The following is a 55,697-nucleotide window of genomic DNA, read 5'->3' as shown; positions in this document are numbered from 1 at the left end:
TCGCCAAAAGCGCCGCCTGAATGGAGAGCCAGGGCAGCCCTTTGGCTTTTCTTAAATACTCATTCTTGCCTCTGCCGCCTCCGCCGCCCCTCGACAGCGGGCAGCCCACCCGCCCCTACACCCGCCACTACGGGGCCGGTCTCCGGCTGACGCCCGCCGCATCGGCTCCGGCCGGTGTTTTGCGATGGAACATTTCCCTCCCGAAGGGGTTTCCCCGTCATGGCGTGCACCTCGCACGCATTGTTCAAGCGTTGGAGGATGGTCATGCGCAAACAACTCGGAGTGCTGAGCCTGTGTGGGCTTCTCGGGCTTGCAGGCTGCGTGCAGCAGGGAAATTACAATCAAAACACCGCCGGTGCGGTGGCGACCGGTGCGGTCGCCGGGGCCGTTCTGGGTCAGGTCGTGGACGACAAGCCGGTTGAAGGGGCCATCATCGGCGGCCTCGCCGGGGCGGTTGCCTCGAACCTCGGGCAGACCAATGACGGGCGCTGCCGCTACCGCGACACCCGCACCGGTCGCACCTGGATCGCGGCCTGCTGATCTGCCGATCCCGATCGTCAAAACCCCCGCTCCGCTGGCCGGAGCGGGGGTTTTGCGTTTCACGCGGAGTCGGCGCTGCGACGAATTGACAGAACCGGAGGTGACGGCTAGGAAGGGCCGCAAATTGCGGAAATACATTCCGCATTGCGGAATTACCCCGTAAGACCGCGGGGCCAGCCGATACCTGCCTCTGCCCGCTCCCCCGGGCGGGGGCGGGTGAACCCGGATCTGACGGAGAGCCAGATGGATCTGAATTTCACTGCCGAAGAAGAGGCCTTCCGTAGGGAAGTCCGCGCCTTCATCCGCGAGAACCTGCCCGAGGCGACCCGCCGCCACATGGAGCAGTTCCGCGTGGCCACCCGCGATATGATCGTGGAATGGGCCCGCATTCTGCACAAAAAGGGCTGGTCGACGCCGCGCTGGCCGGTGGAATACGGCGGTCCGGGCTGGACGGCAGTGCAGCAATATATCTTCATCGAAGAATGCCAGGCTGCGCCCTCGCCGGACCTGTTGTCCTTCGGCGTGAACATGGTCGGCCCGGTGATCTATACCTTCGGCTCAGAAGAGCAGAAGAAGAAATATCTGCCGCGCATCGCCAATATGGACGACTGGTGGAGCCAGGGTTTCTCCGAACCCTCGGCAGGCTCTGACCTTGCCTCGCTGAAAACCCGCGCGGTGCGCGATGGCGATGAATGGGTGATCAACGGGCAGAAGACCTGGACCACCTATGGCCAATACGGCAATATGATCTTCGTTCTGGCCCGCACCAATCCGGAGGCGAAGAAACAGGCCGGGATCTCGTTCTTCCTGGTGGATATGACGCTTCCGGGCGTCACCGTGCGTCCGATCCAGACCATCGACGGCGGTGTGGAAGTCAACGAGGTCTTCTTCGACGATGTGCGCATCCCGCTCGATGGCCTGGTTGGTGAAGAGAACAAAGGCTGGGATTACGCGAAATTCCTGCTTGGCAACGAGCGCGTGGGTATCGCGCGGATCGGCATTTCCAAGGGCCGCATGCGCCTGGTGAAAGAGCTGGCCGAAAAGACCCTGCGCGACGGCAAACCGGTGATGGAGCATCCGCGCTTCCGCGACCGCTTCATTCAGACCGAGATTGAGCTGAAAGCCCTTGAGATGACCGCCCTGCGTGTTCTCTCGGCCGAAGCCTCGCGCGGCAATACCGGCAAGCCCGATCCGGCCTCATCGGTGCTGAAGATCCGCGGCTCGGAGACGCAGCAGAAATCGACCGAGCTTCTCCTCGATGTGATCGGCGAAGACAGCTGGCCCTTCCCGCATCTTGAAGTGGAGCTGCGCCAGCAGACGCCGGGGCCGGAGTTCGCCGACACCGCTGCGGCGCTTTATTTCAATATGCGCAAGGTCTCGATCTATGGCGGGGCCAATGAAGTGCAGAAAAACATCATCGCCAAGATGATCCTGGGGCTGTGAGGCGCGCATGAACTTCGATCTGACCGACGAACAGCGGATGCTGGATGATGCATTTGCCCGGCTGCTGGCCGACAAATGCGACTTTGAAACCCGCCAGAAATTCACCCGCGCAGCCCCCGGCTTTGATCCGGCGCTGTGGGAGGCCATGGCGGAAATGGGTCTTTTCGCGCTGCCTTTCAGCGAAGAGGCCGGTGGTCTGGGCGGCACGGCTGCCGACACCATGCTGGTGATGGAGCGTGCAGGCCGTGCGCTGCTGACCGGCCCGGTGCTTGACACCTTTGTCGCCGCCCCGGCGCTGCTGTCGCAGGACGGCTCGGATGCGGTGCTGTCGCTGATCGAAGAGATCATCGACGGCGCGGTTACCGTGGCCTATGCGGCGAAAGATGCCACTGGTCAGAAGGTCACGGCGGAAGCTGCGGGCGAAGGCTTTGTGCTTTCGGGTAAAAAATCTCTGGTGCGCTATGGGGCGGAAGCAGATCTGCTGATCGTCTCTGCCGAGCTGAATGGCGCTCCGGCGCTGTTCCTGGTGAAATCGGATGCGGCGGGTCTGACCCGCACCGGCTATCCCACCCAGGACGGCCAGCGCGGCGCGGAGGTGGTCTTCGCCGCCACCCCGGCGGTGCAGATCGCGGGCGACGCTGCTGCCCTGATCGCTGAGACCGAGGCCCGTCTGCTGGCTGCGGCCTGTGCCGAAGCCGTGGGCGCAATGCAGGCGCTGCTCGATCAGACGGTGGACTATCTGAAGACGCGCGTGCAGTTCAACGTCACGCTCGGGTCTTTCCAGGCGGTGCAGCATCAGGCGGCTGAGATGATGATCGCGACGGAACTCGCGCGGTCGATGTCTTACTTCGCCTCGATGAGCGTCTCTGAAGCGGATGCAGAAGCCCGTGCCCGCAGGCTTTCGGCGGCCAAGGTGCAGATCAACCGCTCGGCCCGCGAAGTGGGTCAGAAAGCGGTGCAGCTGCACGGCGGTATCGCCATGACGATGGAGCTGGCCGCTGGCCATTACTTCAAGCGTCTGACGATGGTCGAGATGCTTTTCGGGGACTTCGATTTCCATATGGACCGTCTGTCGGCCCTGGGGGGCCTTGGCGAATAAGCCGGTCTCTCTCGATAAAGAAAAGGCCCGCCCGGATCCGGGCGGGCCTTTTTCGTCAGCCGGGCCGGCTTGCGGCGATCCGGCGGGTGATATCCAGAAGGCGCGGCGCGATTTCCCCTTCCAGATACTCCGGCGTCAGCCGGTAAGACGGGCCGCCGCAGCCAAGCGCATAAACCGTCTGATCTGACCCCTGGGGCGCGATCGGCACAGCCACCACGTTCACCCCCGGACGCCAACCGCCGATATTCAGCGCATAGCCTTTGGTCCGCACGGACTCTATCCCCTCGCGCAGGCTGCGCACAAGGGCGGGCCCGCCCGCTTCCTCAGTGGCGATGCGTGCAAGCACCGCTTCGCGCTCGTCGTCCGGGCAGGCGGCCAGCCAGACCCGTCCTGCCGAGCTGCGGGCGAGGTTGATCCTTGTGCCCAGATCCAGCGAGAGCGACATCTGCGTTTCTGCCCGCACCGAATGAATATAGGTCATAGACAGCCCCTCGCGCATCGAAAGCGACACGAGGTTGCCGGGGCCTGCAAAATCCGCCAGCTCCTGCATCAAAGGATGCGCGATCTGCCGGATGGCGAGGCCCGCAAGGCAGGCCAGCCCCAGACCCAGCACCGGCATGCCCAGCCGGTAGCGCCCGTCCCGCGCCACATAGCGAAGGTGGCCCATGACACTCAGCGTATAGGTCAGCCGCGACACCGTTGAGGGGCTGAAGCCCGTGCGTGCGGCAATCTCCTGGTTGCTCAATCCGTCGTCGCGCGGGCCAAAGACCCGCAGAACTTCCATTCCGCGCCAGAGCGCTGCAACAAACTGCCGGTCGCCGTCCAGCGGCGCCCTGCCGTCTCCGGCCTCCGCAATCTGCGGAAGTTCGCTGCGTTTCTTCATATGCTTAAACTTTCTGTCTCCGTCCCTGGGCGTGTTCTAATCCGCGCAGCGGGCCAGGGGAAGCGGCTCCGGCCCGGCGCGGATCAGAGAAGGCGCGTCTCAGCCGTGCCCGAGGACGTGCTCCAGATCGGCGATCAGATCCGCGGGGTTCTCGAGGCCCACAGAGAAGCGGAAGACGCCTTCTCCGGCGGCGTCACGATAGGCCGCTTCGCTGGCCGCGCTCAGGCGGAAGGAGGACCGCAGGATATCTTCGGTGCCGATGTGGAACATCAGGCTTTTGGTTTTGCCCAGCGAGACCGCATAGGAAATGGTGCGGAATTCCTCAAACATGCGCTGCGCAGTGGCGGCGCTGTCTTTGTGCAGCGAAAAACTCAGCAGGCCCGAGAAATTCTGCATCTGGCGCTGCGCCAGGTCCGCCTGCGGGGCCCCGGCAAGCCCCGGCCAGAGAACCGAGCGCACGGCGCTGTGGTTTTGCAGAAATTCCGCCAGAATGCGGGCATTGGCCTCATGCTTTTCCATTCGAAGCGGCAGGGTTTCAAGCCCGCGCAGGATCAGCCAGGCCGAAAGCGGCGCCAGCGGCGCGCCCATATGGACCAGCACACCCGCGCGCAAAGCCGCCAGATGCGCGGGTTCTTTCACGATGACCGCTCCGCCAAGCGCATCGCCATGGCCGCAGATATATTTCGTCAGCGAATGCACCACAAAATCCGCCCCGAGCTTCAGCGGCTGGGTGGCGATCGGGGTGGCGATGGTGCTGTCCACGGACAGCTCGGCCCCGATGTCATGGGCGAGCGTGGCCATGGCGGCGATATCGGTGAGTTTCAGGATCGGGTTGGCGGGAGTTTCAATATGGATCAGCCGGGTCTGACCGGGGCGCAGAACGGCGGCAACGGCGGCCGGGTCTGAGGTGTCAGTAAAGCTCACCTCAATGCCCTGGCGCGGCAGCCAGTCATTGACGAGTTCCGCCACGCCTGCGTAGCAGACGTCTGACAGCACCAGGTGATCGCCCGCCTTCAGCCGCGCCGCGAAAAGCCCCGCCACAGCCCCCATGCCCGAGGCATAGCAGACCGCGCCTTCACCGCCCTCCAGCAGGGTCAGGCGCTCTTCCAGCAGCGAGACGGTGGGATTGCCCCAGCGGGTGTAGAAGGGCGGGGCTTTGCTCGCCATGTCATTGGCGGAAAAGCCGATGGCAGAGGGGTCTGCGAAAAAGCTGGTCGCGGTCACGGGGGAGGGCGAGACCGGCGCTGCGGCGCTGCGGGCTTCTTCGGCCCCATGGAGTGCGAGTGTCGAGAAAGGGTCAGTCGGCGTCGTCATTTTTATCATCCCTGCGGCATCCTTTCGCGGATGCAGCGGGCATGGTGCAAAGCCGGCAGCGCCTTGTCAAAGCCTCAAAGGAAGATTTCGCCCGGCTCCAGTGCACGGGAAATCCAGTTCTCCAGAGCCTGCGGCTGACAGGGCACCTCTTCTGCCAGATCACCGGCGTAGTCGCGCCAGAGACCGATGTGGCGCGGGTTGACCGGAGCGAGGGTGGGTATGCCGCGCAGGAGTGCCGCCTCCAGCACCTGACGCAGGCCGCCGCCCTCCGCCTCGGATTTGCCGAAGCGGTTGAGGATCAGCAGATCCGGCCCCTCGTCCAGCGCCTGCAACAGACCGCCCGCAAGTTCTGCCAGCGCGCCGCCATCAAGGCGGCAGCCCCGCGACTGAGTGCCAAGGTTCTGGGTGATGGCATGGACCTCTCCGGTCTGCAGATTGCGCACCGTCAGATCGCGGCAGTCGCAATCCCCCTCGCGGACGGGGGACTGCAAAAGGCCCGCGACCCGCAGACCCGGATGGCATTCCAGCACCGCCGCGATCATCGGATCGGGGGCGGCGCCGTCATCAAAGAGAAGGGCGGCCAGGAGCGGGCGGGTCATTTCAGTGATGCGCCTCAAATCCGGCCTCGGCCGCGCGTTTGACGCGGCAGTCTTCGCAAAGCGTCAGCATCGAGATGCCGGTATTGCCGCGCGCGCCGGTGAACATCCAGTGCCCCTCAAGCTTTGCCATGATCCGCTCAATGCCTGAGCGGGTGCCAAAGCCCTTGCCGCAGCCGGTGCAGCAGAAGGGCTCTTCCTCGTGAAGCACGCGTTTGGGCTGATCCCAGGCGGTGAAATCGGCCTGCGGGGTCAACGTGATGGCCTTCTCCGGGCAGGTGGCTTCGCAGATGCCGCATTGCAGGCAGGCGCTCTCCGTGAAGCGCAGCATCGGAGTTTCGGGGTTGTCGATCAGCGCACCGGCCGGGCAGGCCCCGGCGCAGGCCATGCAGAGCGTGCAGGCCGAAGTATCCAGCACCACCGCGCCAAAGGGCGCGCCCTTGGCAAGCGGCACCAGGCTCCGGCTTGCGGGGGCCAGACGGTTGAGTTCGGTCAGCGCGGTGGTCATCAGGCCGCGCTTGTCTGAGGGCGGCAGGAAGCGCGAGGCGGCAGGACGCGCGCTGCCGCGCGGCTGGCGCAGGTGGCTCTCCAGCACCTCCGGATCGTCGGTCTGCAAAAGCACCAGCCGCTCAGCGCCATAGCCCATCGGCCCGGTCAGATCACCGATCAGCCGCAGCGTCGCCTGCAGCCCGTCGAGCGGATGTCCGGGACGCTCCGGGGCCAAGAGCACCACGTCAGCCCCCCAGGCCAGGGTCGCGGCGAGGGTGTCGGGCCCAAGACGGGTCAGCTCATTGACCTCAAAGGGCAGCACGTGGGCCGGAAGACCGCGCCCAAGGCGGGCCGAAAGCTCAATCAGTGCCATGCCGTGTTTGCTGTCAGCAAAAAGGATCACCGGCTGCGCCGTGCCGCCCGCAGTCTCATAGGCGGTCAGCATGGCGCGAAGCTGCTCGGCCAGGGTGCCGACGGGGGGCAGGTCATAGCTGATCGCGCCGCCCGGGCAGGCGGCGACGCATTGCCCGCAGCCCGCGCAGATCATCGGATCGATCGAGACCACATCACCGCCCGGGGTGATCGCCCCGGTGGGGCAAAGATCAACGCAGTTGCTGCAGCCTGAGATGCGGTTGCGCGAATGGGCGCAAAGACCGGGGTTCAGGCTGACAAAGCGCTCTTTGTCAAAGGTTCCGATATGGCCTGCGGCCTTCAGGGCAAGCTCCGCCACCACGCCGGGGCGTGCGGGGTCATCGCGCAGATAGCCCGGGCGCAGATCATGGGCGCTGAAGAGGGGCGCCGCCCCCGTCAGATCAATGACCAGATCGCAGTTTGAGACCGCGCCGTCGCGCCCCTCGCCAAAGCCATAGCCGCTGCGCGGGGCAGGGTGGGCCAGCGAATAGGCGTCGATCACCAGCTTAAAGCCGCCAAGCCAGCCCTCGGCCTTTTTCACCAGGCCCTGAGCCACCGGGAAAGCATCGGTGCTGCGCGGCAGTGCCTCTGCGCCAGGCTGCAGCAGCACGGTCACATCAAGTTGTCCCTGCAGCGCCCGTGCCAGCTCCAGAGCGCGGTCGTCGCGGCCGAGGATCAGCGTCACCCCCTGCGATGTGTAGCTCACCGTGGTGACGGGGGGCAGCTCGATGGCGGCTTTGGCGTGCAGAGCGGCGAGCTTCGGCCCCGCCTCTGCGGCCTCATCAGACCAGAGGGCATGGGCATGCACATCGACAAAGCCGGGGTTCAGATCAATCTCAGAACCCGCCAGCAGATCGCGGAAGAAGCTTTCCTTACGACGGCAGCCGATGACCAGTTCCCGCCCCTCCTGCAGGGCAGCGCCGACCGCATCGCTGACAAGGTTGAGATCTTCACCGCAAAGCTCGGTTGCCACGCCCCCCATGGGCGCAAAACCGGCACGGCTGAGAGCCGCCGCATCAGGCATCAGAGAGCCGAGGCAGTTGCAGGTCAGGCTGCAGGCGGAGTGGCGGGTCATGGCTGTCCTTCTGTCTCAGGGGGGGGTGCACGGGGGCAAGGGTTCTGCTAAATCCTGCAGAAAGTGTTATTTTGTCCGGCAGGCCCTGTGCTGATCTAGGCGATTGTGGCCGGTTTGTCACCCTGTCGGCCCTGTTTTCGGAGACCCTCTATGTCTGACCTGCCGCGCCTGCTGTTGCCGCCCCCTTTCCGGGCCATTGAGGCCCCGGAGGGGGATCTGCTGGCACTGGCGGCGGCGGAGGCCCATGAGGGGGCGGGCACCCTTCTGTGGCGCGAAAGCGGCGGCATCCTTGCGATTGCCGTTGTGATGGAGCCGGGGCCGCCGCTGGTTTCCACCGCGCGTGAGGCTGAACTGGGCTATGTCGCGGCGCTCGCGGCGCTGTGTGAGACCCTGGTGCAGCATGGTCTGCCAGAGCGTCAGGTCCGCGTCGAATTTCCGGACCGGATCCTTTATGACAGCGCCCTCATCGCCGGGGCTCGCTGGCAGGCCGGCCCGCAGGGCGAAGACGGCTTGCCCGAATGGGTGATCTTTGCCGCCGAAATTCTGTCTGAGCGCCCGGGTCTTGAAGAGCCCGGTCTTTACCCCTTCACCACCTCGCTTGAGGAAGAGGAATTCGGCGCGAGTTCGGCGATGATCGAAAGCTTTGCCTCCTGGCTGAAGCTGATCGTGGATCGCTGGCAGCATGACGGCGTGGATGCGCTTCTGCGCCGCCTTCTCGACCGGGTTGAGGGGCATGAAGCGCTGAAGGGGGCTGAGATTGTGGACGGGCGTCTGCAACTGCCGCCGCTGGCCACTGTGCTGAATGAAGAGCGCTGGCGCGATGCAGAGCGCGGGGGGCCGAAGTGGTAAGCCTGCTGCGCACCATCAGGCTTGATGCCTCTGACGGCATTTTGTTCTCGCCCGCCGCCGAGCCGGGGGAATGGGCGGTGCCGGGGGGCTTTTTGTGGCATGGCCGCCCCTTTGAGGGGCTGAGCCGCAAAGAGCGGGTGGCCTTTCGCTCGGCTTTTCTGGGCGTGCAGTCCTTTGGCTTTTCAACGCTGGCCGTGGTCACGCGGGTGAGCTTTTCTGAGCGGGTGGCGGCGGTTGAGGCACTGGCGCAAAGCTTTGTGGCCCATCTCGGCGCGCCGGATCTGCAGACCGCGAGAGGGGCCGCAGAGGAAGAGATTGCCTTCGCCGAAGAGCTCTGCCGCGGCCACGACGAGGGGCGCATCATTGCGCTTCACCGCGAAGAAGATGAGGCGGGTGAGCTTCGTGAGCGGTTCCGCTCGCTGCGCCCGCGTGAGGAGACGGCCTATGGGGCTCCTGGCCTCAGTGGCCACGAGAGGCCGTTTCATTTTGTGCAAAGTGACGAAGACGAACAGGGCGAGGGGATCGATCTTTTCGCCGGCCTTCGTTCGGGAGAGACGTGATGAGAGAGTTCTGGGTTGCCTCGGGCCACCATCTGACGCGCCGCCGCAGCGACGGCTGGCTGGAGGTCACGCCGGAATTGCTGCTGGCCTGGCTGGCGCGGCCGGAACTGGCCCCGCCGGAGGAGGCCTGTGAGGCTGAACGCGCCCTTCATGCTCGGCTCCTGGCTGATCCTCTGGCGAAGGTCACTGCGGCGGAAGTAGCGGCGCTGGCTGATCCGGACGGGCGCGAGAACTGGGAACTGGTGCTGGCGCTGCGCGACACGCTGATCTCAGCCGGTACGGTTGAGGGCGGCTATCTGGCGCTGATCCGGAACCGGGTGCCGACCGCGCCGGTGCTTCTGCAGCAACTGGTGCAGCTGATCCTGCGCAATGCGCTTGATGGCTGTGAAGATGTCCATGTGCTGCGCGCCGCCGAGATGTTCTTCCGCCCGCAATATGGCTGGCTGAAGGACGGCCATCTGCATCTGGTGGATCTGGAACTGCAGCAGGAAATGGAAGCGAAGGTCCATTCCAATCCGCTCGCCGCTCTGATGGAGGGGGGCGTTGAGGGGCTGGACGTTCTGGGCGATCACAATGCCTGGACCTGGTGGAGCCGCTCTGATGCCCATACCATGGTGCAGAATTTCGGCGGCAACCCGGCCTCCCGCATGGGACTGGCAGAGGCGATCCGCGCCTTCATCCGCCATCTGCACCGGGTGGAAGTCACGGTTCTGCCGGTGACCCGCGAAGAAAAAGCCGATCTTGCCTGGTTTGTGGGCCTGACCCGTGAGGGGACGGAGTATGGCAATGCACTCTGGCAGGGAAAGACGCCGGCGGTGCAGCTTGTGGGGCTTTTCACCATTGATTTTGCGCCAGGAAGCCCGCTGCGCGCGGGGCTTGAAAACCGCCCGACCTGGGCGATGCTGGCCACCGGAAAAGAGCTGGTCGTGCAGTTCAAGCCGCAGAACCTGGTTGACGGGCTGCCACTGGTCGCCACCAAAGGAGAGGCCGCATGAGCGCGCATCCCCCCATTCCTGTCGCGGTTATCGCCCGCTCCTGGCCCCCGGCGACGAAATGGGGCGCGCGGGTTTTGCAACCGGCGCTGCTGATGATGCCCGCACCGCCGCTGCCGCCGCGCAGTCTGATGAGCCGCAGCGAGAGCGGGGTTGAGACCTGGTTCATGGGGGTGCATCAGTTGCAGCTGCATCCCGGGGATGCTGCCAATCTGCGGGCCAATCTGGCGATGTCGCCGCCCTCACTCTGGGTCTCGCTGTCGCATGCGGAGGATCCCGAAAAGGCGGAGCTGCATCTGGTCACCGCCGATCCCTTTGAGGGCGAGGCCATGGCCACCGACCCCGGCCTTCGCGTTGAACGTCTGCCGATGCCTGAGGTTTTGATCGCCCATATCGCTGAATTTGCAGCGCTTTTCCCGGAGGAAGAGCGGTTTCTCAAAAAGCGCCGCTCGGGCATTGAAGCGGAAGATCCAAGCCTCAGCGCGCCGCGCATTCTGCCGGGCGGCCATCGCCCCGGCCAGCGCCGGACGGAGGCGGAGGTGGCAAAACTGACCCCGGCGGGTCTGCCGCGCAGCCAGAGGGTGCAGCGATGAGCAGCTTCTTTGAGCGCTGGTCGGCGCGGGCGCGGGAAAACCGCCGCGCAGAGCCTGCACCGGAGACCGGATCCCCGCCAGATTCGCCGCCCGAATCGCTGCCGGAACCCGCGGCAGCACCCGCGCCGGAGGGCGCCGAGCTGGAGCGGCTGCTGGCGGAGCTGCCCCCGCTTGAGACGATCACCGCCTCCACAGATATCCGGCCCTTCCTGCAAAGCTTTGTCCCCAAGGCTTTGAAGAATGCCGCGCTGCGCCGGGCCTGGGCGGCCGATCCTGTCATTTCGACCCATCTTGATGTGGCGCGCGACTATGCCTGGGACTTCAATACCGGCACCGGTCCGGTGGGCTATTCGGCCTCGCTTGGCGAAGACATCGTGCAGAAAAGTCTGGACCTTCTGAAGCGCGCGGAGCCGCCTCAGCCGCCCGAGCCCGAGGCGGAAATTCCCCCGGAAACGCCCGAAGACCTGCCCCCCGAGACGGGTGAGGGACAAAATGTCGCAGAGATACCGGCCCTCAGGCTCTCACTGCGGCATGGTGGCGCGCTTCCTGGTTGAATAAACCTGTAAAGAGTGTAGTTTTTTACGCTGACCGCCAATCGGTTGTCAGTGTACCCAGCGTTTTGCCAGGTAAGAGGTAAGATTTGACCCGTTTCGCTTCCCAGCCCCGGGATGAGACTGATGAAAGCCGGGCAGAGACCTATGAGGTTCTCGCCCTGCTGCTCAGTGCCGCTCCCCCGGCCGATGTGCTTCGGGCGCTGTCCGATCTGACGCCTGATGAGGGGTCCGTGCTGGGTGCTGCCTGGGCCGATCTGGCGAAAGCTGCGGCGGGCACCACCCCTGAGGCGGCGGAGCGCGAGTTTTTCGACCTCTTTATCGGCGTGGGTCGGGGCGAGCTTCTGCCCTATGCCTCCTTCTATATGACCGGCTTTCTCAATGAGCGCCCGCTGGCCGTTCTGCGCGGCGATCTCGCGGCGCTCGGGGTTGCGCGGCGGGCGGGGGATCATGACCCGGAAGACCGGATTGCGCTGCTCTGCGGGGTCATGGCGGCTTTTGCAGTCGGCAGCCTGACGGCGGGAGAGGCGGGTCCGGGTGAGGCCCTCTTCTTTAATCGCCACCTCGCCCCCTGGGCGGGGATGTTCTTTGACGATCTCGAAAAGGCACCGGCGGCAAAATTCTATGCCGCAGTGGGCCGTGTGGGGCGTTTGTTTATGGAAATCGAAGCTCAGGGCTTTGCGCTGGACGCAGATGCCACTGAGGCGGCCTGAGGGGAGTGGAGAGAATGTCAGACAGCAAAAGGACTGGCCCGAAAGTCGGACGGCGCGGCTTTTTCGGCGCCTCACTCGGGCTCGCAGCTATGGGGCTCGCCGGGGGCGGCGCGCTTCCGGCTTTTGGCAAGGAAACCGGCGATGCACGCACCAAGGCGCGCTATCAGCCTGACAGTGAGCATGTGAAGAGCTTCTATCACGTCAATCGCTTCGTCTGGCCGGAGAAGAAGTAAGATGCTGATCAAACGTAAAAATATTCATGCCTCCGGCACCGGCGGCGCGCTGGCGCAAAGCTTCCTCGGCATGGGTCAGCGCAAGCTCGACCGCCGCAGCTTCCTGCGCCGTTCGGGCGTGGCTGTGGGCGGCCTTGCAGCCGTGTCCTCGCTCTCGGGCGGTCTCTTTGAGCGTGCAGAGGCGGCGACGCCCCACGATCACGCGGCCCCGGCAGAGCGGCGCAAGAACATGTGCACCCACTGCTCGGTGGGCTGCTCGGTGATCGCCGAAGTTCAAAACGGCGTCTGGGTCGGTCAGGAGCCGGCTTTTGAAAGCCCGATCAACCGCGGCTCGCATTGCGCCAAGGGCGCATCGTCGCGGGAAGTCGTGCATGGCGACCGCCGTCTGAAATATCCGATGAAGAAAGTCGGCGGTGACTGGGTGCGCATCACCTGGGACCAGGCGCTGGACGAAATCGGCGCGAAGATGCTGGAGATCCGCGAGAAATCGGGCGCAGACTCGGTTTACATGCTGGGCTCGGCGAAATTTACCAACGAGGCCTCTTACCTCTTCCGTAAGTTTGCTGCCTTCTGGGGCACCAACAACGTCGACCACCAGGCCCGGATCTGCCACTCGACCACCGTGGCCGGTGTGGCGAACACCTGGGGCTATGGCGCGCAGACCAACAGCTACAACGACATCCGCAACGCCAAGACCATCATCTTCATGGGGTCGAACGCGGCTGAGGCGCACCCTGTGGCGATGCAGCACATCCTGTCGGGCAAAGAAACCCAGCGGGCGAATGTCTTTGTGCTCGATCCGCGCATGACCCGCACCGCGGCCCATGCCACCGAATTTGTGCGCATCCGTCCGGGTACCGATATCGCGGTGATCTGGGGCATGCTCTGGCACATCTTCCAGAACGGCTGGGAAGACAAAGAGTTCATCCGCAAGCGCGTCTACGGTTTTGATGAGGCGAAAGCCGAAATCATGAAGTGGAACCCGGCGGAAGTGGAGCGCGTGACCGGCCTTAAAGAAGAGGTTGTGAAGCGCGTGGCAGAGACCTTCGCCACGGTGAAGCCTGCGACCTTCATCTGGTGTATGGGCGGTACGCAGCACACCGTTGGCACCGCCAACGTGCGCGCTTACTGCACCCTGCTGCTGGCCACCGGCAACGTCGGTGACATCGGCATGGGCGCCAATATCTTCCGCGGCCACACCAACGTGCAGGGCGCGACGGATATGGGTCTCGATGTGGGCAACCTGCCCTGCTACTACGGCCTCGCTCCGGCGGCCTGGGCGCATTGGTGCCGGGTCTGGGACGTGCCCTTCAGCTATATCGAGAGCCGTTTCGACGAAGTGCCTGCGAAACAGGGCCGCGAAGCGCGGACCCGGGCGCAGAACATGGAAGTCTCAGGGATCCCCTCGACCCGCTGGTTCGACGCCACCATGCTCGATTCCGAGGATGTCGATCAGCAGGACGGCGTGAAGGCGATGATCGTTTTCGGTCACGGCGCCAACACCATCCCGCGGATGAAAGCGGCACAGAACGGCATGAACGCTCTGGATCTGCTGGTCGTTGCCGACCCGCATCCGACCACTTTTGCCGCGCTGCACACCCGCACCGACAACACCTATCTGCTGCCGATCTGCACCAACTTTGAGGTGGCAGGCACCCGGACCGCGTCGAACCGCTCGATCCAATGGGGCGAGAAGGTCGTTGAGCCGATCTTTGAATCCGACAACGACTATGCGGTGATCTACCGTCTGTCGCAGCGTCTCGGCTTTGCGGATGAGATGTTCAAAACTTTCGAAATGGTCGACGGCAAATTCTCGAAAGAGCCGACGGCAGAATCGATCCTGCGCGAGATTAACCGCGGTGGCTGGTCGACCGGCTACACCGGTCAGTCGCCGGAGCGTCTGAAAGCGCATATGCGCAATCAGCATAAGTTTGACATCATCACCCTGCGCGCCCCCAAGGACGACCCGGAGGTCGGTGGTGATTACTACGGTCTGCCCTGGCCCTGCTGGGGCACGCCGGAGATGCGGCACCCGGGCACCCATGTGCTTTACAACACCAATATCCCGGTCGCAGAGGGTGGCGGTGCCTTCCGTCCGCGCTTCGGGCTTGAGCGTGAGGGCGTGTCGCTGCTGGCGGAAGACAGCTGGCCGGTTGGCTCGGACATTGAGGATGGTTACCCGGAATTCACCATGGCCCTGCTGCAGAAGCTGGGCTGGGATTCCGAGCTGACCGCTGAAGAGCGGGCCGTAATTGAAAAGATCGGCAATAACAATCCTGAGGCCATCGCCAAAGTGTCCTGGACCCTCGATCTGTCGGGCGGCATTCAGCGCGTGGCGATCAAGCATGGCTGTGTGCCCTTCGGCAACGGCAAGGCGCGTGTGGTCGCCTGGAACCTGCCCGACCCGGTGCCGGTCCACCGCGAGCCGATCTATACCCCCCGTCCCGATCTGGTGGCGGATTATCCGACCCGCGAAGACGGCCGCCAGCTGCGTATGCCCAACATTGGTCACACCGTTCAGGCCCGCGCGGTTGAGCAGAAGCTCTTTGAACAGTTCCCGACGGTTCTCACCTCGGGCCGCCTCGTTGAATTCGAGGGGGGTGGTGAAGAGACCCGCTCGAACCCCTGGCTTGCAGAGCTGCAGCAGGACATGTTCTGCGAAGTGAACACCCAGGATGCGGCGGCCAAGGGCATCAAAGACGGCTCCTGGATCTGGGTCTACGGCCCGGAGGACAACGCGAAAGTCCGCGTGAAAGCGCTGGTAACCGACCGTGTGGCACCGGGCGTGGCCTTCATGCCCTTCCACTTTGCGGGCTGGTTCATGGGCGAAGATCAGCGCGGCAAATATCCTCAGGGCACCGATCCGATCGTGCTGGGGGAATCCGTCAACGCCGTGACCACCTATGGTTACGATCCGGTGACGGGCATGCACGAAGGCAAGGCGACGCTTTGCCGGATCGAAGCGGCAGCATAAGGGGCGCGACATGGCACGTATGAAATTTCTCTGCGACGCGGACCGCTGCATCGAGTGCAACGCCTGCGTCACCGCCTGCAAAAACGAGCATGAAGTGCCGTGGGGCATCAACCGCCGCCGCGTGGTGACCATCAATGATGGTCTGCCGGGTGAGCGTTCGGTCTCGATGGCCTGCATGCACTGCACCGATGCGCCCTGCGCGCAGGTCTGCCCGGTGAACTGCTTCTACACCACCAACGACGGTGTGGTTCTGCACAACAAAGACACCTGCATCGGCTGCGGCTACTGCTTCTATGCCTGCCCCTTCGGTGCGCCGCAGTATCCGCAGGCCTCGAACTTCGGTTCGCGCGGCAAGATGGACAAATGCACCTATTGCTCGGGCGGCCCGGAAGAAGATCTCTCGATCGCCGAATATGAGAAATACGGCGCGAACCGTCTGGCCGAGGGCAAACTGCCGCTCTGCGCCGAGATGTGCTCGACCAAATCTCTGCTGGCAGGCGACGGCGATATCATCGCCGAGATCTACCGTGAGCGCGTGGTGACCCGTGGCTATGGCTCGGGCGCCTGGGGCTGGAAAACCGCCTATGGCGAAACCGTCAACGTATCGGCTTGAGGGGGGCAAGGGATGACGCTTCGTTTTAAACTTGCAGCCCTGGTCCTTGGTGCGACTCTCGGGTTTTCCGCGCCGGTTATGGCGCAACAGCCGGTGAACCCCACCGCGTCTTCGGTGCAGGAGCAACAGCTTCTTGACGCCCTGAAGCCGGGTGAGACCATCTCGGGCCGGATCTCGATCCCCGATGACAATGCGGCGGATCTGCAAAAGCCGTCCAACAAAGACTGGATGGGCTTTAACCTGAAGGTTTCGGACCGGGTGATGGGCGTGGCGCTGGTCGGCACGCTGCTGGCGCTGCTGGTCTTCTTCGTGGTCAAAGGCCGTCTGAAGATTGAGGCAGGCCGTGCCGGCCGCACCATCACGCGCTTCAACGTGTTTGAGCGCACCGTGCACTGGACCATGGCGATCAGCTTCATCGCTCTGGCCCTCTCGGGCATCAATGTGGCCGTGGGGCGCTATATCGTGCTGCCCTGGCTTGGCTATGAGGCCTTTGGCTCGCTCACCTATCTGGGCAAGCTGGCGCACCATTACCTCGCCTGGCCCTTCATGGTCTGTGTGGTCATCACCTTCCTGATGTGGGTCCGCCACAACATCCCCAACAAGCTGGACCTGCGCTGGCTGAAAGAGGGTGGCGGCCTGCTCGTTAAGGGCAAGCACCCGCCGGCAAAGAAATTCAACGCCGGTCAGAAGATCGTCTTCTGGGGTGTGGTCGTGGGCGGCAGCCTGGTGGCGGCTTCGGGTCTGCTGCTGATGTTCCCCTATTTCCTGGACAGCGCGACTGACTGGCAGCTGGCACAGATTGCCCATGCTCTGATTGCTTCGGGCATGATGGCGATGATCCTTGGTCATATCTACATCGGCACCGTGGGCACCGAAGGGGCGCTTGACGCCATGACCACCGGTCAGGTCGATGTGAACTGGGCTGAGCAGCACCACTCGCTCTGGCTTGAGGAAGAGCTTGCCAAAGGTGCCGTGCAGCGCCGTGGCCCCGGTGGTGAGGTGACCCCGGCAGAATGAGCGATCCCATGGACCTCAACCGGCGGCGCGCAGCTTTGCGCGCCGTTTTGGCTTCTGTAAGGCTCCCGGATGGCCGCAGCCTTGCTGACAGTAGCCGCCTTGGCGCAATGACCGAACCCGCGCCGGGCCGGGTAAGTTTTTCGATCCGTGTCACAGCAGAAGAGGCCGAAGCCTTTGAGCCGGTCCGGCTTGCGGCGGAAAAAGCGGCTGAGCGTCTTCCGGGGGTGCAAAAGGCTCTCGTCATGCTGACCGCTGAGCGGACTGAGGCTCCGAAGCCTGCCGCTGCGCCGCCGCAACTGAAGCCCGCCAAAGCCCCTGCAAAGGTGCTTGAAGGCGTGAAAGCCGTGATCGCCGTGGCCTCCGGCAAGGGCGGTGTGGGCAAAAGCACGACGACCATCTCGCTGGCTCTGGCGCTGCGCCATCTGGGGCTGAAGGTAGGCGTGCTCGATGCTGATATCTATGGCCCATCGGTGCCGACCCTGCTCGGTCTGACGGCAAAGCCGCAGCTGGCGGCGGACGGGCGCCGCCTGAGGCCGCTGGAGGCCTGGGGCCTTCAGGCGCTTTCGGTGGGCAATCTGGTCGATCCCGATACGGCGATGATCTGGCGCGGGCCGATGATTCAATCGGCCATCACACAGCTGATCGCAGAGGTCGACTGGGGGCGGCTTGATGTGCTGCTGATCGACATGCCGCCCGGGACCGGGGATGCGCAGCTGGCCGTGGTGCAGCAAAGTCCGCTCACGGGCGCGGTGATCGTCTCAACGCCCCAGGATCTGGCGCTGATCGATGCGCGGCGCGGCATTGCGATGTTCCGCAAGCTTGAGGTGCCGGTGCTCGGTGTCATCGAAAATATGTCGCAGTTCATCTGCCCGGACTGCGGCGGACGGCATGAGATCTTCGGCCACGGCGGCGCGCGGGAAGAGGCCCGCCGCATCGGTGTGCCCTTCCTGGGTGAGGTTCCTCTGACCATGGCGCTGCGCCGTGGGGCGGATCTGGGGCGACCAATTGTCGCAACTGAGCCGGAAAGCCAGGTCGGTCAATCACTTATCGCGATCGCCGGGGAACTGCGGCTTGCGCTCAGGGACAAAGGCCTTATCTGAGGGCCTTCAGTTTACCCCGGAGAGAAGACGTGAAGGCAATCGTTTTTGGCGCAATCGCCGCCGCCGTTCTGGCGGGCGCGACCTGGCAGATCAGTCAGGCGTTTCAGATCCCCGCGCATGAGGCCCATGCGACGGAAGGCGCCCGCGTCACGCCGCCCGCAAAGTAAGGCTTAAGGGCCAAAGCCCTGCCAGGGCAGGAAGCGCACCGGATCACCGGGGCGGATGTCGCAGAAGGCATCGGGCAGCTCAATCAGCCCCTCCGCCCATGAGAGCCCCGAAACCCGGCCGGAGCCTTCCGAGACGAAGGCTTCCGCCACCCCCTCCTCAGTCAGCCGCGCACGCAGATACTCGCGCCGACCGGCCTGTTTCACGCGGGCAAAGCCTGCCGGGACCAGGAAGCCCTGCGGTCTGCGCCAGCCCGCACCCGCCCGCTGATAAAGGGCGGGCACCGCGAAGATCAGCGCGGTGACAAGGGCTGCGACCGGGTTTCCCGGAAGTCCAAAGACCGGCATGCCCTGCCAATGCGCCAGCGCCAGCGGACGTCCCGGTTTGACCGCCACGCGCCAGACCTGAAGGTCCGCTTCCTCGCGCAGCAGGGCGGCGGTGTGATCCTCATCCCCCTGAGAGGCACCGCCTGAGGTCAGCACTGCATCGCAACGCTCTGTGGCCGCCGTCAGGGCCGCGCGGATCGCGGCGCGGTCGTCGCCGACAATGCCAAGATCGACGGCTTCAAACCCCAGCCGCTGCAGTTCCGCCAAAAGCATCGGGCGGTTGGCATCGGGGGTTTGCAGCGGGAAATCTGCCGCCAGATCGTGGGCAATGATCTCTGAGCCCGTCGAGAGCACCCCGACCCGCAGGCGCGGGCGCACCATCACATGGGCAATCCCAAGGGCTGCGGCGAGGCCAAGGTCGGGCGCGCGCAGCACCGATCCGGCTTTCAAAGCCAGATCGCCGGCGGACATATCCTCACCGGCGCGGCGGCAGTTGGCGCCCTTTTTACGCTGCGGTTTGCTGACGCTCAGACCCGCCTCCGTCAGGGTGACATGCTCCTGCAGCACCACGGTATCGACGCCTTTGGGCAGATGCGCCCCGGTCAGTATGCGCAGCAGATGGCCGGGGGGCACCTCGCCGGGGTAGGGCTCACCCGCCGCCGCGCGGCCCTCTGCCAGCGGCAAGGGGCCTTTGGAAAAATCCACCGTCTCAAAGGCATAGCCATAGCCGTCGACGGCGGAATTGGCCGCAGGGGGATGGCTGCGCCGCGCTATGGCATCTTCCGCCAGAACCCGGCCAGGGGCTTCGCTCAGCGGCAGCCGCTCAGCGCCCTCAATAGGGCGGATCGCGGATTTCAGCGCTTCAAAGACCTCATCAACCGGGGTCCAGCGCACCCCTTCGGGCATCGACGAGCCGCGCTTTTTCAGATCCGTGAGGCCGGTCCGGCGCTCAATATAATCGGCGATCCCTTTGATATCATTGGGATCAAGAACCGGAAGCCCCGTGCCGCCATCCCCCTGATCTGAGGCCAGAAGCTCAATCGTGGGGTGATCGGGGGCCAGCAGATCCGCACCATTAGCCGCCCGCCAGATTTCGAGCTTCGGATGCGGGGCAAGCTTATAGCCCTCAACCAGAACCAGATCGACCCGCGACATCACCTGCAGATGATCGCTGAGTTCCGGCGGGGTGTCCCCGCGCAGCTCGTGCATCAATGCCCAGCGGCTGGAGGAGGCCAGCACCACCTCCACCGCGCCCGCCTCGCGGTGGCGGTGGCTGTCACGGCCCGGCTGGTCCACATCGGTGGCGTGATGGGCGTGTTTGACGGTCGAGACGCGGTAGCCACGGGCGGTGAACTCCGCGACCAGCTTCTCGGTCAGCGTTGTTTTCCCGGCGTTTTTGCGCCCCGTAATCCCGAATACCCGCATGACCGCCCTCTCAGAGTTCTGTGCGTCCTTTGTGCCAGATCGCGCGGGCCTCGGCCAGATCTTCGGGCGTATTGACGTTGAAGAAGGGGTGCGGCGGGCCGGTGTCGAACTCGGCAAGCGCGGTGCCGTGGCGGTCGGTCCAGAGGACGATTTTTGAAAGCCCCCCTTCGATCGCGGCGCGCAGATCATAGCGCAGCGCCACCGGCCAGAGGCCAAAGACCGGCTGGCGGATCACCCGCCCCTCTTCCCGGGTGGCCGCAAGGGCGATGGGGCGGTCCGGGCGCAGCGCGTCGCGCAGCCGGGGCCCGAGATCGCGGGGCAGGAAGGGGGTATCGGCGGCGGCGGTCAGGATGTGGCTTTGCCCCAATTCGGCCGCGCGCTCCATTCCCGCCAGAACGCCCGCCAGCGGGCCGGGGAAGCCGTCGATGCCATCGGGGATGACCGGCAGGCCAAACCCCGCAAACCGTGCCGCATCGCCATTGGCGTTCAGCACCAGTCCCGCGCATTGCGGAGCCATACGGGCGATCACTTCGCCCAAAAGGCTCTGTCCGCCCAGATCCAGCAGCCCTTTGTCTCCGCCGCCCATCCGCCGCGCAAGGCCCCCTGCCAGGATCACACCAAGCGGCTTACTCATCCTGCGCCCCCTTCCTGCGGCTGCGGCTCTCTTCAGCGCTGACGGAAGAGAGATCAGCATCACGGATCAGCCGCTCTTCGCCGGACAGGCAGACAAAGCGCTGCCCGCGCAGCCGCCCGATCAGCGTCATCCCAAGGCTTTGCGCAAGGCTGGCCCCCCAGGCGGTAAAGCCTGAGCGGGAGGCCAGCACCGGGATACCCATATGGGCGCATTTGATCACCATCTCAGAGGTCAGCCGCCCGGTGGTATAAAGGATTTTATCCGCCCCGCTGACCCCTTCGCGGTACATCCAGCCCGCGACTTTATCGACGGCATTGTGGCGGCCGACATCCTCCATATAGACCAGCGGATGATCCTTCTGGCAGAGCACCGTGCCGTGGATCGCGCCCGCCTCCAGATAAAGGCTCGGCATGCGGTTGATCTGATGGGAGAGCGCATAGAGCCAGGAGGTGCGCAGCTCTGCGGGCGGCATCTTCAACCCCTCCAGCCCCTCCATCATATCGCCGAAGACCGTCCCCATGGCGCAGCCGGAGGTGCGGGTGCGGCGCTTGAGCTTTTCCTCAAAGTCCGTGGCTTCGCGGGTGCGGACGACCACGGCTTCTGAGAAGTCATCGTAATCGACGCCCGTGACCTCAACCCCCTCGGGCAGCATCCCCTGGTTGCGCAGAAAGCCAAGTGCCAGATATTCGGGGTAATCCCCGATGGTCATGGCGGTGACGATCTCACGCGAGTTCAGCCAGATTGAGAGCGGGCGTTCTTCGACCACCCGGATTTCGACCTCTGCTCCGGTCTGATCAAAGCCTTTGATCGGGCGGGCCAGGTCTTCGCGGCTGAGGTCGGGGGCAATCAGCGGGGCTTTCATGGGATTATACACCGGCGCGGGCTTCAAAGGCGGCACGCGGATCGGCGAGGCCAGCGGCCTCTATCGCCCAGATCAGGATGCGGGCTTTCAGCGGCCCGAGCCAGTCGCCCGGCCAGACGCCCCGGGCCTGAAGATCAACTTCTGAGCCCGGATAGCCATAGGTGGCGCGGGTGGCCGGACCATCGCTGCAACGGCTGCAATAGATCACCGGACGGGTGGAGGTGTCGATATGGGCCATCAGATCGGCGGGAAGATGGCCCGAGCCAAAGCCCGCCAGAACCACCGCCGAGAATTCCGGCGCGCTGAGGGCATGGCGCAGCAGCGCGGCGCTCTGGCCGATGCCGAAGCTGAGGATTGCCACGTCATGATCGAAGCTTTGCGGCGCAGGCAGGGGATCGCTGGGGGCAGCCGGGCGGAACCAGACCGGCGCGCCTTCGATCACCCGGCCCAGTGGTCCGGTGGTGCCGCTGGAGAAGGTGTCGGTCGACAGGCTGTCGGTTTTGCGCAGACGTTTGGCCGAGTGGATGACTTCATTCATCACCACCATCACGCCGCGCCCGCGGGCGCTTTCAGCCTGAGCCACGCGCAAAGCAGCAGCCAAGTTTGCCGGGCCGTCCGGGCCCGCACCGTCCGCCGCCCGCATCGCCCCGGTCACAATCAAGGGGCAGTCATGCGCCCAGAAAAGATCGAGAAACCAGGCCGTTTCCTCCATGGAATCCGTGCCCTGGGTCAGGATCACCGCCCGCGCGCCCTGACTGGCCGCGCGGTTGGCCCAGTCGAGCACCCGCCCCATATCGCGCAGCGAGATCGAGGCGGAGGCCACCTGCAGCACGCTTTCGCTTTGCACGCTCAGCGCCGGGTCCAGCCCCGGCACAGCAGCCAGCAGATCCGCAGCGGTCAGCTTTGGCGTGACCCCGCCTTCCCCCGCAGCCCTGGTCATTGCGATGGTGCCGCCAAGGGTTCCGATGAAAATATCTGCCATATCCGCCTGCCTGATCTTCGGGCGCACAGACTACTGCCCGTGGCGCGGGGTGTCGAGGGTGGGCCCGGTGCCCGGCCCGGCGGATCGGGCGGCAGGGTGCTGCGGCAAGGGTGGTGATTGACAGAGCCCGTTGCGGGGCAGAGGCTTCACATTTTCAACTGCCCGGATCCCGTGATGCTGCGCCTTGTTCTGCCCCTCCTGATGACCCTGACGGCCACGCCTGCTGCGGCAGATGTGGTGGTCTTTGCCGCGGCCTCTCTGAAGACGGCGCTGGATGAGGTGGCGCAGCAGTTCCAGGCCGCTACCGGAGAGACCGTGGTCATCAGTTATGCCGGCTCCAACACCCTGGCGCGGCAGATCCTTGAGGGGGCTCCGGCGGATCTTTACGTTTCGGCGGCGGAAAACTGGATGGATCTGCTGGAAGAACAGGCGGGTGTGGCCGCGCGCAGGGATCTCCTGGGCAATCGTCTGGTCCTGGTTGCTCCGGCAGGGGCGCCCGGTATGGCAGACGGTAGGGCGGGCGGAGAGATCGGGCCGGAGTTTCCTTTGATGGAACGGCTTGGCGGGGCGCGGCTTTCGATGGCCCTGGTTGAGGCTGTGCCTGCCGGGCAATATGGTCGTGCCGCGCTGGAAAGTCTTGGGTTCTGGGAGCATGTGAAAGACCAGGTGGCGCAGTCAGACAATGTCCGCGCTGCGCTTACTCTGGTCGCCCGCGCAGAACTGCCGCTCGGGATCGTCTATGAGACCGATGCGCGGGCAGAGCCGGGGGTTCAGACGCTTGGGTTTTTCGCCGAAGCGCTGCATCCGCCGATCCGCTATCCGGTGGCGCTTCTGAGCGCGGAGAAGCCCTCGGCACGCACCTTTTATGACCACCTCAGCGCTGAGGCGGCGGCGGGGATTTTTCAAAACCACGGCTTTCAGCTGCTGCCCGCTGAGGCGGACTGAGGGGCGGGGTTTGCGTAACATTGACGCAGTCCGATATCTCTCACATACTCCTGCGGAATTGAATTCTCGGGGAGCGAGCGATGTTTATGAATTCGGCGAAGGCCTTGTTCGGTGCTGCGATGCTGGTGGCAGGCCTGACGCAGGGGGCTGCGGCTCAGGATATGCAGTTCTTCCGCATCGGCACCGGTGGCACGGCGGGGACCTATTATCCGATCGGCGGTCTGATCGCCAATGCGATCTCGAACCCGCCCGGCTCGCGCGCCTGCGACGCGGGCGGCTCCTGCGGCGTGCCGGGGCTGATCGCCACGGCCGTGGCCTCGAACGGCTCGGTGGGCAACGTGAACTCCATCGCCGGCGGCGCGCTGGAAGCGGGCTTCAGCCAGTCGGACGTGGCCTATTGGGCGCAGACCGGCACCGGTCTTTGGGAAGGCAAACCCGCCGTTGAGAAACTGCGCCTGATCGCCAACCTTTACCCGGAATCGATCCACCTGGTGGCGCGCAAAGATGCGGGCATCAACGGGGTTGCGGATCTGAAGGGCAAGAAAGTCTCGCTCGATGAGCCGGGCTCGGGCACGCTTGTGGACGCGAAAATCATCCTTGAGGCATTCGGCATGACCGAGGCGGATGTGACGGCGGAATACCTCAAGCCCGATCAGGCGGCTGATCGGATGCGCGACGGCGCGATGGATGCTTTCTTCTTCGTGGGCGGCTTCCCGGCCGGCGCGATTGCAGAGCTTGCCTCGCAGCATGACATCACTCTGGTGCCGATCACCGGCCCGGAGGTCGATAAACTGCGCGAGACCTATACCTTCTTTGCGACCGATACCGTTCCGGGCGGCACCTATAAGGGCCAGGACGGCGATGTGGCGACCATTTCGGTCGGCGCACAGCTGGTGACCAGCGCGGATGTCAGCGAAGAGCTGGTCTATGGGATCACCCAGGCGCTCTACAACGAGACCACCCAGAAACTCTTTGCCGCCGGCCACGCCAAAGGCAAACAGATCACCCTCGATAACGCCACCCAGGGCGCGGGCATCCCGTTCCACCCGGGTGCGGAGAAGTTCTACAAAGAAGCCGGCAAGCTTCAGTAAGCTGCCCGACAGCTGACCGGAGAGCGCGGCAGGGTTTCCCCTGCCGCGCTTTATCCCTTAAGACCAGATCAAGAGGCAGGCCATGAGTGAGAGCACCCGCGTTCTGACGGACGAGGAAATCCGCAGGCTCGAAGAAGAATTCGATCCGGAATCGCGGTTCCGAACGGTCACAAAGCCGGTTCTGATCCTCAGCGGCGTGCTGTTGCTTCTGCTGTCGCTTTATCATTTTTATACGGCAGGATTCGGTATTCCCCGCGCCACGACCCATCGCGGCGTGCATATGGGGATCTCGCTCTTCGTGGTGTTCCTCAGTTTCGCGGCTCTGGCGCGCAACCGTCACCACACCGATGAACCCGGAGTGCTTGGCATTCCCTTTTACGACTGGGCGCTGGCCATCGCGGGTCTTGTGACCTCGCTTTACGTGCCGTGGATTTACGACCAGCTTGCCTTCCGCATCGGCAACCCCTCGACGCTCGATATCGTCATGGGAACCATTCTGCTGATCACGCTGCTGGAGTCGGTGCGCCGCTCCATGGGCTGGCCGCTGCCGCTCATTGCCTGTCTCTTCATAGCCTATGCCTATTTCGGCCGCTCCATGCCGGGGATTCTGGTGCATCCGGGCGCGGACTGGGGCAATATCATCAACCACCTCTACCTCTCGTCGCAGGGCATCTATGGCACCGCGCTCGGGGTGATTGCGACTTATGTGTTCCACTTCGTGCTCTTTGGCGTCATGGCGCAGAAGATCGGTCTGGGGCAGCTCTTCATTGATCTCGCGACCGCGCTGACCGGGCGCTTTGCGGGTGGTCCGGCGAAGGTCTCGGTGATCTCATCGGCGATGCTGGGCACGATTTCGGGCTCGTCCATCGCCAATACGGTGACGACCGGCGCACTGACCATTCCGGCGATGATCCGCATCGGTTTTAAAAAGCACTTTGCGGCCGCCGTTGAGGCCGCCTCTTCGACCGGCGGGCAGATCACGCCGCCGGTCATGGGGGCGGTCGCCTTCCTGATGGTGGAATACTTGGGCATCCCCCTGCGCACCATTCTGATCGCGGCCATTGTCCCGGCCTTCATGCATTTCTTCGGCGTCCTGGTGCAGGTTCACCTGGAAGCCAAGCGCCTTGGCATCCGCGGTCTGCGGGAAGAAGAGCTCCCCAAGGCCTGGAAGGTGTTGCGTGAGGGCTGGATGTCGGTCTTCCCGCTGATCCTTCTGGTCTGGATGCTGATGTCGGGCCGCACGCCCTTCCTGTCGGCGTTCTGGGCGATTACGGCCTGTATCGTTGTCTTCATCATCCAGCGCGTTCAGGCGGCCGGTGGCGTGAAGGGGCTGCGCGATGCGGCGGAAGGTGTGGTGGAGGGCTTCATCTCCGGTGCGCGGCAATCGCTTTCGGTCACCGCCGCTTCGGCGCTGGTGGGTGTGGTGATCGGGGTCGTCACTCTGACCGGCGTGGGCTTCAAGATCGCCTTCATGGTGACCTCGGTGGCGCAGGGCTGGGCGATGTCGGTTCACAGCGCCCTCGGTGTTCTGCCCTTTGAGATCTTCACCATCGGCACCCTGTCGCTCCTCTTCACGCTGATGCTGACGGCCGTGGTCTGCGTGCTGATGGGCTGCGGCGTACCGACGACGGCGAATTATATCATCATGATCGCCGTTGCCGCCCCGGTTCTGGGGATGATGAATGTGGAACCCATCGTGGCCCACTTCTTCGTCTTCTACTTCGGGGTGCTGGCGGATGTGACGCCGCCGGTCGCGCTTGCGGCCTATGCGGCGGCGGGCATTGCCGGGGCCAATGGCTTCCAGGCCGGGAATACCGCGTTCCGGCTGTCGATGGGTAAGGCCATGGTGCCCTTCGTCTTTGTCTTTTCGCCCTCGCTGCTGATCGTGACTGAGGCCTTTACGATCCAGGACTTCCTGCTCGCCTTCCTCGGCGCGACGCTTGGCATCCTGTCGCTTTCGGCGGCGATCACCAACTGGCTGATGGCGCCCCTGTGGAAGATTGAGCGGGTGGCGCTGGTGATCGGGGCTCTGCTGCTGATCGCGCCGGAGTTGACCTCCTCGCTTTGCGGGGCGGCAATCCTGCTGGCGGTGACGATCCGGCAATGGCCGCTGCGCGATCGCGGCAACCCGGCCCCTGCTGAGTAAAGAAAAAGGGCGGCCCCGGGGCCGCCCTTTTTTCATGCCGGTGTAAAGCCCGCGCGTTCCAGCGCCTGTCGGGTTTCCGGCAGAGCGAGTGTCTCGCGGAAGGCTTTGACGGCAGGGCGCTCCATCCGGCTGCGCACGAGGGCGAAATCATAATGCTCAGGCGCAAGTGGCAGAAAGCCAAGTCCTGCGTCCTGCGCTACGGGGGCGATGGTCACGCCCCAGTCTGCCCGCTCCTGCACCACCGCTGCTGCCACGGCGGTGTGAGAGCGCGGCTGGTTCAGCCAGCCCTGCGGCTTCGCGCCTTTCAGAAGCTGATCGATCAGAATGCGGGTGCCCGCGCCCTGATTGCGGCTGACCATCAGGCAGTCCGGATCGGCCAGCGCCCGCGCCAGCGCGGCCTGCGGGTCATCCCCCGCAAAGCGCGGATCGCCCTTGCGAAAGACCAGCCCCTGCATCCGCTGCCAGCCCGGCAGCAGTTCCAGCGTCTCGGTCAGGAAGGGGGTGTTGAAGCTGCCGCTTGCGGGGTCGAGAAGGTGGATCGGTGCGAGATCGCATTCGCCGCGCAAAGCCGCCTGCAGCCCGCCAAGGCTGCCGATCGCCAGACTGCGGATCTGCAGCCCTGCGCCCGCAAGTGGCCCCAGCACCAGATCAAGGCCGGTGCAATGGCTGCCCGCGATCACCAGATCGGGCATCCTGAGCGCGGGCGTAAAAAGCTGCACCTGCACCTTCGAGCCTTCGGGCAGATGATCCTCCAGCGCGCCGATCTGCACAAAGCCATCGGCCTGGGCGAATGAGGTCACCGCCCCTGAGCCTTTGCCGGTGGCAAAGGCAACCCGCCCCTCCGGCCCCTCGCTCAGCGCGACCATGGCAAATTCGGTGCGCCCCGTCTCAGAGGGCAGGCGCAGGGGCAGGGTGGCCGTCACCTCATGCACGCCCCGCGCAGGCAGGCCCGCCATGCGGCGCAGGACCGGGGCAACAATGTCGTGGAAGGTGAACATGGCCGAAGTGGGAAAGCCCGGAAGAACCACCACGGGCTTGCCGTTACAAACCGCCAGACACAGGGGCTTTCCCGGCTTCAGCGCCACGCCATGGACCACAATGCCCGGTGCGCCAAGCCCTGCAACCAGGCGGTGGGTCAGATCGCCCGCGCCCTTTGAGGTCCCGCCCGAGAGGATCAGCATATCCGCACCCTGCAGCGCCGCGCGCATCGCCGCTTCCAGCGGTGCGGCCTGATCGGGGAAGGCCCCGAGGAAGCGGGCCTCTGCCCCGTTTTCCGCGCAGGCGGCGGCGATCATCGGGCCATTGGCATCATGGATCTGCGCGGGGGCCAGTGCCTGACCGGGGGCAACCAGTTCATCCCCGGTCGACAGCACCGCCACTCTGGGGCGTGCAAAGACCGGCACTTCGCCGATGCCTGCGGCGGCAATCATGCCGATTTCCCGCGCGCCGATCAGTGTCGCGCGGCGCAACAGAACTTCCCCTCGCGCCAGATCACTGCCGGCGCGGCCGATGAACTGCCCGGGCAGGGCGGCGCGGCGGACTTCGATGCGGCCATCGGGCAGCGGGTCGGTATGCTCCACCATAACAACCGCATCGGCCCCGCGCGGCAGCGGGCCGCCGGTGGCAATCAGGCTCGCCTCTCCGGGGCCGATACTGAGCCGCGGGGCGGTGCCGCAGGCGATCTCTTCGCCGGTCAGCCGCAGAATGACGGGGTTCGCGGCAGAGGCCCCTGTCAGATCGGCGGCCCGCAGCGCAAAGCCGTCCACGCCGGAGCGGTCAAAGGGCGGCACGTCGGCAGGCGCGCTGAGATCGCGGGCCAGCACCCGGCCTGCGCTTTCCGCAAGCGGCAGCAGCTCCTGCCGCGGGCTGAGAGCCCCAAGCGCCGCATCGAATTTTGCGATGGCCTCCTCCCGGCTGACGACCGAGAGAAACTGATCCTGAAGATGCGGCGTCATCAAAGCCTCCGCCCGAAAAGGTCCGGTGCAAGGGTGCGGCCTGCGGGCCAGCCCTCTTCGCCCGCAGGGAGGCGCAGCAGCGCTTCAGCGCGGCTCAGCCCTGCGAGGCTGAGTTCCCCCGAGGGCAGCGGCGCCCATGTCTGCGCCTCGCGGCGCAGCAGGACAATCTCACTCATGCCCACCGGAGAGCTGATCTTGCGTGAAAGCGGCAGGGCCGGACCCTTGAGCGCCCGACGGCAGCTCAGGTGATCCAGCAGCGGCAGCAAGACCCCGACAGCCACCAGCATCAGCAGTTCAGGCCGGGGCGCGAAACGGATCGTCACGCAGGTGTCGCTCTGCGCAACCGCAATCTCCTGTACCCCGTTCAGCGCAAGACCCTGGCAGAGCCAGCCCCCGCCGGAGGGCGCGGTTTCCGCAAGCTGCAGATGGATATCGGCGGGGCCATCGGTCAGGGTCGCGCCAAAACTTTGCGCAAGCGTGCAGAGAGACTGCCGGGCCGGGGCATCGCCACCGGTGATCGCAAGCCGGGGGATGCGGCAGGGCACCTCTGTGGTGCCGGCCATGGCCAGCAGGAGCAGCCCGGCCGGGCCGATCTCCTCACCCTCCTCCAGCAAAGGCTCATGGGGCGGCAGGTGATGGGCGGCAGGCAGGACGCCGTCGCCGGGAAAGGTCTCAGCGCTGATCTCATAAAAAGCACCGCTGCGGCGCAGGGCGGCGGGATCGAGAATGGCATCGGCCCCCTCCGGCAGCGGCTCTCCGGCTTCGATGAGCGGCGGCTCGGTCAGCCGCATCACCGGCGAGAGCGGCCCCGCGCCGATCAGCTCATCCGAGCGCAGCGCATAGCCGCGCCGCAGGGCAAGCGGCGCAGAGGGCAGCCCCGCCTGCGGGCCGGGCAGGGCCGCGGCGATGGTGCCGGGGCGCAGCTGCGCCAGCGGCACCAGGCAGGGCGCCACCGGCGCCAGCCCAGCCAGCAGCCGCGCCAGCAGGTCATCGCAGGATATCAGACGGGAGGGAGAAAAGGGGCTTTGCATCACCCGCGCAATCTCGCTGATTGGCGCGGGGTTTTCAATCGCCCGTCAGGCATTGAGGCGCACCTCACCCAGCCGCGTCAGGTCATAGCCGCCCAGGAACTCCGCCCGCCGGCGGCAGGCTTCGCCCCGCGCAAAGGCGAGCAGCTTTTGCACCGGCGGCTCAAAGAAATCGCGCCGCCGCATGACCAGATCAAATTCCTCTTCCGGCCAGAGCGGCAGAAAGCCGAGCGAGGCCGAGGCCAGCCCCAGGCCGCAATCGGCCTCTCCCATCTCAATCATCGAGGCCATATCGCCATGACTTTCCGCCACCCGGGGTGCCGCGTTGAGATCAGAGGGCGACAGCCCCTCGCGCGACAGCAGAAGATCCAGAAGGATCTGCGAGCCCGCCCCTTCACTGCGAAGGACCACGCGCAACCCGCGCTCAACCACGTCGCGCAGCGAGGTGATATTGGCCGGATTGCCCCGCGCCAGCAAAAGCCCCTGCACCCGCCGCGCCCAATGGATCATCACGATGTCGGGGTAGGGCAACAGACTGCGCACGGCATCGACATTATAACGCCCGGTTTCCGGCTCGATCAGATGGGTCCCGGCCAGCATGGCGCGCCCTGCGGCCAGCGCCTCCAGCCCCTGGCGTGAGCCGCTGGTCAGGATGGCAAGCCCCGCGCCGGACTGACGCAGCGCCCATTCCAGCAGCGGCTCTGACGAGCCCGAGCAGATCAGCGGCGCAGGCGCGAGCCTGCTGTCGGGCAGTTCGGTCTGCCCCTCAATCCAGGCATCGACCAGACGGCGCGGAAAGAGCAGCTTCCCCGAGACCCGCGAGAAAGGGATCTGGCTGCGCGCCACCATGTCGTAGATCGTCCGCTCTTTGATCCGCAGATAGCTCGCGACCTCAGAGGTCGTCATAAGGACGGGAGCGGCGCTGTCAGTCATACTGCAAAATCCGGCATTCTGATGAATTTTCTACATAAGCCGGATTACTTTGCATGATTTACATATTTGCCACAAGTATGAAGTAAATTGCATAATGCGCAGAACGAGGGAACAGACTGCGCTTATGTCCGACACGGCAATCATCACGGCCTTCAGCCTGATCGCTGAAGCCGATCCGGCCCTTTTGCAAATCATCGGCCTGTCGCTGCGCGTCTCGCTCAGCGCGATTGCTCTCGCCTGTGTGATTGCTTTGCCGCTTGGTGCGGCCCTGGCGCTGGCGCGGTTTCCCGGGCGCGGCGGGGTGATCGTGCTGTGCAATGCGATGATGGGTCTGCCGCCGGTGGTGGCGGGGCTTTTGATCTATCTGCTTCTGTCGCGCTCGGGCCCCTTCGGGGGGCTGGAGCTTTTGTTCACCCCCACGGCGATGATCGCGGCGCAGACGGTGCTTGTGGTGCCGATCATTTTGTCGCTCACACGCTCGATGGTCGAAGAGCTGTGGGGCGAATATGAGGAGCAGCTGCGTTCGCTTGGCTCAGGGCGGCTGCGGGCGGTGCCGACCCTGCTCTGGGACGGGCGCGTTGGTCTTCTGACGGGGATCCTCGCGGGCTTTGGCCGCGCGAGTGCTGAGGTGGGGGCGGTGCTGATCGTGGGCGGCAATATCGCGGGCCATACCCGCACCATGACGACCGCGATCACCCTGGAGACCAACCGGGGCAATCTGGCCATGGCGGTGGCGCTTGGCATCATCCTTCTGGCCATTGTTCTGGGGCTGAATGCCCTGGCCTTTGGGCTGACGCAATGGTCGCGGAGGCGGATGGGGTGAGCCGCGATCTGGTTTTACGCGTTGAGTCTCTTGGCTTTGAGGCCGCTGGCACGGCGCTGCTGAAAGAGATCAGCTTTGAGGTGATGGTCGGGCGGCGGCTGGTCATTCTGGGGCCCAATGGTGCGGGCAAGAGCCTTCTTCTGCGCATCTGTCACGGCCTCGTTGCGCCGTCGCAGGGCCGCGTGATCCGCGAGGGTGCAGACCTGCGCCCGGTGCGCCAGGCCATGGTTTTTCAGCGACCGGTGATGCTGCGCCGCTCGGTTCGGGCCAACCTCGATCATGCGCTGGCGCTGCAGGGGCTGGCGCGATCTGAGCGGGAAAGCCGCTGTCAGGCGGCCCTGGACCGCTTTGGCCTGAGCGCGCTTGCCGATCGCGGCGCGCGGCTTTTGTCGGGCGGAGAGCAGCAGCGTCTGGCGCTCGCCCGGGCCTGGGCCATTCAGCCGGGCCTTCTGATCCTCGATGAGCCGACCTCGGCGCTTGATCCGGCCTCGACTCGTCTGATCGAAGAGAGCCTGTTGCAGTTCAGCGCCGAGGGCATGGCCATTGTGATGACCACCCATGACCTCGGCCAGGCCCGTCGCCTCGCTGAGGAGGTGCTCTTTCTTGACCGCGGACGGATCCTTGAGGTCACGCCCGCGCCCGACTTCTTCACAAAACCCGCCAGCCGCGAAGCCCGCGCTTATCTGTCGGGAGAACTTTTATGGTAACCATCACAATGAGAGGCCTGACACGATGACCCTTCTGCGCAGACTGACTGTGAGCTTCGTTCTGGGCCTTGCGGCCCTTCCCGCAAGTGCTGAGACCTTTATCACCGTGGCCTCGACCACCTCGACCGAGAACTCGGGTCTCTTTGGCCATATCCTGCCGATTTTTAAGGATAAAACCGGCATCGAGGTGCGGGTGATCGCCCAGGGCACCGGCCAGGCGCTGGAAACCGCGCGGCGCGGGGATGCGGATGTGGTGCTGGTCCATGCCCGCGCCCAGGAAGAGAAATTCGTCGCAGAGGGCTGGGGCGTTCAGCGCTTTGACGTGATGTATAACGATTTCATCGTTGTCGGCCCCTCAGATGATCCGGCCAAGACCAATGCGGCGGCCTCAGCGGCAGAGGCTTTCAAGGCCATCGCGGCTTCGGGCGCGAAATTTGCCTCGCGCGGCGATGACAGCGGCACCCATGTGGCTGAGAAGAAGCTGTGGGAAAGCGCGGGCGTCACCGCAGAGGGCCAGCCCTGGTATCTTTCGACCGGCTCGGGCATGGGGGCGACGCTGAACACCGCCGCTCAGGTTCCTGCCTATGCGCTGGCGGATCGCGGCACCTGGCTGTCCTTTGAGAACCGCGGCCCGCTGGAGATCACCTTTGAGGGTGATGAGGTGCTCTTTAACCCCTATGGCGTGATCCTGGTGAACAAAGACAAGCACCCCCATGTCAAAGTCGAAGAGGGTCAGGCCTTTGTGGACTGGCTGATCTCGGCTGAGGGTCAGGCGGCGATTGCGGAGTATAAAATCAACGGCCAGCAGCTGTTCTTCCCCTCGGCCGGGAAGTAAGCAGTTCGGCCCCTGATACCGGGGGCCCTTTGCGGTCTGAGGAGAAAAGGCCCCCGTCCCTGCGGGGGCCTTATTCCGTTTCAGCGCGCTGTCCTCAGGCAGGGGTCAGCTTGCGCAGTTCCGTCTTTTGCACCTTGCCATTGGCATTTCGCGGCAGAGGGCCGTTCAGAAAGACAATCTTTTCAGGCACTTTGTAGTCAGACAGCCGTGCCGCACAATGGGCGCGGATGGCTTCGGCATCCGTCTGGCCCTCGCCCAGCCACAGGAAGGCCTGCACCCTTTCGCCTAAGACCGGATCGGGCTGTCCGATCACCGCAGCCTCGACCACGGCCGGATGAGCGGCGAGGGTGTTTTCCACCTCGATCGAATAGATCTTAAAGCCGCCCCGGTTGATCATGTCTTTTTTGCGGTCGAGCACCCGCACAAAGCCCTCAGCATCCATGCTGCCCAGATCACCGGAGCGCCAGTAGCCTGAGACAAAGCCTTTCGCATTGCCCTCTGGGTTCTCCCAATAGCCCGGCACCACCATGGGCCCGCCGATCATGAGTTCGCCCGTTGTGCCGCGCGGCACCTCAACGCCGTTGTCATCGACGACGATGATGTCGGCCACCGGCAGCGGCAGGCCCACGGTGTCGCGATGTGCGCTGATTTCTCCGGGCGGCAGAACCGTTGCCGGAGAGGTGGTCTCGGTCGCGCCATAGACGTTTTGCAACACCAGCCCCGGCAGCGCTTTCGCAAGGGCTTCAATGGTGGCTTCGGGCATCGGGGCGCCGCCGAAACCTGCGACCCGCCAGGAGGAAAGGTCAAATGTCTCGAAGTCTTTATCGAGAAGGCACAGGTTATACATCGCCGGGACCATCAGCGAATAACTGATCCGCTCTGCCTCTGCGCGTTCGAGAAATTTCCGTGCCTTAAACTCGCGCAGAATGACCGTGGTGCCGCCCACACGCAGAGCCGGAAGGATAATGGCCACCAGACCGGTCACATGGCTCGCCGGCACCGACAGGAAGGCCACATCGCCCTGTTTCAGCCCGAGCGCCCATTCAAAATTCAGGATGGAATGCACCGCCGAGAGATGCGTGATCATCGCGCCTTTGGGATTTCCCGTCGTGCCGGAGGTATAAAGAAGGCAGAGCGTATCTTCTTCAGCGGCCTCATAGGGGGCGCGATCCGGATCGGGCGGGCAGGGCAGGGCGTCAAAAGGTTCAGCCTCTGCATGCGGGCTTTGCGGCGTGCCCAGCAGAAAGATGTGGCGCAGGCTTTCCACCTCTGCCCGGGGCGGGATATTGGCGGCTGAGGCGGCATCCGCGATCAGCACCGAAGTGCCGCTCTGGTTCAGAACGTAGCGGATTTCGGGCAGCGCCTGGCGGGTGCTCATCGGAAGGCTGATCATGCCGATCCGCGCGGCCGCAAGGAACAGGCTGACAAATTCGGCGCAATTGCCAAGCAGCAGCGCGATGCGCTCACCAGGGCGGCAGCCACGTGCCAGCAGCCCGGCGGCCTGGGCCTCTACCATGGCGTCGAGCGCCTCATAGCTGATGCGGCGGTCCTCATCGACGAGCGCGATGGCCCCGGGGGTGCGGGCCACCACCTCGCGGAACATCGCATCGAGGGACTGCGGGCGGTCTGCATAGCAGCGGATCAGCCTCTGGCCGTAATGGGTCTCATAGCGCATGACCGGCGGTGTTCTCATGGCTGTCTCCTCAGGATGAAGGTCCGGCGGCCGCGCCCGCGCGGGGGGCAAAGCGCAGAATTCCGTGATCAAAGGCGATGCGGCCCCGGCAGTGACCGCGAAACCGCATGCCGCCCGGAAGATCCCAGATCTCGAGGGCGATATCTTCGCCCGGCAGGACGGGGGCGGTGAAGCGGCACTCAAATTCCGTGACGCGCAGATCAGGCGTCAGACGCGCCGTCAGTGCGCGGCAGATATGGCCATAGCCCGAAAGCCCGTGCAGGATCGGACGCGCAAATCCGGCGGTGCGGGCGGTGTCCGGGTCGATGTGCAGGGGGTTGTCGTCCCCCATTAGCCGGTAGATCGCTGCCGCGCGCTCAGAGGTGCGCAGGCTGAGGACCTGATCGGCGGCCCGATCGGGCAGAGCGGGGGGCGGCGCGAGCGGGACCATCGGCCCGCCAAGCCCGCCGTCGCCGCGGCAAAAGGCCCGTTGGGTGACGCGGGCCAGCGGCTGGCCGGTTACGGCGTCGCGGATCTCCCGCTCGCTCACGATGATGGCCCCTCGCCCCTCGCCCTTGTCTTGGATGGCGGTGATACGGGGCTTTGCGCGCAGATGTCCCCGGGTTGGCAGATCGGTAAAAAGCTCCACCCGCTCAGAGGCATGAACGATCTGATCGGCATTCAGCCCGGTGGCCAGATTGCGGTACCAGTCGCCGGGATAGGCAAGCACCGTGGCCATGGAGGGCAGGACCCGCAGGCCCGCCCGCTCATTGACGAGGTCCGGCTCATCCGGTCCCGCCCCGCAGCCAAGCGCATAGAGAATGACATCGCGGTGGGTATAGCGGTGCTCAATCCCGGGGATCTCCAGCGCCATCAGCGCGTCAAAGCGCGTGGCGCGGTTTGGCATGGGATCAGAGGGCGACAAGGACTTTCCCCCGAACGCCCCGCGCGGAAAGCGATGCAATAGCCGCGCCGCCTTCGCTGAGCGGATAGACCCGGTCGATACGCGGGCGGATATGGCCTGCCTGACAGAGCGCCAGCAGGCGCTGCATGGCTTTGCGGTTGGCTTCCGGGTCGCGCTCGACAGCAGCGCCCCAGAAGATGCCGCGGATGTCGCAGGATTTCAGCAGCGGCAGGTTCGCGGGGATCTGTGCGATACCGGCGGGAAAGCCCACGATCAGAAAGCGGCCGCCCCAGGCCATGCAGCGCAAAGCGGGTTCGGAATAGCTGCCGCCGACGGCGTCAACGACGATATCGGCACCCCGCGTCCCGGTCAGCGCTTTTAATCCGTTGCTGAACTCTTTGGCGGCGTCACGATCGAGGGGGCCTGCCGGATAGATCAGCACCTCATTGGCGCCGTGATCCCGCGCGGTCTGCGCTTTCTCTTCGCTGCTGACGCAGGCGATGACTTTCGCGCCCAGATGCTTTGCCAGCTCCACGCTGGCAAGACCAATGCCGCCCGCTGCGCCCAGCACGACCACGGTTTCTCCGGCCTTCAGCCCGCCGCGCTCTTCGAGCGCATAAAGCGAGGTGCCATAGGTCATCTGCAGCGCGGCGGCCGCCTCATCGCTGACGCCTTCGGGCACGGAATGGCATTTGTCAGCCGCCACACAGACCCATTCCGCCATCGCCCCCCAGAGCGGCAGCGCCATGACCCGCTGACCAACCGCCAGCCCCTCAACACCCGCGCCGAGCGCGTCGATTTCACCCACAAATTCACCCCCCGGCGCGAAGGGGCGCGGGGGGCGGATCTGATAGCGGTCCTCAATCACCAGGGTGTCGGGATAATTGATCCCCACCATGCGCACGCGGATGCGGACCTCTCCGGGGCCGGGTTCGGGCTTTGCCACGGTGGTCAGGATCAGGCTCTCCGGGCCACCGGGGGCTTCGCTCAGAAGGATGTTCACAGGTGCTGTCTCCGGCAGGTTTTCAGCGACCGCTCCAGCGCGGTTCGCGTTTCTCGGCAAAGGCCAGGGAGCCTTCTCGGGCGTCATCAGAGGCGAGAAGCCCGCGCAGCACGGCTTCATTCTCAGGCCATTGCGCAGCCTCTGCCGCAGCTTCGGCCGCACGCAGAAGCTGCAGCGAGGCGGTAACCGAGAGGGGCGCATTGCCTGCGATTTCTGCCGCAATTCGCAACGCCTCGGCCAGAGCGCCGCCCGGTTCGGTCACCCGGCTCACAAGGCCAAGCCGCTCGGCCTCCTCAGCCTCAAAGAGCCGCCCCGTCAGCACAAGCTCACGCGCCTTTGCGGCCGGAAGCCGGGCGGCAAGACGGATGATGCCGCCCGCTGCCGCCACAAGGCCGACCTTGGGTTCGGGCAGCGCAAAGCGGGTGCCGCGCTCGGCCACCGCCATGTCGCAGGCCAGCATCACCTCCAGCCCGCCGCCCATGGCCGCGCCGTGAACGGCGGCGATCACGGGCTTGCGGCGCGGCAGATCGACGAAACCGGCAAAGCGGCCTTCGCCGAAAATCACCTCATGCGAGGCCGGATCCGAGACCGCCTTCAGATCCATGCCCGCGCAGAACACCCGGCCCGCGCCATGCAGAACCGCCACGCGCAGGCTGTCATCGGCCTCAAAGGCTTTGACGGCGGCGCGAAGCTCGCGGGTCAGCGCGGGGGTGATGCTGTTGCGCTGGTCGGGGCGGTTCAGCGTCAATATGCACACCGCGCCTTCGCGGCGCGACAGCACGGTCTGTTGAGAGATCTCAGGCTCAGTCATATCAGGCTTTCTGCGGCTTAAAGCGTCTCGGCAGGCGGGCCGAAATCGGTGTCATCCTGCACAGGGCGGCCGGTGCGGATGATCTGCACATCGCGCCAGATCAGGCGGACCATCTCCAGCATCATCAGCCCGAAGGCGAGGGGCATCATGATGGCGATGGGCCACATCGGCCAGGTCTCCACGCCGATCATGACCGTGCGGTTTGCGATCATCGCCCGCTCAACAAAGATCCAGATGAAATAGATCAGCACGCCATAAACCATCAGCTCCACCAGCCCGACAAAGAGCGCGACCACGGCGCGGGCCCGGTGGCTCAGGCTTGCGCCCATCACCAGTTCAAGCTTTGGAAACATCCCGTCCCGATGCGCCACCGGCAGCGCCCAGAACACCATCAGCGGAAAGAGCACCCGCTCAATCAGGTTATAGGCGCCCGGGATCAGATCGGTGTGAAAGAGATAGCGCCCCGCCACGCTGAGCACGGTGACCAGCATGATCGCCAGCAGCGACAGCCCTGAGCCGATGGCGACAAGGCCGTATTCCGCGCCCCAGATCACACGCCAGAAAGAGGAGGGAGTTTTCGACATGAAAGGCTCCTCAATTCAGCTGCGCAGGCAGCCATGTGACGATCCCCGGTACGAAGATCATCGCCAGCACCACCACCAGGGCTGCCACCGCCGAGAATTTCAGCGCGGGCCGGAAGACCGCTCCGGGCGGCACATTGGCAGCCACCGCGGCGGAAAAGGCCACCAGCCCCACAGGCGGTGTCAGAAGCCCCAGCGAGATCACAAAGCAGGCCATGACGCCGAACCAGATCATGTCGATCCCGGCGGCTTTCAGCATCGGCTCGATCAGCGGGATGATGAGGATGATGCAGGTCACTTCTTCCAGCGCCATGCCCGCAAGGAAGAGCACCACCATCAGAACGATCAAAAGGATCACCGGATAGGCCTGCAAAGGCTCGGTAAATTCGACAAGAAGGCGTGGCACCCGGCTGATCGACATGAAGCGGCCAAAGACCTGGGCGGCCATGATGATCATCAACAGCATGGCCGAGATTTTGGCCGCATCGATCAGCCCGTGGGCCACATCTTTAAAGCTGACGCGCCCCATCAGCGCCACACCCACGAGGGAGGTGAAGGCCCCAAGGCCCCCGGCCTCGCCCACGGTGAAAATGCCGCCGTAAATCCCGCCGAAGACAACGCTCATCAGCACCACGATAAAGCCGATGGCGATGTAAGAGCGGCGCAGGGCCTCGGGGTCTTCCTCCTCCAGCGGGGCCACGCGGTCGGGCATGCCGGGGATGGTTTCTCCCATAAAACGCAGGCAGAGGATATAGACGAGAATGCACAGGACTGCCGGACCGATGGAGCCGATAAAGAGATGCCCGATCGGCACCAGGGTGATCGAGCCATAAATCATCAGAAGGATGCTCGGCGGAATGATCGCGGAGAGCGACCCGGCAATGGCGGCAAGCCCGGCTGAGAAGTTGCGGGTATAGCCCACCCGCTCGAGTTCCGGCCCCGCCAGCCGCGCAAGCGCCGCCGCAGAGGCCGAGCCTGAGCCCGAGACCGCGCCCAGCATTCCCCCCGTGAGGATCGTCGCCACCCCCAGCGGAAAGCGGCGATAGCCCGCCAGGCGGTGACCAACGCGGAAAAGATCCCCCACAATCCGGCCCCGCACCAGCATCTGCGCCATCAGCAGATAGAGCGGGATGATCGACAAAGGATAGCTTGAGACCGAAAAATAGACGTCCTGGCCAATGATGCCCATCAGCGCATTCGGCCCCATCCAGAGCGCCAGCCCCACAAAGCCCGCGCCCAGCATGACCGTGGCCACCGCCTGGCCCAGGAGCAGAAAGATCGTAACCCATAAGATCACGAAGGTGAAAATCAGACTGTGATCCATCAGGTGATCCCGACTGAAACCTCAGGACGGCCGGGCCTTTGGTAAGGCCCGGCGGGTATCATGGGAGGCTCAGAGGCCGAGGTATTCGGCAACGCCCTCGGGCAGGCGGCCACCTTCGCTTTGGATGATTTTGGCGTAGAGCGTCGCGGTCGCTTTGGCCGGATGGCCCTGACCTTCCAGCTTTTCGATCCAGACTTTCCAGGTATTGGCACCGGAATCGGCGATAAACTTCTGCATCTCGGCGCTCAGTTCGCCGACGGGGGTGAATTTCCCGCCGTGCTTTTCCACCGAGTCCTTCTGCACCGTCTCAAGGCGGCCATCCCAGACTTTGGCGTTATTGGCGGCGGCTTCCCGGGCCGCAGCGTCAAAAGCCTTTTGTCCGGCTTCATCCAGCTGGCTCCATGCGTCATTGCTGATTGCCAGATAGCTCTGCCAGTGGCCGATGGCGACATCGGTGATGGTGTCTTTGATCAGCGGCTCCAGCGAATAGGCGGGCCAGTCCGAGACCGCCAGCACCAGCCCGTTCACGGTGCCGCGCGACAGCGCCTCATAGACGTTGGAGGCGGGCATGGTCACCGGCGTCGATTTCGTCTCATTGAGGAAGAGGGTGTGGATGGCCGAGCCTGCGCGCAGCGGCATGCCCTGGAAATCCGCAGGCTCGCGCAGCGGCTTGCCGGCGGTCGAAAGCGAATAGGCCGAAGTCGCGCCGATCGCCCAGGCGCGGATGCCTTTGGGCTCAATTTCATATTGATAGAAGGTCTTGCCGTCCTTCACGACTTCGTCTGAATCCAGCAGTTTCTGGAAGGCGCGGGTGACCATGGGGCTGTCGGTGCCATAGGTCGGCAGCTGCGTCACATCTGAAAGCGGGAAGGCGCCTTCGTGATAGGGCGCGAGCAGCGGCGCCGCGATCTGCACCGAGCCGCCCTGCAGCGCGTCAAGCTCACGCCCCACGCCGGTCAGTTCGCCCGCGATGAAGGGGGTGAAGGTAATCGCGCCCTGAGAGCTTTCACCGAGGATTTTCATGAAATCCTCCATGTGACCACCGGTCCAGAGATGGGCCTGGGGCAGCGACGATGAGATGATGAAATTCTGTGCCATGGACGGCAGCGCCGTCAGCCCGGTCAGCGCGGCAGAAGCCGCCAGTGCAAAGAAGTGACGTTTCATATAGTCCTCCCTGTCGGAGGGAGGGGCTCCTCTTCCCCGCCCGCCTGTTACGCAGTCTCCTGCCGCGTCCGATCAGTGAAGCCTCAGTGCACCAGGCTGTCAATATATTTGTCGGACAATTGGGCGATCCTGGTGGCGTCAGTTTGCGCCGATGGGGTCCGCCATGGTCCGCCCGGCCATCTCCCATCCGGTGCGCAGGTCGCGGATATGGCGCTCCATCCAGTGTCGCGCCTGATCGCTGTCGCGGGCGATGAGGGCGGCGAGGATCTCTTTATGGGCGCGTAGGTTCCGCGCCGGCGCCTGGGGAACATGAGGTGAGAGTTCGACATAGGGCCGGAACAGCAGCTGCCCGATTGGCTCACGCGACAGAAGAAGGGCGCGGTTACCGGTGCATTCTGCCAGCAGAGTGTGAAATTCCGTGTCGATGACGTCTGAAGGTTCACCCCGCGTAACGGCGGCTTCAAGCAGATCGACATTGTCCTTAAGTGCCTGAATCTGCGTCTCTGTTGCGCGTTCGGCGGCCCGCGCGGCCGTCAAGGGTTCCAGCGCAAGGGCCATCTCCCAGAGCTCTCCGAAAGTCACCTCATGCAGCAGAAGGGCGCGCTCGACCCTGGGGCTGATATCCGCCTGACCGGGAATGGTGATCAGCAGCTTCTTGCGGCCCGCGCGCCGGACCAGCCCTTCGCTTTCCAGCTGGCGGATCCCCTCGCGCACGGTGGAGCGGTTGACCCCGAAGCGACCCGCCAGATCGGTTTCACTGGGCAGCGCCTCGCCCGGCCGGATCGTGCCCTCAAGGATCAGCCGTTGCAGCTCCATCGAGACCATCTGATAGGCGGGAATGACGTTTACTTTGCTAATTTCGATCATGGGGCCCATCGCATCCGCCGGTTTGTCGGACTATGCGGCAAAGGTGAGGCTGATTCCAGATGAAGTTTGTAAATTACAAGGCTGAAAACTCTCGGGCCGCCCTTCTGCTGCCCGAAAATCGCGCAACGGGGCGCCTTATTTGTCCGACAGTCCGGTTGACTGGTGGCAAAACTCCGGCTTAAGTTTCGGTCAAAGGCTCTGCGCCCCGGGCGTGAGAGCGGGCATGCGTGCAGGGGAGGGCCGCGATGACCAGCCTGATCGATCTCAGTTATGGGGCGGGCTATGCCCATCTGCGGCTGACCTGCCCCGAGCGGATGAATGTCCTGTCGCTGGCCATGGCAGAGGCTTTCAACAGAGCGGTGAAAGAGGTCCTCGCCCGTCGGGATATCGGCGCTTTGGTGCTCTCAGGGGCGGGGCGAAATTTCATGGCCGGGGGCGATCTGAACGGTTTTGCAGAGGCCGACGACAAGCCCGCCTTCATCGCACAGACCATCGATCTGATGCATGAGGCGCTTCTGCAGCTGGCGCAGTCTGATCTCATCACCCTTGCCGCCGTTCAGGGGCCCACAGCGGGGGCCGGGGTCTCCATCGCTGCCATGTCGGATCTGGTGATCGCGGCAGAGGGAGCCAGCTTTACAATGGCTTACACCCGTATTGCGGGCGGGCCGGACTGCGGGGCGACCTGGGCGCTGCCCCGGGCTCTGGGGCTGAAGCGGGCGATGGAAATGGTGCTTCTGAACGCCCCCATATCCGCGCAGGAGGCGCTTGGGGCGGGGCTGATCAACAGCATCGTCCCGCCCGATCAGCTTCTTGAGGTGACCCTGTCGCTGGCGGAAACCCTGGGCGCGGGGCCGCGCGCGGCCCAGGGTTCTGCCAAAAAGCTGCTGCGCCAGGCATTGGGGGCTGATCTGCCGCAAATGCTGGAGGCCGAGCGCGCCGCCTTTGTGCGCCTTGCCGCAGAGGCTGATTTTGCCGAAGGCGTTTCGGCCTTTTTGCAGCGTCGTAAGCCGCAGTTCACCGGGCAGGGCAGCTTATGATTGCGCCGCAGGACCGGCAGAAGCTGGCGCAGTGGCTGGGCGCGCGGCTCGACGGCATGGGGCCGGATCTGACGCTCAGGCCGATCAGCGGCGGGCAGTCGAACCCCACAGCTTTTCTGGACAGCGGCACCCGGCACCTGGTGCTGCGGGGCCGTCCGCAGGGGGTACTTTTACCCTCTGCCCATGCGGTCGACCGCGAATTTCGTGTGCAAAAAGCCCTTGCCGGGCAGGGCGTTCCGGTGCCCGAGGTGCTGCTTTACTGCGATGACCGCTCGATCACGGGGACGGAGTTCTACGTTATGGAGCGGGTGGAGGGTCGTGTTCTGCACGACAACCGCCTGAGCGAACTGCCCGCGCCGGAGCGGCGGATGGTTTTTGACGATCTGGCCCGCACGCTTGCGGCCGTTCACCGGGTCGATATCGACGCCGCAGGGCTGCAGGATTTTGGCCGCCGGGGGGGCTTTGCGGCGCGCCAGATCGCCCGCTGGAGCCGCCAGTGGGATCTGTCGAACCCAAGGCCCAATCCTGACATCGACCGGCTGAAGGCCTGGCTTGGCGCGCATATCCCCGCAGAGGACTGCACCACCCTCGTGCATGGCGATTTCCGCCTCGGCAATGTGATGCTGCATCCTTCAGAGCCGCGCATCGTCGCCGTACTGGACTGGGAGTTGTCGACCCTGGGCCATCCGCTCGCCGATCTGGCGCATAGCTGCGTCTATACCTGGTTTATGGGGCCGCAGGACTATGGCCGCGGTCTGCGCGGTCTTGATCCGGCAGCGCTTGATCTGCCGCGGATGGAGGAGTTTACCGCCCGTTATTTTGCCGCTGCCGGTGGCGGGGCGGAGTTGAGCACCTTCTGGCTCGCCCTCGCGCTGTTTCGCAATGCGGTGATTTTTGAAGGCATCGCAGAGCGCGCGCGCCAGGGCAATGCCTCCGCCGCCAATGCCGCAGAAGTGGGCCGTCTGGCCCCCGTGCTTGCGCGTCTGGGCGCGGCGCTGACTGAGGACATCTGCCCTTAAGGAGGATTGAATGGATTTCGCCTATACTCCGAAAGTCCGGGACCTGCAGGCCCGCCTCACCACCTTTATGGAGGCGCATGTCTATCCGGCGGCGGCCGAATATGAACGATTGGTCAGCGAGGGGATCTTTCCTGAGGCCCTTCTGGATGGTCTGAAGGAAAAGGCAAAGGCGGCTGGCCTTTGGAACCTCTTTCTGCCCGCCCTGAGAGAGGATGAGCCGGGCACCCGGCTCAGCAATACCGAATATGCGCCGCTGGCAGAGATCATGGGGCGGCTTCCCTGGGCCTCTGAGGTCTTTAACTGCAATCCGCCCGACACCGGAAATATGGAGATCCTGCATCTCTTCGCCACGCCCGGGCAGCGCAGCCGCTGGCTGAACCCGCTTCTGGAAGGCACCATCCGCTCGGCGGTCTCAATCACGGAACCGGACCAGGCCTCCTCTGATCCGACCAATCTGCAAACCTCGATCCGGCGTGAGGGGGAACACTATGTGATCAACGGGCGCAAGTGGTTCACCTCCGGAGCACTGCATCCGAAGTTCGCTTTCACCCTGGTCATGGGCATCTCAGACCCCTCGCCCGAGGCCCCGCGCCATGCCCGCCACAGCTTTGTCATCGTGCCCGCCGATACCCCCGGTTTTCGCGTGGTCCGCGACGTGCCCATCATGCACCACCATTCCCCCGAAGGGCATTGTGAGGTAGAATTTAACGATGTCCGGGTGCCGGTTGAGAACCTTCTCGGCGAGGAGGGGGCGGGCTTTGCCATTGCCCAGGCGCGGCTGGGTCCGGGGCGGATCCATCACTGCATGCGCACCATCGGACAATGCGAATATGCGCTGGAGCTGATGTGCGAACGCGCCCTCTCGCGCAGCACTTTTGGGAAGGCCCTGTCAGAGAACGCCAATATCCAGGACTGGATTGCCGAAAGCCGGATCGGCATCGACCAGGCGCGGCTGCTGAACCTCTATGCCAGCTGGCTTATGGACCAGCAGGGCAATAAGGCGGCGCAGGTACTGGTCTCGGAAATCAAGGTGGCGGCGGCCAGGCTGCAGACGGAGGTGCTGGACCGCGCCATGCAGGTCTTCGGGGCCAAAGGTCTGACGCCGGATACGCCTTTGTCTTATCTCTGGACCTGGGGGCGGGCGCTGCGGTTCATCGACGGCCCGGATGAGGTGCATCTGCGCGGCATTGCCCGGGCGGAGCTTAAGAAGGCGAAGGCGCGCCTCGCCTGAGCCTGCGCGGCCCTTCATATCCTGAGCGCCGGGTGATCTCTCCCCCGGCGCTTCCCAAGCAGGCCTCAGTCAGGATGCCCCGGAATGTTTGAAGATATTTCTTATGATGTGCAGGACCGTATCGCGCTGGTGCGCTTCAACCGCCCCGAGGTGCTGAATGCGGCGCGGATGCAGACCCATGAAGAGTTAAAGACCGCGCTGGATCTGGCGGACCGCGATGACGGGGTGCGTGCGGTGGTGGTCAGCGGGCAGGGGCGGGCCTTTTGCGCCGGAACGGATCTGTCGCAGGGGTTTGATCTGCCCATGGGGGGCGATCCTGCCACCGGAGAGGGGGTTCCCCCCGATATCGGCGGCACCACCGTCCTGCGGCTTTTTGAGATGCGCAAGCCCGTGGCAGCCGCGATCAATGGCGCCGCGGTGGGCTTCGGGCTGACCTTCACCCTGGCCATGGATATACGCTTTGCGGCTGCGGGGGCGAAGCTTGCCTTCCCCTTTGCGCAGCGCGGGATCTGTGCGGAATCCTGTTGCAGCTGGTTTTTGCCCCGCCTCGTGGGCATGCAGACGGCGCAGGACTGGATGTTGAGCGGCAGAACCTTCCTGTCCGAAGAGGCCCTGGCGCGGGGCCTTGTTCACGAGATCACCGCGCCCGAGGCCGTGCTCGAGCGCGCACTTGCCTGGGCCGGCGAGATCGCCACCAGGACCGCCCCGCTCTCGGTGGCGCTGAACCGCAGGCTTTTGTGGCAGATGGCCGGTGCCTCGGGACCGGAGGTGGCGCATCGCTATGAAAGCCGCGGGCTGATGGCCTGTCTTACGGGGCCGGATGCTGCGGAAGGGGTCGCAGCCTTCCGCGAGCGGCGTGCGCCGCACTTCCACACGGGGGCTGCGGAGATGGCGTTCATGGACGGCTGGTGGCGCACCGGGGGGTGAAACAAACCCGTCGTCTGCTGAGAGACGCTGCACAGTCCGCGCCTTTTGATGTGCAGTGCCCTTACCGCGCTCTGCACAAGGGTCTCGCCTGCCGATTGCCCCTGGCGTTCCCGTTTCTGCGGTGAGTCGGGGGATCGTGCAGCCTGCAACCCAGGCTCTCAACTCCTGAAGAGGAGAGGCGCGACGATCTGTCTCTCTGCCTTCAGCGGCAGGGGCAAGATTCGATGTGACGCGGAATTCCATAATTAAAACAAATAAATGCATATGAAATCCGGGCATCCCGCCGGCTGTGGCCCCCTGACCTTTCCCATGCGCCTGCCTGCTTTTGCATCGGCTGCGCTTGAACAGCCCGCGCCTGCGCCGCTATCTGCAGCCTTCGGGCGCGACGCGGACCTGTTGGAATGCAGATTGACATTTCCGGCACTGCCCGGGCTATGTCCGCCCGAAATGGGACATTCCTGTCCGTATATGACCACCATGTCCCAAACCGCCCTCAGGGGCCTGCCGATCGGGAGAAGAAGATGAAGACCCTGGCCAAAACCTTTCTCGCAGCCTGCGCCCTCAGCGCCGGAGTTCTGAGCAGCGCCCCCGCGCTGATGGCTCAGGAAACGCTGCGCCTGGGCACTTCGGTCGGCTATCCGCCCTTTGAATATATCGACGACAAAGGCGAGATCGCGGGCTTCGACATTGATGTCGGCAATGCCATCTGCGCCTATCTGAACAAGACCTGCACCTGGGAAAACATCGACTTCGCAGCGATCATCCCGGCGCTGAAGGCGCGCAAGTTTGACGCCGTTCACGCCTCGATCGCCATCACCGATGAGCGCCGCAAACAGGTTGATTTCACCGATGTGGTTTACGGCAGCGACAGCCGCCTGATTGCGCGCAAAGACAGCGGCATGACCCTCGACATAGACGTGCTGAAAACCAAGCGCATCGGCGTTGAGCAGGGCTCGACCAATGACCGTCACGCCAAGAAATTCTGGGCACCCCAGGGTGTTGAGATCGTGGCCTACGCCGATCAGGACCTCGCGCTGGCCGATCTGATCGCGGGCCGCATCGATGCCTTCTCGGCCACCGGTCTGCAGGTTGCCGTTGGCTTCCTTGCGGAAGAGCGTGGCCAGGACTTTGACTTTGTCGGCGGCCCGCTGGAAGGCGCGGAAACCGATGGTGCGGCCATCGCCGTGACCAAAGGCAACACCGCCCTCGTCGAAGAACTGAACCGTGGTCTGGCGGCCATCAAAGCCAATGGCACCTTCGATCAGCTGGCGGCGAAATACTTCCCGCCGAGCGTTGATCTGAACGCGAAGTAAGTGATGGCGATCCCCGCCGGCTATCGGGACATGCTGCTCAGCGGCATGTTCACCACGCTGACGCTTGCGCTCAGTGCCCTGGCGCTGGCGCTGTGTCTGGGGCTGCTGGTGGCCCTGGCCCGCCAGTCGGGCGGGCACATTGCAAGGACGCTGGCGGGGACCTATGCCACGGTGATGCGCGGCACGCCCGACATTGCCATGATGCTGCTGCTCTATTTCAGCCTGCAGATCTGGCTGAATATGGCGACGGATGCGCTTGGGATCGGGCAGATTGAGATCAGCCCCTTCGGCGCCGGGGCCATCGTTCTGGGCGTGATCTATGGGGCCTATTTCAGCGAGACCTTTCGCGGCGCCTTCATGGCCGTGCCAAAGGGTCAGATTGAGGCGGGTCTCGCCTATGGTCTGACGCGGGCGGCCTGTTTCCGGCACATCCTTTTCCCCCAGATGATGCGCTTTGCGCTGCCGGGCATGGCGAACAACTGGCTGGTCATGGTGAAAGCCACGGCGGTGGTTTCGCTGGTGGGGTTGCCCGATATCACCCGCGCGGCGATCAATGCCGGTAAAGGCTCAGGTCAGGTGATGTTTTACCTGCTGATCTGCGCGGGCTTTTATCTGATCGTCACCGCGCTTTCGACGCTGCTGATCGCCTGGCTGAACCGGCGCTACTCCGTGGGTGTGCGCGAGGTGGCGCTGTGATTGAGACCTTCCTCACCTATGGCCGCGCCTATTTCTGGCATGACGGCATTCAGTGGTCGGGCCTTGCGGTCACGCTGATGCTGCTGGCGATTTCGCTGGTGCTGGGGCTTTGCGTCTCGCTGCCGCTGGCGATTGCGCGGGTCAGTTCCAGGCGGGCGCTGTCCTGGCCGGTGCAGGTGTTCACCTTCGTCTTTCGCGGCACGCCGCTCTATGTGCAGCTGCTGATCATCTATACCGGCATGTATCAGCTTGAAATCATTCGGGAGACGCCCTTCGTGGCGGGGTTCTTCCGCTCGGGCTTCAACTGTGTGGTGCTGGCGCTGGTGCTGAACACCTCGGCCTATACCACCGAGTTTCTGGCCGGAGCTTTCCGCGCCATCCCCGCCGGAGAGGTGGAGGCGGCGCGCGCTTACGGCCTCGGGCGGGTGGCGCTCTGGACGAAGCTTCTGATCCCGGCCGCGCTGCGCCGCGCGCTGCCCTCATACAGCAATGAGGTGATCTTCATGCTGCATGCCACGGCCATCGCCTTCACCGCCACCGTGCCCGATCTGATGAAGGTCGCGGGCGATGTGAATGCCGAGACCTATATGCCCTTTGAGGCTTATGGCATCGCGGCGATGATTTACCTCGGCACCGCCATGCTGCTTCTGGGTCTTTTCCGTCAGATCGAGCGCCACTTCCTTGCCTATGCCAGCCCGAGAAAGGCTTGAAATGTCAGAGCCGATGAAACTCGAAGCCCTTGATGTCACGAAAAGCTACGGCACCACCCAGGTGCTGAAGGGCGTGAGCCTGCGCGCAAAGCGGGGCGATGTGGTCAGCCTGATCGGCTCGAGCGGTTCGGGCAAAAGCACCTTTCTGCGCTGCATCAATTTTCTCGAAAACCCCGACAGCGGCCGTCTGATCCTCGACGGACGTGAGGTGGCCACCCGCAAAGGTGCAGATGGTCGTCTGGTGGTGGCGGATGAGGCGGGGCTGCGGGCTTTGCGGGTGCGCCTTGCCATGGTGTTTCAGCATTTTAACCTCTGGTCGCATATGACCGCGCGGCAGAATGTGACCTTCGCGCCCCTCAATGTGCTGGGTCTGTCGCGGGCTGAGGCGCAGGAGCGGGCGGATCACTATCTCGACCGTGTGGGGCTGGACCCGAAGCTTGCGCAAAGCTATCCGGGCCATATGTCGGGCGGTCAGCAGCAGCGCGTGGCGATTGCTCGGGCGCTGGCCATGGAGCCTGAGATCCTGCTCTTTGATGAGCCGACTTCGGCGCTTGATCCGGAACTGGTGGGAGGGGTTCTGAAGGTGATGCAGAGCCTGGCCGAAGAGGGCCGCACCATGGTGGTCGTCACCCATGAGATGGGCTTTGCGCGCAATGTCTCAAGCCATGTGCAGTTTCTGCACCAGGGCCGCATCGAGGAAGAGGGTGCCCCTGCTGAGATCCTGAATTTCCCGCAAACGCCGCGCCTGCAGGCATTTTTGAGTGGCAACCTGAAGTAAGGGCTGGCACTTTGCCTGTCAGAACGGCAAGGGGCTGAGGGGGCGACAGGGTGGGTGCGGATGAGCGGCAGAGCCTGAGCGGCGTGCGGGCCCGCACGCGGCTGGCCATTCTGGATGCGGCCATGCGGGTGCTGCCGAAAAACCCTTCGGCCACGATCCACGACATTGCCGATGCCGCAGGCGTCGGGCGCAGCACGCTCCACCGCTATTTTGACGACCGCCCGGCACTGATTCAGGCCATGGCGCGGCATATCTACGAGCTAAGCAATGCCGCCATTCTGCGGGCTGCCCCGGAAAGCGGCCCGCCGCTGGCGGCGCTCAGGCGGCTGGCGGATGAACAGATCGACCTTGGGCTGGCGCTGGATTTCATCTACCATGAGCGGCTTTACCTGCTGAAGCCTGAGATTTTCGCCGGGCTGACCGATGCGGATGAGATTGTCCGCGCAGCCGTGGCGCGGGCTCTGCGCCCCGGGCGCAGCGATCCGCCCGATTGGGGGCTGCGCAGTTACTGGACGCTGCTGCGGCTGGCGGCCGAACTGGTGGCAGAGGGCACGCCCCGCCATCAGGCGCTGGAGGCGATGATGGCCACGCTGACGGCGGGGATTTTCTCCGCCGATCCGGAGGCGGGGGCGGACTGAGCGGCTGCGGGCTTCAGCGGGCCGGGGGGCGCGGCAGGCCAAGATTGTCGCGCAAAGTCCCTTCGGCGTAGTCGCGCCGGAACAGGCCGCGCTCCTGCAGGATCGGCACCACCTCAGTCAGAATACGGTCCAGTGCCTCACCGCAGGTCGGCGGCAGCAGGGCAAAGCCGTCCGCCGCGCCGTTCTCAAACCAGTGCTGCATGTGATCGGCGATCTCTTCAGCCGAGCCTGCAATGACGGCATGCCCGGCGGCGCGCATCACTTCGCGCATCATCTGGCGCAGGGTATATTTCTGCTCCACCGCCAGGTGATGGTAATAGGGATAGCGCGTCGTGGCTTCCTGGCTCATGACGGCAAGGGCCGGATCTTTCAGACGCTCGGGCGGGATGGTGTCGTTCCAGTCCAGACCGGAGAGATCCGCACCTTCCAGGCCGTGGCTCAGACGGGCGAGGCCGGTCTGCTCATCGGTGTAATCCAGAAGCTCATTCTGAATGCGGGCGGCATCTTTCGCATCATCGCCGACGATCGGCATCAGGCCGGGATGGACGCGGAGGGCGCTGCGCGGGCGGCCCGCCTTTTCCACCCGCGATTTCAGGTCGCCGTAGAACTCCTGGGCGATCCCGAGGCGCGGGGCGACCGTAAAGACGACCTCGCCGTAGTGCGCGGCAAAGTCCCGCCCGGCCTCAGAAGCCCCGGCCTGGGCCAGCACCGGCCAGCCCTGGGGTGAGCGCGGCAACATCAGCGGGCCTTCGATCTTCAGATGCGCGCTTTGGTGGTGGGTGGCGCGGATGCGGGCGTTATCCGCCCAGACGCCGCCCGCGCGGTCATTGAGAACCGCATCATCCTGCCAGCCGTCCCAAAGGCCCGTCATGGCCGCCATATAATCATAGGCCCGGGCGTAGCGCTCATTCCGGGGCGGCAGGTCGCAGTTGAAGTTCTCCTGGCCTGTGGTGGCGGTGACGATATTCCAGCCCGCGCGGCCCTTTGACAGCCAGTCGATCTGCGAAAGCTGGCGTGCCAGCAGATAGGGCGGCCAGAAGCTGGTCGCGGCGGTGCCGATCAGGCCGATGTGTTTTGTCACTGCCGAAAGGGCTGCGATGGTGGTGAAAGGCTCATAGCCGTTGAGGTCCGGGTTGCGCCCGGTTTCCTCAAAAGACAGCCAGTCCGCCAGAAAGAGCGCGTGAAGCTTTGCAGCCTCGGCCCGCCGGGCAATATCTGCCGGAAGATCCAGCCCATAAAGCTCTTCCGAGCGGCTGTCCGGGTGCCGCCAGGCAGAGGTCTGATAGCCCACGGGCGAAAGAAAGAGCAGAAGGCTCATCTGAGAGGCTGGCATGGGCGTCGTCCTGACCGGTTGTTCCGGCTGAGGGATAAAGCGGGCAGGGCAGCGCCTTCAAGGGCCTGTGGATCAAAATGAGACATATCTGTCTCAATTTTGCTCTGGCAGCCGCAGCCAGTGGCCCTTGCAAAGCGAGGGGCTTTCAGAAAGCATCCGGCTGTCCTCCCAAGCCTGAAAGGCCCGCTATGCTGACCGCCTCTCCTCATGACCGGACTTCTGATCCCCGCTTCTGGTATGGCGTGGCGGCGGCGCTTGTGGTGGCTCAGGTCCTGGTGCTCTGGGCCATGGGCCGGATCTGGATCTGCGACTGCGGTTATATCCGGCTCTTTGAGCCCGGCGTGAATACCTCCGGCAATTCGCAGCATCTGGCCGACTGGTACACGCCGAGCCACATCCTGCATGGCTTTTTGTTCTATTGGCTGGCGCATCTGGCTTTCCGGCACCGAAGCCTTGCCTTCCGCTTTGCCCTGGCCATGCTGGTTGAGGTGGCCTGGGAGGTGCTGGAAAACACCCCCATGGTCATTGAGCATTACCGCACAGCCACCATGGCCGTGGGCTATACCGGGGACAGCATCCTGAACTCTGTCATGGACAGTGTGTTTATGGCGCTTGGCTTTGGCTTTGCTGCGCTGGCACCGGTCTGGCTGACGGTGGTTGTGGCGGTGATCTTTGAGGTGGGTGTCGCGCTGGTGATCCGCGACAACCTGACCCTTAACGTGGTGATGCTGATCTGGCCGATTGAGGCGATCAGGACCTGGCAGGCGGCGCTGTAAGGGGCGGCAGACCTGCTGCCTGCCGGATCTGCGCCGCCGTTTCGGCGAGATCTGCGGCGGCCTCGGGCACCTGGGCGTGGTGACGCAAAAAGACATGCGCCATGCCGGGCACCTCCCGCAGCGTGACGGGGCATCCGGCGCTGCGCAAAGCTTCGGCATAGGCCGTACCTTCGTCGCGCAGCACGTCACATTCCGCCGTGACAATCAGCGCGGGCACAGCCGGACCGCCCGGACGGGGATGACGGAGCGGGGCAACCCTGGGATCGCTGCGCTGCGCGGGATCCGGGACATAGTGGTCAAAGAACCAGCGCATATCGGCAGCGGTCAGCAGATGATCTGTGCCATAGGCGCTGTAGGAGGCGCGGGTGAAGTCGCTGTCCGTGACCGGGTAATAAAGCACCTGTAAAGCCACCCGGCCCTTCTCGGGGAGAGCATTGCAGACCACCGCCGTCAGATTGCCGCCTGCGCTGTCGCCCATGACGATGACCGGGCCTTCGGGCAGGCCCGGAAGGCCGCCGGAGAGAACCGCCGCCATGGCATCTTCGGCATCATCTGCGGCGGCGGGGAAGGGATGTTCTGGGGCCAGGCGGTAGTCCACGAAGAGAACGGGGATCCGCGCGGCCTCTGCCAGCGCCGAGACCTGGCTGTCGTAATCCTCCGGGGTGCCCAGCACCCAGCCGCCGCCGTGGTAGAAGACGATAAGGGCATCCTCGGCCCCGTGGGGGATAAAGAGCCGCGCCGGGATCCGACCGCCCCGCCCCGGCAGGGTCAGATCGCGCTTTTCTGCCATGGCAGGCCCCGGCCCCAGACGCTGACAACCCGCCGCCGTCAGAGCCCGCGCCGTCCCGGGGCTGCCGGCGGAACGCGGCGGCTGCCCCTTCGTCTGTTCAACAAGGTTTTGAAAATAAGGATGCAGTGCCATGTTTCCCCCGCCCTCGCTTTTGCGCGAGACTGCGGGGGGAGAGGTGCCGTGTCAATGCGCCCCTGCGGCCATCAGCTTCAGGGTTTCTTCGCGGATGTCGTTCAGGATCAGCCGCTTGGTCTCCATGAATTCCGGCGCGGTGACCAGATCAAAGGCACGCGGGCGCGGCAGATCCACCACCAGATCGCGCTTCACATGGCCCGGGCGTGAGCCGAGCACGACCACGCGGTCGGCAAGGAAGATCGCCTCGTCGACGTCATGGGTGACGAAAAGGCAGGTGACGCGGTGGTCGGTCCAGATCTGCAGCAGCAGTTCCTGCATCATGCCACGGGTCTGGGCATCGAGTGCGCCAAAAGGCTCATCCATAAGCAGGATCGAAGGCTTGTAAACCAGCGCCCGGGCGATCGCCACGCGCTGCTTCATGCCGCCGGAGAGTTGCTTCGGCCAGGCCTTCTCAAAGCCCGCAAGACCCACGGCCTCAATGAAATGGGCAACCATATCGGACTTTTCCGCTTTCGAGAGCGCGGATTTCTCCAGCGCGTAGCGGATGTTTTCTTCCACCGTCATCCACTCAAACAGCGTGTAGGACTGAAAGACGAAGCCCCGGTCGCGGCCCGGCCCGCGCACGTCCTGACCGTCGATCAGGATGCGGCCCCGCGTCGGCTCATCGAGACCGCCGACCATATTCAGGAGCGTGGATTTCCCGCAGCCCGAGGTGCCAACGATCGAGACGAACTGATTTTCAGCGATGCTGAGGTCGATCTCAGAAATCGCCACCATGGCGCGTCCGTCGACGTCAAAGTCTTTGCCAACGCGCTCAATGCGGATTTTCTCAGTCATCAGCGCCGCCCCTCATTCCAGCGGAAAAGCCGCTGGCCGATTTTCTTAAAGAGCCAGTCGGTGATCAGCCCCAGAAGCCCGATGAACAGCGTGCCAAAGAGGATCGTCTGCGTGGCCATATAGCGCTGCGCATCCATGATGCGGCGGCCAAGGCCGTCGCTTGCGGCCACGAGTTCGGCCACCACCAGATAGGTCCAGGTCCAGCCGATGGTGATGCGGAAGGTGTCCCAAATCGCCGGTGCGGCAGCAGGCAGGATGATGCGGCGCAGGATCTCGGCATTGGAGAAGCCCAGCGTCTGGCCCGCGCGGATCAGGCTGACGTCGATGTTTTTGACGTTGTCCATGATCATCAGAACCTGGCTGAAGAAGGTGCCGATAAAGAGGATCAGGATCTTCTGACCGTCCCCGATGCCCGCCCAGAGGATGGTCAGCGGGATCAGCGCCACCACCGGCACATAGCGCAGCGTCGAGACGAGGGGCGACAAAAGCCCCTCAAAGATCCGGAAATTCCCCATCAGAATGCCAACCGGCACCGCGATAATGGTAGCGGCCAGCCAGCCCGCGACGATGCGGTAGATGGAAACGGCAGCATCTGAGAGCAGAATGCCCTTTTCCAGCTGCCGCCAGCCCTCAGAGAGAACAGCGCCCGGGCCGGGCAGGAACAGCGGGCGGATGAGGCCCGCCTGAACCACGGCCCACCACAAAAGGATCAGCACCGCAGGCAGCACGAAACCCGAAGCCGTGTAAACCGGCTTCGGGATCTCTTTGCGCAGCCGGAACAGCTCGCGCAGACGGAAGGGATGTCCCGGCATGAGCTGGCCTTACTGAGCGGCGACGGCCAGAACGGCGTCGGTGTTCAGAAGCTCTTCCGCCGGCACGATGCGGGTGATGTCTTCCGGGTTGGTCTCGATCATGATGCCGCCGATGGCGGCCACGGTGTCCTGATACTGACCTTTCAGGATTTCGGCGTTCTCTTTAGAGGTGAAGAGATGCACGCCTTTGAAGGCCGGTTCAAACTCTTCCATCGGTGCGCCCACGGCATCGGCGATCATCTGGCCACCCTCGGCCGGGTTTTCGCGCACGAAGTTCACCGCCATATCCCAGCCGCGGATCACGGCTTCGAGGTCTTTCTGGTTGGCTTTCACCCAGTCCGGGTTGCCGACCAGCAGATCCGAGATCAGGCCGGGCTTTTCGGCGGCGGTATAGATGACCGAGGCCTTATCGTCCTGACGCAGCGCGGTGGAGATATAGGGCTCATAGGTCACGGCCGCATCGACGCGGCCCGCGATCAGCGCGAGACCCGCCTCGGATGCGCCCATCGGCACCGGGGTGACATCAGCCAGCGACATGCCATTGGCCTTCAGCGCATAATTCAGCAGCAGATCCGAAGTGGCGCCGCGCTCATAAGCGACGGATTTGCCTTTCAGATCGGCGATGGTTTTGATCGCATCGCCCGCGATGACCGCATCGGCGGTCGAGGCTTCGTCCATCACCAGGATGCCCACGACGGGGATGTTCTGGTTGATGTTTACCAGCGTGGTATTGGTCGCGGCGGCCACCAGATGCAGATTGCCCGAGGCGAGACCTGCGGTCAGATCCTGATCCCAGTTGAAGTTGACCAGCTCAACATCAACGCCTGCCTCTTTGAAAAAGCCCTTTTCAGCCGCCACCCAGAGCGGGCCATAGCCAAGCCAGGGCTGCACGCCGATCTTGATCGTGTCAGCGAGGGCTGCGGGGGCTGCCGCGAGGCAGAAGGCAGCGGTCAGAAGCAGGGATTTCAGCGGAGCTTTCGTCGACATGGCAGTCACTTTCAACCAAAGAGGCTACAGGCAGCGGGTTGCGTCTTTCGGGCCCTGCCTTACGCGCACGGAGGCAAAGGTTAAAGTCCTTGCCCGGTAAAAAAGCACTTTGCTCCGCCCCCTGCACAGAAACTCTGCGGGAGATCGCGGTCCCTGGCCTGTCTGCGGGCGATTCTTTTCGCCCTGCCTGATCCTGAAACAAAAATTTAAATTTTTAAACATTTGATCAGATAACGCTTTTTCTTTATACTTTCCATATTGCTGGCACGGTTTCGGCGGGATGCCTTTCCGGGCGGGCGACGTCCTAAGACAACTCAGGGTTGAGTCTGTGTGCCTGTCTGACCGATTACTGTTTCCATTGCGCCATGGTGCTATCAAATTTGCTTTATCCCACATTTCCCAAGTAAGGCGCTGATTTCGCTGTCCTGACCATTATATTTCCTATATAAA

Annotated in this window: 55 protein-coding genes; 31 read left to right on the top strand and 24 right to left on the bottom strand. The window is 64.3% G+C overall.

The features are described from left to right. The first annotated feature begins 264 nt into the window (after positions 1-264). From EP867_RS13290 to EP867_RS13280, 3 genes are all read left to right on the top strand, one after another. Positions 265-540 (top strand): YMGG-like glycine zipper-containing protein, encoded by a 276-nt coding sequence (locus tag EP867_RS13290; RefSeq protein WP_206616334.1) that lies wholly within the window; start codon positions 265-267, stop codon positions 538-540. Between the two features lie 243 nt (positions 541-783). Continuing rightward, positions 784-1,983, top strand: coding sequence for an acyl-CoA dehydrogenase family protein (locus EP867_RS13285; protein WP_128489973.1), 1,200 nt, complete (start codon positions 784-786; stop codon positions 1,981-1,983). A gap of 7 nt (positions 1,984-1,990) precedes the next feature. Next, positions 1,991-3,082: an acyl-CoA dehydrogenase family protein gene (locus EP867_RS13280; protein WP_128489972.1), complete on the top strand. Its 1,092-nt coding sequence runs from the start codon at positions 1,991-1,993 to the stop codon at positions 3,080-3,082. Positions 3,083-3,137: 55 nt separating this feature from the next. On the opposite strand, the gene EP867_RS13275 is transcribed toward EP867_RS13280, so the two are convergent. From EP867_RS13275 to EP867_RS13260, 4 genes are all read right to left on the bottom strand, one after another. Beyond that, positions 3,138-3,965, bottom strand: coding sequence for an IclR family transcriptional regulator (locus EP867_RS13275; RefSeq protein ID WP_128489971.1), 828 nt, complete (start codon positions 3,963-3,965; stop codon positions 3,138-3,140). 99 nt (positions 3,966-4,064) lie between these two features. Next, positions 4,065-5,279 carry a trans-sulfuration enzyme family protein gene (locus tag EP867_RS13270; protein ID WP_128489970.1) on the bottom strand — a complete coding sequence of 405 codons (1,215 nt, stop codon included), beginning with the start codon at positions 5,277-5,279 and terminating at the stop codon, positions 4,065-4,067. A gap of 74 nt (positions 5,280-5,353) precedes the next feature. Continuing rightward, entirely contained in the window at positions 5,354-5,878 is a 525-nt protein-coding gene (locus EP867_RS13265; RefSeq protein WP_128489969.1) for a DUF2478 domain-containing protein, read from the bottom strand. A 1-nt stretch (position 5,879) separates the two neighbouring features. Then, the gene (locus EP867_RS13260; protein WP_128489968.1) at positions 5,880-7,850 is read right to left on the bottom strand and encodes a 4Fe-4S binding protein; all 1,971 of its coding nucleotides are present in this window, start codon (positions 7,848-7,850) and stop codon (positions 5,880-5,882) included. Positions 7,851-8,000: 150 nt separating this feature from the next. On the opposite strand from EP867_RS13260, the gene EP867_RS13255 reads away from it, so the two are divergent. The 12 genes from EP867_RS13255 to EP867_RS19840 all read left to right on the top strand — a co-directional run bounded on the left by EP867_RS13255 (position 8,001) and on the right by EP867_RS19840 (position 18,212). After that, positions 8,001-8,699, top strand: coding sequence for a biotin/lipoate--protein ligase family protein (locus EP867_RS13255; protein WP_128489967.1), 699 nt, complete (start codon positions 8,001-8,003; stop codon positions 8,697-8,699). Continuing rightward, positions 8,693-9,259 (top strand): DUF6505 family protein, encoded by a 567-nt coding sequence (locus EP867_RS13250; protein WP_128489966.1) that lies wholly within the window; start codon positions 8,693-8,695, stop codon positions 9,257-9,259. The genes EP867_RS13255 and EP867_RS13250 overlap by 7 nt, the downstream gene beginning before the upstream one ends. Continuing rightward, positions 9,259-10,254: a DUF6352 family protein gene (locus tag EP867_RS13245; protein WP_128489965.1), complete on the top strand. Its 996-nt coding sequence runs from the start codon at positions 9,259-9,261 to the stop codon at positions 10,252-10,254. Before EP867_RS13250 ends, EP867_RS13245 begins: the two co-directional genes overlap by 1 nt. Next, entirely contained in the window at positions 10,251-10,844 is a 594-nt protein-coding gene (locus tag EP867_RS13240) for a DUF3305 domain-containing protein (RefSeq protein WP_128489964.1), read from the top strand. Before EP867_RS13245 ends, EP867_RS13240 begins: the two co-directional genes overlap by 4 nt. Next, positions 10,841-11,398 carry a DUF3306 domain-containing protein gene (locus EP867_RS13235; RefSeq protein ID WP_128489963.1) on the top strand — a complete coding sequence of 186 codons (558 nt, stop codon included), beginning with the start codon at positions 10,841-10,843 and terminating at the stop codon, positions 11,396-11,398. The genes EP867_RS13240 and EP867_RS13235 overlap by 4 nt, the downstream gene beginning before the upstream one ends. Positions 11,399-11,484: 86 nt before the next feature. Then, positions 11,485-12,108 carry a TorD/DmsD family molecular chaperone gene (locus EP867_RS13230; protein WP_128489962.1) on the top strand — a complete coding sequence of 208 codons (624 nt, stop codon included), beginning with the start codon at positions 11,485-11,487 and terminating at the stop codon, positions 12,106-12,108. Between the two features lie 14 nt (positions 12,109-12,122). Further along, entirely contained in the window at positions 12,123-12,341 is a 219-nt protein-coding gene (locus EP867_RS13225) for a hypothetical protein (RefSeq protein WP_128489961.1), read from the top strand. 1 nt (position 12,342) lies between these two features. After that, the gene (locus EP867_RS13220; protein ID WP_128489960.1) at positions 12,343-15,315 is read left to right on the top strand and encodes a formate dehydrogenase subunit alpha; all 2,973 of its coding nucleotides are present in this window, start codon (positions 12,343-12,345) and stop codon (positions 15,313-15,315) included. 10 nt (positions 15,316-15,325) lie between these two features. Further along, entirely contained in the window at positions 15,326-15,928 is a 603-nt protein-coding gene (fdh3B, locus tag EP867_RS13215; RefSeq protein ID WP_128489959.1) for a formate dehydrogenase FDH3 subunit beta, read from the top strand. Between the two features lie 12 nt (positions 15,929-15,940). After that, a complete protein-coding gene (locus EP867_RS13210) occupies positions 15,941-16,945 on the top strand; it encodes a formate dehydrogenase subunit gamma (RefSeq protein ID WP_128489958.1) in 1,005 nt (334 codons plus the stop codon). Next, positions 16,942-18,045: an Mrp/NBP35 family ATP-binding protein gene (locus tag EP867_RS13205; protein ID WP_241656906.1), complete on the top strand. Its 1,104-nt coding sequence runs from the start codon at positions 16,942-16,944 to the stop codon at positions 18,043-18,045. Before EP867_RS13210 ends, EP867_RS13205 begins: the two co-directional genes overlap by 4 nt. Before the next feature lie 29 nt (positions 18,046-18,074). Then, the gene (locus EP867_RS19840; RefSeq protein WP_164888863.1) at positions 18,075-18,212 is read left to right on the top strand and encodes a hypothetical protein; all 138 of its coding nucleotides are present in this window, start codon (positions 18,075-18,077) and stop codon (positions 18,210-18,212) included. Positions 18,213-18,215: 3 nt separating this feature from the next. Here EP867_RS19840 and mobB read toward each other — a convergent pair whose 3' ends face one another. The 4 genes from mobB to EP867_RS13185 are packed head-to-tail and all read right to left on the bottom strand — an operon-like array spanning position 18,216 to position 22,439. Continuing rightward, positions 18,216-19,961, bottom strand: a complete 1,746-nt coding sequence (gene mobB, locus EP867_RS13200; RefSeq protein ID WP_128489957.1) for a molybdopterin-guanine dinucleotide biosynthesis protein B — start codon at positions 19,959-19,961, stop codon at positions 18,216-18,218. A 10-nt stretch (positions 19,962-19,971) separates the two neighbouring features. Further along, the gene (gene mobA / locus EP867_RS13195) at positions 19,972-20,595 is read right to left on the bottom strand and encodes a molybdenum cofactor guanylyltransferase MobA (RefSeq protein ID WP_128489956.1); all 624 of its coding nucleotides are present in this window, start codon (positions 20,593-20,595) and stop codon (positions 19,972-19,974) included. Then, complete coding sequence (locus EP867_RS13190; RefSeq protein ID WP_128489955.1) at positions 20,588-21,457, bottom strand: formate dehydrogenase accessory sulfurtransferase FdhD; 870 nt, start codon at positions 21,455-21,457, stop codon at positions 20,588-20,590. The genes mobA and EP867_RS13190 overlap by 8 nt, the downstream gene beginning before the upstream one ends. 4 nt (positions 21,458-21,461) lie before the next feature. Continuing rightward, on the bottom strand, positions 21,462-22,439 hold the full coding sequence (locus EP867_RS13185) for an asparaginase (protein ID WP_128489954.1): 978 nt from the start codon (positions 22,437-22,439) through the stop codon (positions 21,462-21,464). Between the two features lie 174 nt (positions 22,440-22,613). Here EP867_RS13185 and modA point away from each other — a divergent pair, with 174 nt between their 5' ends. The 3 genes from modA (at position 22,614) to EP867_RS13170 (ending at position 26,621) form a co-directional block, all read left to right on the top strand. Beyond that, the gene (gene modA / locus EP867_RS13180; protein ID WP_128489953.1) at positions 22,614-23,384 is read left to right on the top strand and encodes a molybdate ABC transporter substrate-binding protein; all 771 of its coding nucleotides are present in this window, start codon (positions 22,614-22,616) and stop codon (positions 23,382-23,384) included. Between the two features lie 86 nt (positions 23,385-23,470). Then, entirely contained in the window at positions 23,471-24,475 is a 1,005-nt protein-coding gene (locus EP867_RS13175; protein WP_164888864.1) for a TAXI family TRAP transporter solute-binding subunit, read from the top strand. An 82-nt stretch (positions 24,476-24,557) separates the two neighbouring features. Beyond that, positions 24,558-26,621, top strand: coding sequence for a TRAP transporter permease (locus tag EP867_RS13170; RefSeq protein WP_128489951.1), 2,064 nt, complete (start codon positions 24,558-24,560; stop codon positions 26,619-26,621). Between the two features lie 32 nt (positions 26,622-26,653). On the opposite strand, the gene EP867_RS13165 is transcribed toward EP867_RS13170, so the two are convergent. From EP867_RS13165 to EP867_RS13155, 3 genes are read right to left on the bottom strand one after another with little or no spacing between them, the layout of a single operon-like run. Next, positions 26,654-28,576: a molybdopterin biosynthesis protein gene (locus EP867_RS13165; RefSeq protein WP_128489950.1), complete on the bottom strand. Its 1,923-nt coding sequence runs from the start codon at positions 28,574-28,576 to the stop codon at positions 26,654-26,656. Further along, positions 28,576-29,607, bottom strand: a complete 1,032-nt coding sequence (locus EP867_RS13160) for a MoeA family protein (RefSeq protein ID WP_128489949.1) — start codon at positions 29,605-29,607, stop codon at positions 28,576-28,578. Before EP867_RS13160 ends, EP867_RS13165 begins: the two co-directional genes overlap by 1 nt. A gap of 45 nt (positions 29,608-29,652) precedes the next feature. Beyond that, positions 29,653-30,537, bottom strand: coding sequence for a helix-turn-helix transcriptional regulator (locus EP867_RS13155; RefSeq protein WP_128489948.1), 885 nt, complete (start codon positions 30,535-30,537; stop codon positions 29,653-29,655). Positions 30,538-30,661: 124 nt separating this feature from the next. Between EP867_RS13155 and EP867_RS13150 the strand changes: the two genes are divergently transcribed. Genes EP867_RS13150 through EP867_RS13140 form a run of 3 tightly spaced genes read left to right on the top strand, consistent with a single transcriptional unit; the run spans position 30,662 to position 32,902 of the window. After that, positions 30,662-31,360 (top strand): ABC transporter permease, encoded by a 699-nt coding sequence (locus EP867_RS13150; protein WP_128489947.1) that lies wholly within the window; start codon positions 30,662-30,664, stop codon positions 31,358-31,360. Next, positions 31,357-32,067: an ATP-binding cassette domain-containing protein gene (locus EP867_RS13145; protein ID WP_241656905.1), complete on the top strand. Its 711-nt coding sequence runs from the start codon at positions 31,357-31,359 to the stop codon at positions 32,065-32,067. The genes EP867_RS13150 and EP867_RS13145 overlap by 4 nt, the downstream gene beginning before the upstream one ends. Positions 32,068-32,092: 25 nt before the next feature. Further along, positions 32,093-32,902 (top strand): substrate-binding domain-containing protein, encoded by an 810-nt coding sequence (locus EP867_RS13140; protein ID WP_128489945.1) that lies wholly within the window; start codon positions 32,093-32,095, stop codon positions 32,900-32,902. Between the two features lie 94 nt (positions 32,903-32,996). On the opposite strand, the gene EP867_RS13135 is transcribed toward EP867_RS13140, so the two are convergent. From EP867_RS13135 to EP867_RS13100, 8 genes are all read right to left on the bottom strand, one after another. Continuing rightward, complete coding sequence (locus EP867_RS13135; protein ID WP_128489944.1) at positions 32,997-34,595, bottom strand: class I adenylate-forming enzyme family protein; 1,599 nt, start codon at positions 34,593-34,595, stop codon at positions 32,997-32,999. A 10-nt stretch (positions 34,596-34,605) separates the two neighbouring features. Then, the gene (locus EP867_RS13130) at positions 34,606-35,499 is read right to left on the bottom strand and encodes a MaoC/PaaZ C-terminal domain-containing protein (protein WP_241656904.1); all 894 of its coding nucleotides are present in this window, start codon (positions 35,497-35,499) and stop codon (positions 34,606-34,608) included. After that, positions 35,486-36,481 carry an NADPH:quinone oxidoreductase family protein gene (locus EP867_RS13125; protein WP_128489943.1) on the bottom strand — a complete coding sequence of 332 codons (996 nt, stop codon included), beginning with the start codon at positions 36,479-36,481 and terminating at the stop codon, positions 35,486-35,488. Before EP867_RS13125 ends, EP867_RS13130 begins: the two co-directional genes overlap by 14 nt. A 22-nt stretch (positions 36,482-36,503) precedes the next feature. Beyond that, positions 36,504-37,292 carry an enoyl-CoA hydratase-related protein gene (locus EP867_RS13120; protein WP_128489942.1) on the bottom strand — a complete coding sequence of 263 codons (789 nt, stop codon included), beginning with the start codon at positions 37,290-37,292 and terminating at the stop codon, positions 36,504-36,506. Positions 37,293-37,309: 17 nt separating this feature from the next. After that, complete coding sequence (locus tag EP867_RS13115; protein WP_128489941.1) at positions 37,310-37,876, bottom strand: TRAP transporter small permease; 567 nt, start codon at positions 37,874-37,876, stop codon at positions 37,310-37,312. Positions 37,877-37,886: 10 nt separating this feature from the next. Next, a complete protein-coding gene (locus EP867_RS13110) occupies positions 37,887-39,197 on the bottom strand; it encodes a TRAP transporter large permease (protein ID WP_128489940.1) in 1,311 nt (436 codons plus the stop codon). Positions 39,198-39,266: 69 nt separating this feature from the next. Beyond that, a complete protein-coding gene (gene dctP, locus EP867_RS13105) occupies positions 39,267-40,361 on the bottom strand; it encodes a TRAP transporter substrate-binding protein DctP (RefSeq protein ID WP_128489939.1) in 1,095 nt (364 codons plus the stop codon). A gap of 138 nt (positions 40,362-40,499) precedes the next feature. Then, positions 40,500-41,228, bottom strand: a complete 729-nt coding sequence (locus EP867_RS13100; RefSeq protein ID WP_164888862.1) for a FadR/GntR family transcriptional regulator — start codon at positions 41,226-41,228, stop codon at positions 40,500-40,502. A gap of 245 nt (positions 41,229-41,473) precedes the next feature. Here EP867_RS13100 and EP867_RS13095 point away from each other — a divergent pair, with 245 nt between their 5' ends. From EP867_RS13095 to EP867_RS13055, 9 genes are all read left to right on the top strand, one after another. Then, positions 41,474-42,265 (top strand): enoyl-CoA hydratase/isomerase family protein, encoded by a 792-nt coding sequence (locus EP867_RS13095; RefSeq protein ID WP_128489937.1) that lies wholly within the window; start codon positions 41,474-41,476, stop codon positions 42,263-42,265. Further along, a complete protein-coding gene (locus EP867_RS13090) occupies positions 42,262-43,284 on the top strand; it encodes a phosphotransferase family protein (protein ID WP_128489936.1) in 1,023 nt (340 codons plus the stop codon). The genes EP867_RS13095 and EP867_RS13090 overlap by 4 nt, the downstream gene beginning before the upstream one ends. A gap of 10 nt (positions 43,285-43,294) precedes the next feature. Then, positions 43,295-44,515, top strand: a complete 1,221-nt coding sequence (locus EP867_RS13085; protein WP_128489935.1) for an acyl-CoA dehydrogenase family protein — start codon at positions 43,295-43,297, stop codon at positions 44,513-44,515. 84 nt (positions 44,516-44,599) lie between these two features. Further along, a complete protein-coding gene (locus EP867_RS13080) occupies positions 44,600-45,442 on the top strand; it encodes an enoyl-CoA hydratase-related protein (protein WP_128489934.1) in 843 nt (280 codons plus the stop codon). A 521-nt stretch (positions 45,443-45,963) separates the two neighbouring features. Further along, positions 45,964-46,755 (top strand): transporter substrate-binding domain-containing protein, encoded by a 792-nt coding sequence (locus tag EP867_RS13075; RefSeq protein WP_164888861.1) that lies wholly within the window; start codon positions 45,964-45,966, stop codon positions 46,753-46,755. Positions 46,756-46,758: 3 nt separating this feature from the next. After that, positions 46,759-47,451 carry an ABC transporter permease gene (locus EP867_RS13070; RefSeq protein WP_128489932.1) on the top strand — a complete coding sequence of 231 codons (693 nt, stop codon included), beginning with the start codon at positions 46,759-46,761 and terminating at the stop codon, positions 47,449-47,451. Next, a complete protein-coding gene (gene hisM / locus EP867_RS13065; protein ID WP_128489931.1) occupies positions 47,448-48,161 on the top strand; it encodes a histidine ABC transporter permease HisM in 714 nt (237 codons plus the stop codon). The genes EP867_RS13070 and hisM overlap by 4 nt, the downstream gene beginning before the upstream one ends. 1 nt (position 48,162) lies before the next feature. After that, the gene (locus tag EP867_RS13060) at positions 48,163-48,939 is read left to right on the top strand and encodes an ABC transporter ATP-binding protein (RefSeq protein WP_206616333.1); all 777 of its coding nucleotides are present in this window, start codon (positions 48,163-48,165) and stop codon (positions 48,937-48,939) included. A gap of 50 nt (positions 48,940-48,989) precedes the next feature. Then, positions 48,990-49,577, top strand: a complete 588-nt coding sequence (locus EP867_RS13055) for a TetR/AcrR family transcriptional regulator (RefSeq protein WP_206616332.1) — start codon at positions 48,990-48,992, stop codon at positions 49,575-49,577. 13 nt (positions 49,578-49,590) lie between these two features. Here the strand turns inward: EP867_RS13055 and EP867_RS13050 are convergent, their stop codons facing one another. Then, complete coding sequence (locus EP867_RS13050; RefSeq protein ID WP_128489929.1) at positions 49,591-50,910, bottom strand: NtaA/DmoA family FMN-dependent monooxygenase; 1,320 nt, start codon at positions 50,908-50,910, stop codon at positions 49,591-49,593. Between the two features lie 188 nt (positions 50,911-51,098). Here EP867_RS13050 and EP867_RS13045 point away from each other — a divergent pair, with 188 nt between their 5' ends. Beyond that, complete coding sequence (locus tag EP867_RS13045; protein ID WP_128489928.1) at positions 51,099-51,686, top strand: DUF2585 domain-containing protein; 588 nt, start codon at positions 51,099-51,101, stop codon at positions 51,684-51,686. Here the strand turns inward: EP867_RS13045 and EP867_RS13040 are convergent. The 4 genes from EP867_RS13040 to EP867_RS13025 are packed head-to-tail and all read right to left on the bottom strand — an operon-like array spanning position 51,661 to position 55,247. Beyond that, positions 51,661-52,608, bottom strand: coding sequence for an alpha/beta hydrolase (locus tag EP867_RS13040; protein ID WP_128489927.1), 948 nt, complete (start codon positions 52,606-52,608; stop codon positions 51,661-51,663). The two genes, EP867_RS13045 and EP867_RS13040, sit on opposite strands and share 26 nt — an antisense overlap. Positions 52,609-52,659: 51 nt before the next feature. Continuing rightward, positions 52,660-53,448 (bottom strand): ABC transporter ATP-binding protein, encoded by a 789-nt coding sequence (locus EP867_RS13035; protein WP_128489926.1) that lies wholly within the window; start codon positions 53,446-53,448, stop codon positions 52,660-52,662. After that, entirely contained in the window at positions 53,448-54,260 is an 813-nt protein-coding gene (locus EP867_RS13030; RefSeq protein WP_128489925.1) for an ABC transporter permease, read from the bottom strand. The genes EP867_RS13035 and EP867_RS13030 overlap by 1 nt, the downstream gene beginning before the upstream one ends. A 9-nt stretch (positions 54,261-54,269) precedes the next feature. Further along, a complete protein-coding gene (locus tag EP867_RS13025) occupies positions 54,270-55,247 on the bottom strand; it encodes an ABC transporter substrate-binding protein (protein WP_128489924.1) in 978 nt (325 codons plus the stop codon). Positions 55,248-55,697 lie beyond the last annotated feature (450 nt).

The sequence above is a fragment of the Falsigemmobacter intermedius genome, from assembly GCF_004054105.1.
Lineage (GTDB): Bacteria > Pseudomonadota > Alphaproteobacteria > Rhodobacterales > Rhodobacteraceae > Wagnerdoeblera > Wagnerdoeblera intermedia.
The sequence above is the reverse complement of the archived record's forward strand: the minus strand, read 5'-3'. Positions and strand labels throughout refer to the sequence as shown.

Coding starts and splice junctions, on each gene's coding strand:
- EP867_RS13290 (WP_206616334.1), top strand. CDS start 265: ATGCGCAAACAACTCGGAGTGCTGAGCCTGTGTGGGCTTCTCGGGCTT.
- EP867_RS13285 (WP_128489973.1), top strand. CDS start 784: ATGGATCTGAATTTCACTGCCGAAGAAGAGGCCTTCCGTAGGGAAGTC.
- EP867_RS13280 (WP_128489972.1), top strand. CDS start 1,991: ATGAACTTCGATCTGACCGACGAACAGCGGATGCTGGATGATGCATTT.
- EP867_RS13275 (WP_128489971.1), bottom strand. CDS start 3,965: ATGAAGAAACGCAGCGAACTTCCGCAGATTGCGGAGGCCGGAGACGGC.
- EP867_RS13270 (WP_128489970.1), bottom strand. CDS start 5,279: ATGACGACGCCGACTGACCCTTTCTCGACACTCGCACTCCATGGGGCC.
- EP867_RS13265 (WP_128489969.1), bottom strand. CDS start 5,878: ATGACCCGCCCGCTCCTGGCCGCCCTTCTCTTTGATGACGGCGCCGCC.
- EP867_RS13260 (WP_128489968.1), bottom strand. CDS start 7,850: ATGACCCGCCACTCCGCCTGCAGCCTGACCTGCAACTGCCTCGGCTCT.
- EP867_RS13255 (WP_128489967.1), top strand. CDS start 8,001: ATGTCTGACCTGCCGCGCCTGCTGTTGCCGCCCCCTTTCCGGGCCATT.
- EP867_RS13245 (WP_128489965.1), top strand. CDS start 9,259: ATGAGAGAGTTCTGGGTTGCCTCGGGCCACCATCTGACGCGCCGCCGC.
- EP867_RS13240 (WP_128489964.1), top strand. CDS start 10,251: ATGAGCGCGCATCCCCCCATTCCTGTCGCGGTTATCGCCCGCTCCTGG.
- EP867_RS13235 (WP_128489963.1), top strand. CDS start 10,841: ATGAGCAGCTTCTTTGAGCGCTGGTCGGCGCGGGCGCGGGAAAACCGC.
- EP867_RS13225 (WP_128489961.1), top strand. CDS start 12,123: ATGTCAGACAGCAAAAGGACTGGCCCGAAAGTCGGACGGCGCGGCTTT.
- EP867_RS13220 (WP_128489960.1), top strand. CDS start 12,343: ATGCTGATCAAACGTAAAAATATTCATGCCTCCGGCACCGGCGGCGCG.
- fdh3B (WP_128489959.1), top strand. CDS start 15,326: ATGGCACGTATGAAATTTCTCTGCGACGCGGACCGCTGCATCGAGTGC.
- EP867_RS13210 (WP_128489958.1), top strand. CDS start 15,941: ATGACGCTTCGTTTTAAACTTGCAGCCCTGGTCCTTGGTGCGACTCTC.
- EP867_RS13205 (WP_241656906.1), top strand. CDS start 16,942: ATGAGCGATCCCATGGACCTCAACCGGCGGCGCGCAGCTTTGCGCGCC.
- mobB (WP_128489957.1), bottom strand. CDS start 19,961: ATGCGGGTATTCGGGATTACGGGGCGCAAAAACGCCGGGAAAACAACG.
- mobA (WP_128489956.1), bottom strand. CDS start 20,595: ATGAGTAAGCCGCTTGGTGTGATCCTGGCAGGGGGCCTTGCGCGGCGG.
- EP867_RS13190 (WP_128489955.1), bottom strand. CDS start 21,457: ATGAAAGCCCCGCTGATTGCCCCCGACCTCAGCCGCGAAGACCTGGCC.
- EP867_RS13185 (WP_128489954.1), bottom strand. CDS start 22,439: ATGGCAGATATTTTCATCGGAACCCTTGGCGGCACCATCGCAATGACC.
- modA (WP_128489953.1), top strand. CDS start 22,614: ATGCTGCGCCTTGTTCTGCCCCTCCTGATGACCCTGACGGCCACGCCT.
- EP867_RS13175 (WP_164888864.1), top strand. CDS start 23,471: ATGAATTCGGCGAAGGCCTTGTTCGGTGCTGCGATGCTGGTGGCAGGC.
- EP867_RS13170 (WP_128489951.1), top strand. CDS start 24,558: ATGAGTGAGAGCACCCGCGTTCTGACGGACGAGGAAATCCGCAGGCTC.
- EP867_RS13165 (WP_128489950.1), bottom strand. CDS start 28,576: ATGACGCCGCATCTTCAGGATCAGTTTCTCTCGGTCGTCAGCCGGGAG.
- EP867_RS13160 (WP_128489949.1), bottom strand. CDS start 29,607: ATGCAAAGCCCCTTTTCTCCCTCCCGTCTGATATCCTGCGATGACCTG.
- EP867_RS13155 (WP_128489948.1), bottom strand. CDS start 30,537: ATGACTGACAGCGCCGCTCCCGTCCTTATGACGACCTCTGAGGTCGCG.
- EP867_RS13150 (WP_128489947.1), top strand. CDS start 30,662: ATGTCCGACACGGCAATCATCACGGCCTTCAGCCTGATCGCTGAAGCC.
- EP867_RS13140 (WP_128489945.1), top strand. CDS start 32,093: ATGACCCTTCTGCGCAGACTGACTGTGAGCTTCGTTCTGGGCCTTGCG.
- EP867_RS13135 (WP_128489944.1), bottom strand. CDS start 34,595: ATGAGAACACCGCCGGTCATGCGCTATGAGACCCATTACGGCCAGAGG.
- EP867_RS13120 (WP_128489942.1), bottom strand. CDS start 37,292: ATGACTGAGCCTGAGATCTCTCAACAGACCGTGCTGTCGCGCCGCGAA.
- EP867_RS13115 (WP_128489941.1), bottom strand. CDS start 37,876: ATGTCGAAAACTCCCTCCTCTTTCTGGCGTGTGATCTGGGGCGCGGAA.
- EP867_RS13110 (WP_128489940.1), bottom strand. CDS start 39,197: ATGGATCACAGTCTGATTTTCACCTTCGTGATCTTATGGGTTACGATC.
- dctP (WP_128489939.1), bottom strand. CDS start 40,361: ATGAAACGTCACTTCTTTGCACTGGCGGCTTCTGCCGCGCTGACCGGG.
- EP867_RS13100 (WP_164888862.1), bottom strand. CDS start 41,228: ATGATCGAAATTAGCAAAGTAAACGTCATTCCCGCCTATCAGATGGTC.
- EP867_RS13095 (WP_128489937.1), top strand. CDS start 41,474: ATGACCAGCCTGATCGATCTCAGTTATGGGGCGGGCTATGCCCATCTG.
- EP867_RS13090 (WP_128489936.1), top strand. CDS start 42,262: ATGATTGCGCCGCAGGACCGGCAGAAGCTGGCGCAGTGGCTGGGCGCG.
- EP867_RS13085 (WP_128489935.1), top strand. CDS start 43,295: ATGGATTTCGCCTATACTCCGAAAGTCCGGGACCTGCAGGCCCGCCTC.
- EP867_RS13080 (WP_128489934.1), top strand. CDS start 44,600: ATGTTTGAAGATATTTCTTATGATGTGCAGGACCGTATCGCGCTGGTG.
- EP867_RS13075 (WP_164888861.1), top strand. CDS start 45,964: ATGAAGACCCTGGCCAAAACCTTTCTCGCAGCCTGCGCCCTCAGCGCC.
- EP867_RS13070 (WP_128489932.1), top strand. CDS start 46,759: ATGGCGATCCCCGCCGGCTATCGGGACATGCTGCTCAGCGGCATGTTC.
- EP867_RS13060 (WP_206616333.1), top strand. CDS start 48,163: ATGTCAGAGCCGATGAAACTCGAAGCCCTTGATGTCACGAAAAGCTAC.
- EP867_RS13050 (WP_128489929.1), bottom strand. CDS start 50,910: ATGCCAGCCTCTCAGATGAGCCTTCTGCTCTTTCTTTCGCCCGTGGGC.
- EP867_RS13045 (WP_128489928.1), top strand. CDS start 51,099: ATGCTGACCGCCTCTCCTCATGACCGGACTTCTGATCCCCGCTTCTGG.
- EP867_RS13040 (WP_128489927.1), bottom strand. CDS start 52,608: ATGGCACTGCATCCTTATTTTCAAAACCTTGTTGAACAGACGAAGGGG.
- EP867_RS13035 (WP_128489926.1), bottom strand. CDS start 53,448: ATGACTGAGAAAATCCGCATTGAGCGCGTTGGCAAAGACTTTGACGTC.
- EP867_RS13030 (WP_128489925.1), bottom strand. CDS start 54,260: ATGCCGGGACATCCCTTCCGTCTGCGCGAGCTGTTCCGGCTGCGCAAA.
- EP867_RS13025 (WP_128489924.1), bottom strand. CDS start 55,247: ATGTCGACGAAAGCTCCGCTGAAATCCCTGCTTCTGACCGCTGCCTTC.